General features: G+C 65.6%; 50 protein-coding genes, 4 tRNA genes and 2 pseudogenes (1 of these 56 running past the window's edge). 32 read left to right on the top strand and 24 right to left on the bottom strand.

All coding sequences use genetic code 11. The features are described from left to right. Positions 1-178: 178 nt before the first annotated feature. The 3 genes from Q8P46_12655 to idi all read left to right on the top strand — a co-directional run bounded on the left by Q8P46_12655 (position 179) and on the right by idi (position 1,882). Positions 179-255, top strand: a tRNA-Arg gene (locus Q8P46_12655). 40 nt (positions 256-295) lie between these two features. Next, positions 296-1,354, top strand: a complete 1,059-nt coding sequence (locus tag Q8P46_12660) for a sodium:calcium antiporter (GenBank protein MDP2621004.1) — start codon at positions 296-298, stop codon at positions 1,352-1,354. A gap of 27 nt (positions 1,355-1,381) precedes the next feature. Beyond that, the gene (idi, locus tag Q8P46_12665; GenBank protein MDP2621005.1) at positions 1,382-1,882 is read left to right on the top strand and encodes an isopentenyl-diphosphate Delta-isomerase; all 501 of its coding nucleotides are present in this window, start codon (positions 1,382-1,384) and stop codon (positions 1,880-1,882) included. Here the strand turns inward: idi and Q8P46_12670 are convergent. Both Q8P46_12670 and metC read right to left on the bottom strand, forming a co-directional pair. Then, complete coding sequence (locus tag Q8P46_12670; GenBank protein ID MDP2621006.1) at positions 1,879-2,769, bottom strand: LysR substrate-binding domain-containing protein; 891 nt, start codon at positions 2,767-2,769, stop codon at positions 1,879-1,881. The two genes, idi and Q8P46_12670, sit on opposite strands and share 4 nt — an antisense overlap. 311 nt (positions 2,770-3,080) lie before the next feature. Then, positions 3,081-4,271 (bottom strand): cystathionine beta-lyase, encoded by a 1,191-nt coding sequence (gene metC, locus Q8P46_12675; protein ID MDP2621007.1) that lies wholly within the window; start codon positions 4,269-4,271, stop codon positions 3,081-3,083. Positions 4,272-4,582: 311 nt separating this feature from the next. On the opposite strand from metC, the gene Q8P46_12680 reads away from it, so the two are divergent. The 4 genes from Q8P46_12680 to Q8P46_12695 all read left to right on the top strand — a co-directional run bounded on the left by Q8P46_12680 (position 4,583) and on the right by Q8P46_12695 (position 9,068). Beyond that, entirely contained in the window at positions 4,583-5,599 is a 1,017-nt protein-coding gene (locus Q8P46_12680) for an amino acid ABC transporter substrate-binding protein (GenBank protein MDP2621008.1), read from the top strand. 171 nt (positions 5,600-5,770) lie between these two features. Next, positions 5,771-6,982, top strand: coding sequence for an amino acid ABC transporter permease (locus Q8P46_12685; protein ID MDP2621009.1), 1,212 nt, complete (start codon positions 5,771-5,773; stop codon positions 6,980-6,982). 9 nt (positions 6,983-6,991) lie between these two features. Beyond that, complete coding sequence (locus Q8P46_12690; GenBank protein ID MDP2621010.1) at positions 6,992-8,134, top strand: amino acid ABC transporter permease; 1,143 nt, start codon at positions 6,992-6,994, stop codon at positions 8,132-8,134. Positions 8,135-8,255: 121 nt separating this feature from the next. Then, complete coding sequence (locus Q8P46_12695) at positions 8,256-9,068, top strand: amino acid ABC transporter ATP-binding protein (GenBank protein ID MDP2621011.1); 813 nt, start codon at positions 8,256-8,258, stop codon at positions 9,066-9,068. A 9-nt stretch (positions 9,069-9,077) separates the two neighbouring features. Here Q8P46_12695 and Q8P46_12700 read toward each other — a convergent pair whose 3' ends face one another. From Q8P46_12700 to Q8P46_12725, 6 genes are all read right to left on the bottom strand, one after another. Continuing rightward, positions 9,078-9,278 (bottom strand): DUF2905 domain-containing protein, encoded by a 201-nt coding sequence (locus Q8P46_12700; GenBank protein ID MDP2621012.1) that lies wholly within the window; start codon positions 9,276-9,278, stop codon positions 9,078-9,080. A 40-nt stretch (positions 9,279-9,318) separates the two neighbouring features. Then, the gene (gene sseA / locus Q8P46_12705; protein MDP2621013.1) at positions 9,319-10,176 is read right to left on the bottom strand and encodes a 3-mercaptopyruvate sulfurtransferase; all 858 of its coding nucleotides are present in this window, start codon (positions 10,174-10,176) and stop codon (positions 9,319-9,321) included. Positions 10,177-10,197: 21 nt separating this feature from the next. Continuing rightward, entirely contained in the window at positions 10,198-10,677 is a 480-nt protein-coding gene (locus Q8P46_12710) for a GFA family protein (protein MDP2621014.1), read from the bottom strand. A 14-nt stretch (positions 10,678-10,691) separates the two neighbouring features. Further along, on the bottom strand, positions 10,692-11,408 hold the full coding sequence (locus tag Q8P46_12715; GenBank protein MDP2621015.1) for an alanyl-tRNA editing protein: 717 nt from the start codon (positions 11,406-11,408) through the stop codon (positions 10,692-10,694). Next, the gene (locus Q8P46_12720) at positions 11,405-12,442 is read right to left on the bottom strand and encodes a cysteine synthase A (protein ID MDP2621016.1); all 1,038 of its coding nucleotides are present in this window, start codon (positions 12,440-12,442) and stop codon (positions 11,405-11,407) included. The genes Q8P46_12715 and Q8P46_12720 overlap by 4 nt, the downstream gene beginning before the upstream one ends. Before the next feature lie 112 nt (positions 12,443-12,554). Further along, positions 12,555-12,986, bottom strand: a complete 432-nt coding sequence (locus Q8P46_12725) for a thioesterase family protein (protein MDP2621017.1) — start codon at positions 12,984-12,986, stop codon at positions 12,555-12,557. 87 nt (positions 12,987-13,073) lie between these two features. Here Q8P46_12725 and Q8P46_12730 point away from each other — a divergent pair, with 87 nt between their 5' ends. The 5 genes from Q8P46_12730 to Q8P46_12750 all read left to right on the top strand — a co-directional run bounded on the left by Q8P46_12730 (position 13,074) and on the right by Q8P46_12750 (position 21,070). Next, positions 13,074-14,210 (top strand): FAD-dependent monooxygenase, encoded by a 1,137-nt coding sequence (locus Q8P46_12730; protein ID MDP2621018.1) that lies wholly within the window; start codon positions 13,074-13,076, stop codon positions 14,208-14,210. 298 nt (positions 14,211-14,508) lie between these two features. After that, entirely contained in the window at positions 14,509-16,254 is a 1,746-nt protein-coding gene (locus Q8P46_12735) for a type I secretion system permease/ATPase (protein ID MDP2621019.1), read from the top strand. Further along, the gene (locus Q8P46_12740) at positions 16,235-17,626 is read left to right on the top strand and encodes an HlyD family type I secretion periplasmic adaptor subunit (GenBank protein MDP2621020.1); all 1,392 of its coding nucleotides are present in this window, start codon (positions 16,235-16,237) and stop codon (positions 17,624-17,626) included. The genes Q8P46_12735 and Q8P46_12740 overlap by 20 nt, the downstream gene beginning before the upstream one ends. A gap of 283 nt (positions 17,627-17,909) precedes the next feature. Next, the gene (locus tag Q8P46_12745) at positions 17,910-18,368 is read left to right on the top strand and encodes a hypothetical protein (protein ID MDP2621021.1); all 459 of its coding nucleotides are present in this window, start codon (positions 17,910-17,912) and stop codon (positions 18,366-18,368) included. Between the two features lie 29 nt (positions 18,369-18,397). Beyond that, positions 18,398-21,070, top strand: coding sequence for a M10 family metallopeptidase C-terminal domain-containing protein (locus Q8P46_12750; GenBank protein MDP2621022.1), 2,673 nt, complete (start codon positions 18,398-18,400; stop codon positions 21,068-21,070). Positions 21,071-21,199: 129 nt separating this feature from the next. Here Q8P46_12750 and Q8P46_12755 read toward each other — a convergent pair. Continuing rightward, positions 21,200-21,275 (bottom strand) — tRNA-Asn (locus Q8P46_12755). Positions 21,276-21,397: 122 nt separating this feature from the next. Here Q8P46_12755 and Q8P46_12760 point away from each other — a divergent pair. After that, positions 21,398-21,625 (top strand): annotated as a pseudogene (locus tag Q8P46_12760) (hypothetical protein). 169 nt (positions 21,626-21,794) lie between these two features. Here the strand turns inward: Q8P46_12760 and Q8P46_12765 are convergent. Next, a tRNA-Cys gene (locus tag Q8P46_12765) sits at positions 21,795-21,868 on the bottom strand. A 270-nt stretch (positions 21,869-22,138) separates the two neighbouring features. On the opposite strand from Q8P46_12765, the gene Q8P46_12770 reads away from it, so the two are divergent. Continuing rightward, on the top strand, positions 22,139-22,810 hold the full coding sequence (locus Q8P46_12770) for a protein-L-isoaspartate O-methyltransferase (protein ID MDP2621023.1): 672 nt from the start codon (positions 22,139-22,141) through the stop codon (positions 22,808-22,810). 52 nt (positions 22,811-22,862) lie between these two features. Then, on the top strand, positions 22,863-23,234 hold the full coding sequence (locus tag Q8P46_12775) for a hypothetical protein (GenBank protein MDP2621024.1): 372 nt from the start codon (positions 22,863-22,865) through the stop codon (positions 23,232-23,234). 7 nt (positions 23,235-23,241) lie between these two features. On the opposite strand, the gene Q8P46_12780 is transcribed toward Q8P46_12775, so the two are convergent. Beyond that, on the bottom strand, positions 23,242-24,369 hold the full coding sequence (locus Q8P46_12780) for an NAD(P)/FAD-dependent oxidoreductase (GenBank protein ID MDP2621025.1): 1,128 nt from the start codon (positions 24,367-24,369) through the stop codon (positions 23,242-23,244). A 49-nt stretch (positions 24,370-24,418) separates the two neighbouring features. Continuing rightward, positions 24,419-24,492: transfer RNA gene (locus Q8P46_12785), tRNA-Gln, on the bottom strand. Positions 24,493-24,723: 231 nt separating this feature from the next. Here Q8P46_12785 and Q8P46_12790 point away from each other — a divergent pair. Continuing rightward, positions 24,724-25,971 (top strand): Ppx/GppA phosphatase family protein, encoded by a 1,248-nt coding sequence (locus Q8P46_12790; GenBank protein MDP2621026.1) that lies wholly within the window; start codon positions 24,724-24,726, stop codon positions 25,969-25,971. 2 nt (positions 25,972-25,973) lie between these two features. Continuing rightward, positions 25,974-26,678 (top strand): RlmE family RNA methyltransferase, encoded by a 705-nt coding sequence (locus Q8P46_12795; protein MDP2621027.1) that lies wholly within the window; start codon positions 25,974-25,976, stop codon positions 26,676-26,678. A 120-nt stretch (positions 26,679-26,798) separates the two neighbouring features. Here the strand turns inward: Q8P46_12795 and Q8P46_12800 are convergent, their stop codons facing one another. Then, positions 26,799-27,179: a hypothetical protein gene (locus Q8P46_12800; protein ID MDP2621028.1), complete on the bottom strand. Its 381-nt coding sequence runs from the start codon at positions 27,177-27,179 to the stop codon at positions 26,799-26,801. 292 nt (positions 27,180-27,471) lie between these two features. Here Q8P46_12800 and guaB point away from each other — a divergent pair, with 292 nt between their 5' ends. The 7 genes from guaB (at position 27,472) to Q8P46_12835 (ending at position 34,383) form a co-directional block, all read left to right on the top strand. Next, a complete protein-coding gene (guaB, locus tag Q8P46_12805; protein MDP2621029.1) occupies positions 27,472-28,965 on the top strand; it encodes an IMP dehydrogenase in 1,494 nt (497 codons plus the stop codon). Positions 28,966-29,227: 262 nt separating this feature from the next. Continuing rightward, positions 29,228-30,520, top strand: a complete 1,293-nt coding sequence (locus Q8P46_12810; GenBank protein MDP2621030.1) for an RsmB/NOP family class I SAM-dependent RNA methyltransferase — start codon at positions 29,228-29,230, stop codon at positions 30,518-30,520. A 58-nt stretch (positions 30,521-30,578) separates the two neighbouring features. After that, complete coding sequence (locus tag Q8P46_12815; protein MDP2621031.1) at positions 30,579-31,385, top strand: hypothetical protein; 807 nt, start codon at positions 30,579-30,581, stop codon at positions 31,383-31,385. Between the two features lie 47 nt (positions 31,386-31,432). Further along, positions 31,433-32,980 (top strand): glutamine-hydrolyzing GMP synthase, encoded by a 1,548-nt coding sequence (gene guaA, locus Q8P46_12820; GenBank protein MDP2621032.1) that lies wholly within the window; start codon positions 31,433-31,435, stop codon positions 32,978-32,980. A gap of 146 nt (positions 32,981-33,126) precedes the next feature. Continuing rightward, positions 33,127-33,924, top strand: a complete 798-nt coding sequence (locus tag Q8P46_12825) for a hypothetical protein (GenBank protein ID MDP2621033.1) — start codon at positions 33,127-33,129, stop codon at positions 33,922-33,924. Continuing rightward, positions 33,902-34,168 carry a type II toxin-antitoxin system HicA family toxin gene (locus Q8P46_12830; GenBank protein MDP2621034.1) on the top strand — a complete coding sequence of 89 codons (267 nt, stop codon included), beginning with the start codon at positions 33,902-33,904 and terminating at the stop codon, positions 34,166-34,168. The genes Q8P46_12825 and Q8P46_12830 overlap by 23 nt, the downstream gene beginning before the upstream one ends. Continuing rightward, positions 34,165-34,383: a type II toxin-antitoxin system HicB family antitoxin gene (locus Q8P46_12835; protein MDP2621035.1), complete on the top strand. Its 219-nt coding sequence runs from the start codon at positions 34,165-34,167 to the stop codon at positions 34,381-34,383. The genes Q8P46_12830 and Q8P46_12835 overlap by 4 nt, the downstream gene beginning before the upstream one ends. 73 nt (positions 34,384-34,456) lie before the next feature. Here the strand turns inward: Q8P46_12835 and Q8P46_12840 are convergent, their stop codons facing one another. The 3 genes from Q8P46_12840 to Q8P46_12850 form a co-directional block, all read right to left on the bottom strand. Continuing rightward, positions 34,457-34,777 (bottom strand): helix-turn-helix domain-containing protein, encoded by a 321-nt coding sequence (locus Q8P46_12840; GenBank protein ID MDP2621036.1) that lies wholly within the window; start codon positions 34,775-34,777, stop codon positions 34,457-34,459. A 44-nt stretch (positions 34,778-34,821) separates the two neighbouring features. Next, a complete protein-coding gene (locus Q8P46_12845) occupies positions 34,822-35,181 on the bottom strand; it encodes a DUF6516 family protein (GenBank protein ID MDP2621037.1) in 360 nt (119 codons plus the stop codon). A gap of 160 nt (positions 35,182-35,341) precedes the next feature. Then, positions 35,342-35,758: a L,D-transpeptidase gene (locus Q8P46_12850; GenBank protein ID MDP2621038.1), complete on the bottom strand. Its 417-nt coding sequence runs from the start codon at positions 35,756-35,758 to the stop codon at positions 35,342-35,344. A 258-nt stretch (positions 35,759-36,016) separates the two neighbouring features. Here Q8P46_12850 and Q8P46_12855 point away from each other — a divergent pair, with 258 nt between their 5' ends. Beyond that, complete coding sequence (locus Q8P46_12855; protein MDP2621039.1) at positions 36,017-36,589, top strand: NnrU family protein; 573 nt, start codon at positions 36,017-36,019, stop codon at positions 36,587-36,589. Positions 36,590-36,607: 18 nt separating this feature from the next. Here Q8P46_12855 and Q8P46_12860 read toward each other — a convergent pair whose 3' ends face one another. Further along, the gene (locus Q8P46_12860; protein ID MDP2621040.1) at positions 36,608-37,948 is read right to left on the bottom strand and encodes an NAD(P)-binding domain-containing protein; all 1,341 of its coding nucleotides are present in this window, start codon (positions 37,946-37,948) and stop codon (positions 36,608-36,610) included. Between the two features lie 76 nt (positions 37,949-38,024). Then, positions 38,025-38,642: a hypothetical protein gene (locus tag Q8P46_12865; GenBank protein ID MDP2621041.1), complete on the bottom strand. Its 618-nt coding sequence runs from the start codon at positions 38,640-38,642 to the stop codon at positions 38,025-38,027. 297 nt (positions 38,643-38,939) lie between these two features. On the opposite strand from Q8P46_12865, the gene panB reads away from it, so the two are divergent. Next, a complete protein-coding gene (gene panB, locus Q8P46_12870; GenBank protein MDP2621042.1) occupies positions 38,940-39,794 on the top strand; it encodes a 3-methyl-2-oxobutanoate hydroxymethyltransferase in 855 nt (284 codons plus the stop codon). Positions 39,795-39,865: 71 nt separating this feature from the next. Here the strand turns inward: panB and Q8P46_12875 are convergent, their stop codons facing one another. Then, on the bottom strand, positions 39,866-40,096 hold the full coding sequence (locus Q8P46_12875) for a hypothetical protein (protein ID MDP2621043.1): 231 nt from the start codon (positions 40,094-40,096) through the stop codon (positions 39,866-39,868). 66 nt (positions 40,097-40,162) lie between these two features. Between Q8P46_12875 and Q8P46_12880 the strand changes: the two genes are divergently transcribed. Both Q8P46_12880 and Q8P46_12885 read left to right on the top strand, forming a co-directional pair. Next, positions 40,163-40,852 (top strand): tetratricopeptide repeat protein, encoded by a 690-nt coding sequence (locus Q8P46_12880; protein MDP2621044.1) that lies wholly within the window; start codon positions 40,163-40,165, stop codon positions 40,850-40,852. After that, complete coding sequence (locus Q8P46_12885) at positions 40,849-42,171, top strand: PQQ-binding-like beta-propeller repeat protein (GenBank protein ID MDP2621045.1); 1,323 nt, start codon at positions 40,849-40,851, stop codon at positions 42,169-42,171. Before Q8P46_12880 ends, Q8P46_12885 begins: the two co-directional genes overlap by 4 nt. Before the next feature lie 230 nt (positions 42,172-42,401). Here Q8P46_12885 and Q8P46_12890 read toward each other — a convergent pair whose 3' ends face one another. Continuing rightward, positions 42,402-44,759 (bottom strand): UvrD-helicase domain-containing protein, encoded by a 2,358-nt coding sequence (locus Q8P46_12890; GenBank protein ID MDP2621046.1) that lies wholly within the window; start codon positions 44,757-44,759, stop codon positions 42,402-42,404. 313 nt (positions 44,760-45,072) lie between these two features. On the opposite strand from Q8P46_12890, the pseudogene Q8P46_12895 reads away from it, so the two are divergent. After that, positions 45,073-45,312 (top strand): annotated as a pseudogene (locus Q8P46_12895) (cytochrome c peroxidase). A gap of 3 nt (positions 45,313-45,315) precedes the next feature. On the opposite strand, the gene Q8P46_12900 reads toward Q8P46_12895, so the two are convergent. Further along, positions 45,316-46,902: a winged helix-turn-helix domain-containing tetratricopeptide repeat protein gene (locus Q8P46_12900; protein ID MDP2621047.1), complete on the bottom strand. Its 1,587-nt coding sequence runs from the start codon at positions 46,900-46,902 to the stop codon at positions 45,316-45,318. 132 nt (positions 46,903-47,034) lie between these two features. On the opposite strand from Q8P46_12900, the gene Q8P46_12905 reads away from it, so the two are divergent. Further along, positions 47,035-47,703, top strand: a complete 669-nt coding sequence (locus Q8P46_12905) for a hypothetical protein (protein ID MDP2621048.1) — start codon at positions 47,035-47,037, stop codon at positions 47,701-47,703. Positions 47,704-47,935: 232 nt separating this feature from the next. Here the strand turns inward: Q8P46_12905 and Q8P46_12910 are convergent, their stop codons facing one another. Together Q8P46_12910 and Q8P46_12915 are read right to left on the bottom strand one after the other, a co-directional pair. Further along, positions 47,936-49,570: a chloride channel protein gene (locus Q8P46_12910; protein MDP2621049.1), complete on the bottom strand. Its 1,635-nt coding sequence runs from the start codon at positions 49,568-49,570 to the stop codon at positions 47,936-47,938. A 40-nt stretch (positions 49,571-49,610) separates the two neighbouring features. Continuing rightward, positions 49,611-50,099, bottom strand: coding sequence for a thioesterase family protein (locus Q8P46_12915; GenBank protein MDP2621050.1), 489 nt, complete (start codon positions 50,097-50,099; stop codon positions 49,611-49,613). A 180-nt stretch (positions 50,100-50,279) separates the two neighbouring features. Between Q8P46_12915 and Q8P46_12920 the strand changes: the two genes are divergently transcribed. Continuing rightward, positions 50,280-51,677 carry an FAD-linked oxidase C-terminal domain-containing protein gene (locus Q8P46_12920; GenBank protein ID MDP2621051.1) on the top strand — a complete coding sequence of 466 codons (1,398 nt, stop codon included), beginning with the start codon at positions 50,280-50,282 and terminating at the stop codon, positions 51,675-51,677. 104 nt (positions 51,678-51,781) lie between these two features. After that, complete coding sequence (locus tag Q8P46_12925) at positions 51,782-56,170, top strand: AsmA-like C-terminal region-containing protein (protein ID MDP2621052.1); 4,389 nt, start codon at positions 51,782-51,784, stop codon at positions 56,168-56,170. A gap of 158 nt (positions 56,171-56,328) precedes the next feature. On the opposite strand, the gene Q8P46_12930 is transcribed toward Q8P46_12925, so the two are convergent. Further along, positions 56,329-56,426, bottom strand: the final stretch of a protein-coding gene (locus tag Q8P46_12930; GenBank protein MDP2621053.1) for a ribbon-helix-helix domain-containing protein. 130 nt of this gene lie beyond the right edge of the window; the window shows 98 of its 228 coding nt (coding positions 131-228); its start codon lies off the right edge, out of view; the stop codon is at positions 56,329-56,331.

The following is a 56,426-nucleotide window of genomic DNA, read 5'->3' on the forward strand; positions in this document are numbered from 1 at the left end:
CCACCGAAGGCCGGGTTCTTTTGCGCCGTGGCGGTGTTGCGGCTGTTGGCCGATGCACCGCATCGCCCGGCGAGCCGCGCCTGGCCACGGCGCAAAATCATCCCGGTCAAATGGTTCCCTATAACCATGAACCGCTCTAGCACCAGCGCTTGCGCGCGGTTCGGGATGAGAGAATTGGGCGCCTGTAGCTCAGCTGGATAGAGCACGAGCCTTCTAAGCTTGGGGTCGCAGGTTCGAGTCCTGCCAGGCGCACCATTTCCGCCCGGCCGCGGCGGCGGCCACGCAAGGAGCGCAGATGCATCTTGTCGAGGCGCTGGTGCGGCTGCCCTTGGGGGGGAACGGGCTCATCTTTGCCGCCGCGGCCGCGGGCGTCTGGTACGCGGGCAGCCGGCTTCCCGCCTATGCCGACGAGCTTTCCGACCGTTACCGCATCGGCCATGCCTTTATGGGGCTGGTCCTGCTCGCGACCGCCACCTCATTGCCGGAGATCGTCACCACCGTGACCGGGGCGCTCGCCGGCGCCGCCCACCTGGTGCTCAACAACATGTTCGGCGGCATTGCCATGCAGACGGCAATTCTCGCTGTCGCCGACGCCTTCGCCGGCCGCGCGCCGCTGACCTCCTATCCGCGCAAGCCGACGTCGATCCTCGAAAGCGGCGTTCTCGTGCTTCTTCTGGCGCTGACATTGGCGGTGCTCACGCTGGGCGAGGTGGAGATCGTGCCCGGAATCGGCGCCGGAGCCCTCATCGTCGGCATCGCCTATGGCGCGGTCGTATACCTTCTGCGCCGCTACGACGAGCAAACGGTGTGGACGCCGGTCGAAATCCTCGAGGCGGTCGAGGAGAGGGTGCGCATTCCCGGCGGCGGCCCGCTGACCGACGCATCGCGGCGCCAGCTCATACTGGCCGTCGCCGCCGCGGCGCTGATGATCCTCGTGTGCGGCATCGTCCTGGTCGCCACCGCCGAGGCAATCGCAACGCAGAGCGGGCTCGGCGAAAGCTTTATCGGCGCAACGCTTCTCGCCGCCGTCACCTCGCTGCCGGAAGTGAGCGTGACCATCGCCGCGGTGCGCATGGGCGCCTATACAATGGCGATATCGAATATTTTCGGCAGCAACCTCCTGATGCTGGCCCTGATCCTGCCGGCCGATATCTTCTTCCTCGGCGACCCGATCCTCGTCTACGCCGACCGTTCGGCGCAGTTCGCACTGATCGCCGGCATCGTGACCACCGCTTTCTACACCTGCGGTCTGGTGCTGCGCTCGCGCTTCAAACTTGGCATCATGGGGCTAGATTCGGTATGTGTCTTCGCCACCTATCTGGTGACGCTCACAGGCCTTTACGCGCTGCGCTGAGCGGCGGCCGAAATCGAGGAGAAGGGGATGACGGAATACGTCATATTGGTCGACGAGAAGGACGCCGAGGTCGGGCGCGAGGAAAAGATGGAAACCCACCGGCGCGGCCTCCTGCACCGGGCCTTCTCGGTGATGCTGTTCAACGAGGACAAGATCCTGCTGCACCGCCGGGCGCTCAGCAAGTACCATTCCCCCGGTCTGTGGTCGAACGCCTGTTGCGGTCATCCGCGCCCTGGCGAGACGGTTGAGGCGGGCGCCAGGCGGCGTCTCCTGGAGGAGATGGGAATCTATTGCCCGGCGCTGCAATGGCGGGCCAAGACCCAGTATACCGTTCCCCTCAAGGGCGGCATGACCGAGAACGAGATCGTGCATCTCTTTCTTGGCAAGTATGACGGGCCGATCGAGCCCGATCCGGAAGAAGTCATGGATTGGGCCTGGCGCGATCTGGGGGCGTTCCGGGCCGAGGCCCCCGATTCGCCGAACTATACCTACTGGCTGAAGCTCTACGTCACCCGCGGTCTCATTTAGGGATTCGGCACCGCGGCCGTTCCGACGATTTCGTCGATGCTCTTGTGCAGCCGGTCAACGAGCTTGAAGGCGGCGTCGGACAGCCGGTCGTGCTTGTAGAAGAGCCCGACATGGAGCCGCTCCAGCGGCGGGAAACCGTCGCGCTCGCTCAGCACCTGGAATGGCCCGTGCCGCAAGTGCCGGGGGGCCGAGGCGACGCCGATGCCGGCGTGGACGGCGCCGAGCAAGGTCGGCAGGCTGCAACTGCAATGGGCGATGCGCCAGGGCTTCGAGGCGGCGTCCAGCGCCATGATCATCCCCTTGTGGAACTCCGACGTCTTCGGAAGCACGGCAAGCGGCACCGTCGCGGTGCGATGCAGCTTGGCCCCCTTGCTCATGATCCATATCGGTTGCTCGACCCAGGCGCGCACCAGATGGCGGCTGACCTGCTGCGCGGTGACCGCGACGACGACATCCAATTCGTCGCTGGCCAGCCATTGCAGAAGATCGGGGCTCAATCGGTTTATGATCTTGATCGTGACGTCCGGGTGCTCGCGGATGAACCGCGCCACATGGTCCTGAAGATGCTCGCCAACATAGTCGGACGGGACGCCGATCGAGATCTCGCCTTCGCATTCGGCGGCGCCGAACCTGGCAATGGCTTCGTCGTTGAGGCGCAGGATCTGGCGGGCATAGACGGCCAGCGCCGAGCCGTCGGCCGTCAGCGCCAGGTGGCGTCCCTTCTGCGCGAACAGCTTTTTTCCGACCAGGTCTTCCAGGCGGCGCATTTGCAGGCTGATCGCCGGCTGGGTGCGGCCGAGGATGGCGCCCGCCTTGGTGTAGCCGCCATGGTCGCTGACGGTCACAAAGGAGCGCAGAAGGTCCGTGGGAAGATTGACCGGTTTCATGCGGGGTTCAGCTATCGAGTTATTCCATCCAGGAAAATATAACACTTGCTTATGGGTTCATACGCCTTCGCACCACTTATCATTACCGCAAAGGATACGAGAATTCATTCATTGTTCCATAGAAATAATCTCAAATGTCGGAATTTTTTACATTTGCCCGACAAAGTTGTCCTAGAATATTCATACACGTTTTGCGAGCGAAGAGGGCCTGGGGGGCCTCGGAAGCCGGCGACAGCGGCAGGAACGCTACCTTGCCGGCCGCAGGCAGAGGGCGGGGCGGCCGGCAGGAGCCGGCGGCATCAGCGGGCGCGTCAGCGCCGGCCGGCGAGCCCGAGCTTGGCCAATCCGGCGGCAAGATCGGCCTTCAGATCGTCGACATCCTCAAGACCGATATGAAAACGCAAGCCGGGCCCCGCGTTTTCCCACGCAGGCGGCGTGCGGCGCGCGGCCGGATCGAAGGGAATCGCCAGGCTCTCATACCCGCCCCACGAATAGCCGAGGCCGAAGAGCTGCAATTCATCGAGCATCGCGTCGACCGCCGCGCGGGGCGCCGGCTTGAGGATCACCGAGAACAGGCCCGAAGCGCCGGTGAAATCGCGCCGCCACAATTCGTGCCCCGGGGCGCCTTCGAGCCCCGGGTGCAGGACGATGTCGACCTCCGGCCGGTCGGCGAGCCAGCGGGCGATCTCGAGAGCCGATTGCATGTGGCGGGCAAGGCGCACGCCCATGGTGCGCAGGCCGCGCAGCCCCAGGAACATCTCCTCGGTGCCGGCGCAATTGCCGAAATTATACCAGGCCGTGTGCAGCTCCGGCCAAACAGATTCGTTGGCGGTGACCGCGCCGAGCATGATGTCGGAGTGGCCGCCGAAATATTTGGTGCCGGCGTAGACCGAGATGTCGGCGCCCTTGTCAAGCGGCCTGAAGTAGAGCGGCGTCGCCCAGGTATTGTCGATAACGACCAAGGCGCCGCCGGCGTGGGCGGCAGCGGCGATGGCCGGAAGGTCCTGCACCTCGAAGGTCCGCGAGCCCGGGCTTTCCATATAGATAAGTCGCGTGTTGGGCCGCATCAGGTCGGCGATCCTGCCGCCGATGAGGGGGTCGTAATATTCCGTCTCCACGCCGAGGCTGGCCAGGACGTGGTCGCAGAAACGGCGGGTGGGAAAATAGACGCAGTCCGTCATCAGAATGTGGTCGCCGGCGCCGACCAGGCAGAGCAGCGTGTTGGAGATGGCGGCAAGGCCGGAGGGGGCGGTCAGGCAACCGGCCGCGCCGTCGAGCTCGGCGATCGCCTCGTGGAGCGCTTCCATGGTCGGCGTGTTGCGCCGCCCATAGGGATAGCGCACTTCGCCGGCGGCCAGCGCCGCAGCGTTCGGGTAGAGGACGGTGGAGCCGCGATAAACCGGCGTATTGACGAACCCATGGTGCTCGGCCGGGTGACGGCCGCCATGGACGAGCCTGGTCGCCGCTCCCTTTTTCCTGTCGCCGCGTGGGGTATCAGCCATGATACTTCGTCCGATTGCCGGGCCGGATGCCGGATGAGAGGGATAAACGGCGTTCGCCAGCTCAATGATTCCATATGGCCCGCAAATGCACTAGCATTTCGCCCGCGCAATGCCAGCGGACGATGGGTATAGTGCGTCAGGCTTGACCAAAGTCGCTTAATCGCCTGAGATAGGACAAGGTCCTGGGAGGGAGTTGGGACGCCAGTACGTCATGTGAATCCTACCCGGGCTTCCAGGAAGGGGAGGCGGCGCTCGCCGCAGAGCGCCGCCGCAGGGGAGTGGCTTTAAGTTTCAGAACAAGGAGTTTCGACATGAAAACGGTTGTGGGTCCATTGCTGCTCGGGGCAGGATTGACCCTGGCGGTGTCCGCCGCGTCGGCGGCAACCCTCGATGACGTCAAGTCGAAGGGGTTCGTTCAGTGCGGCGTCAGCCAGGGTCTTCCCGGCTTTTCCAATACCAATGACAAGGGCGATTGGACCGGCATCGACGTTGAGCTTTGCCGCGGGATTGCCGCGGCGATCTTCGCCGATCCGGGCAAGGTCAAATTCACCCCCTTGTCGGCCAAGGAGCGCTTCACGGCGCTGCAATCCGGCGAGATCGACATCCTGTCGCGCAACACCACCTGGACCATGGGGCGCGACACCTCACTCGGTCTGAACTTCGCCGGCACCAACTATTATGACGGTCAGGGCTTCATGGTTCGCAAGTCGCTCGGCGTAACCAGCGCGCTGCAACTGGACGGCGCGTCGGTATGCACCCAGACCGGCACGACAACGGAGCTGAACCTCGCCGACTATTTCCGCACCAACAAGATGAAATACGAGGTCGTCGCCTTCGAGAAGGCGGACGAGACCGTGCAGGCCTACGATTCGGGACGCTGCGACGTCTTCACGAGCGATTCCTCGCAGCTCTACGCGCAGCGGCTGAAGCTCACCAATCCGGACGAACACGTCGTGCTGCCCGAGATCATCTCCAAGGAGCCGCTCGGACCGGTGGTCCGGCAAGGCGACGACCAGTGGTTCAATATCGTCAAATGGACCCATTTCGCCATGGTCAACGCCGAGGAGCTCGGGGTGAACAGCGGCAATGCCGACCAGATGAAGGAGTCGGACAATCCGGAGATCAAGCGGATGCTCGGCACGGAAGGCGCCTTTGGCGAGGCGATCGGGCTCGGCAATGACTGGGCCTACAATATCATCAAGCTGGTCGGCAATTACGGCGAAGTGTTCGACCGCAATGTCGGTCCGAACACGCCGCTCGGCATCGCCCGCGGCTTGAACGCGCTGTGGACCCAACGCGGCCTGCAATACGCGCCGCCGATCCGCTAGGCGAGGCATCGGGGCCCGTCGCCGCCCTGATCCGGACGAGGCGATGGGCCCCCGGATTATTTCGGTGACCGGTTGCGCGTCGCCGCCTCTTGGGGCGAGGGCGCCGCGGCATGACCACCCCGGAAGCACGAACGAGCGGGGATAGGCCTCGCCCGGGACGACGGGTCGAGCATGGCGGTTCAAGATGTTGTCGGACCGGACAGGGACGAGCACGCGCGCGTGCCGCTCCTTTACGATCCGAAGATACGCGCGCTCGCGGCGCAGGTCCTGCTTATCCTCGCCGTGGTGTGGTTCGGCTACGAAATCGTCTCCAACACCGTCACCAACCTGGCGAAGCAGAACATCGCGACCGGGGTCGGCTTTCTCAGCAACACCGCCGGCTTCGGCGTGGTCGCGACACTGGGGACCTGGGCGGTCGGCTATGTCGAGGAGTCGAGCTACGGCGCGGCGTTCCTGGTCGGGCTGATCAATACGCTTGCCGTCGCCGTCGTCGGCATCGTCTTCGCCACCATTTTAGGCTTCATCCTCGGCGTCGCGCGGCTGTCGCCGAACTGGATCATCTCCAGGCTCGCCACTCTCTATGTCGAGGTGCTGCGCAACATCCCGCTGCTGCTGCAGATTTTCTTCTGGTATTTCGCCGTATTGCGCAGCCTTCCCTCGCCGCGCCAGAGCCTCGACCTTGGCGCCGGCACGTTCATCAATTCGCGCGGGATGTTCATGCCGATGCCAGTGCCGGAGGCAGGATTCGGGGCGACGCCGTGGGCCTTTCTCGTCGCCTGCATCGGCGCCTATTTCATCGCCCGCTGGGCGCGCAAGCGGCAATACGAGACCGGCCAGCAGTTTCCGATTTTCTGGACCTCGGTGGGACTGATCATCGGCGTGCCGCTCATCGTATTCCTGATCGGCGGGGCGCCGCTCACCTTCGAGGTTCCGGTCCTCAGAGGCTTCAATTTCCAGGGCGGGATGGTGCTTATTCCCGAATATGTGGCGCTGCTCCTGGCGCTGACGCTCTACACCGCGACCTTCATCGCCGAGATCGTGCGCGCCGGCATCCTCGCCGTGAGCCACGGCCAGACGGAAGCCGCCCACGCGCTCGGGCTGAGGGGCATGCCGACCCTGCGCCTGGTGATCATTCCCCAGGCCATGCGGGTCATCATTCCGCCGCTGACGAACCAGTATCTGAACCTGACCAAGAATTCCTCGCTCGCCGTCGCCATCGCCTATCCGGATCTCGTCTCGGTGTTCGCCGGCACGACCCTCAATCAGACCGGCCAAGCGGTCGAGGTTCTGCTGATCACCATGGCCGTCTACCTCACATTGTCGATCCTGACCTCACTGTTCATGAACTGGTACAACGCCCGCATGGCGCTGGTGGAGCGGTAGAAGGGCGCAATGGCCAACTCCGACCTCGTCTTCGTGCGCCGCGAAATGGTCGCCGAGCTGGAGCCGCCGCATTTGTCCACCGGCGTGCTGGGGTGGATGCGCCGGAACCTGTTCTCCAACTGGTGGAACTCTCTGCTCACCCTGATCGGCGTCTATCTCGCCTATGTGATTTTCGTGCCGATCTTCGAGTTCACGATCGTCAATGCCGTGTGGCAGGGCAGCGGACGCGAGGATTGCCTGCAACGCGAAGGGCAGGAGACGGTTGGCGCCTGCTGGGCCTATGTCGGCGCCAAGCTCGGCCAGTTCGTCTATGGCCGTTATCCCGATGCCGAGCGCTGGCGCGTCAATCTGGTATTTTTTATGCTCGTCGCCAGCTTGGTCCCGATGGCGATTCCCGCCATTCCGGGCAAGAATTGGAATGCGATTTTTCTGCTGGTGATCTTTCCCGTCGCGACCTTCGTGCTGCTGATCGGCGGCTGGTTCGGCCTCGAGCATGTGGAGACGCCGCTTTGGGGCGGTCTCCTGGTGACGCTCGTGGTGGCGATGACCGGCATTGTCGCCTCGCTGCCGCTCGGCGTGCCGCTGGCGCTCGGGCGCCGCTCGAAGATGCCCGTGGTGCAGCTGTTCTCGATTATTTTCATCGAGTTCTGGCGCGGCGTGCCGCTGATCACGGTGCTGTTCATGGCCAGCGTCGTGTTGCCGTTGTTCCTGCCCGAGGGCGTGAATTTCGACAAGCTGTTGCGGGCGCTGATCGGGGTGGCCTTGTTCAACGCCGCCTACATGGCCGAGGTGGTGCGCGGCGGCTTGCAGGCGATCCCGCGCGGCCAATTCGAGGGCGCCCAGGCGCTCGGCCTCGGCTACTGGCAGATGATGCGGCTGATCGTCCTGCCGCAGGCGCTGAAACTTGTGATTCCCGGCATCGTCAACTCTTTCATCGCCCTGTTCAAGGATACGACCCTGGTGCTGATCATCGGTCTTTTCGACCTGCTCGGCATCATCCAACTGAGCTTCACCGATCCGACCTGGGCTACGCCGACCCAGAGCCACACGGCCTATGTCTTCGCCGCCCTGATCTATTGGGTGTTCTGCTTCAGCATGTCGCGCTACTCGATGTTCATGGAGCAGCGCCTGAGTGCCGGCCGGCGGCGATAACGAAGGAAGCACGCGCATGGAAAAGACACCGACCAGGAGCCGCAGCGCATCGACGGCGAAGAAAGCCGGCGGAACCCGCGCGCGCAAGACCACGAAGCTCGCGGTCGCGGCGAAAAAGGCAATCGAATCCAGCTCCAGGCCGGAGACGCCGGCAGCCGGAAACGGACATGATCCGGAAACTGCCGCGATGGGGGTTTCCGACGAGGTGGCCATCGAAATCACCGGCATGCACAAATGGTTCGGCGACTTCCATGTGCTCAAGGATATCAATCTGAGGGTCCTCAAGGGCGAGCGCATCGTCGTTTGCGGACCTTCCGGGTCGGGCAAGTCGACCATGATCCGCTGCATCAACCGGCTGGAGGAGCACCAGAAGGGCAGGATCGTCGTCTTCGGCACCGAGCTCACCAACGATCTGAAAAAGATCGACGAGATCCGGCGCGAGGTCGGCATGGTGTTCCAGCACTTCAACCTGTTTCCGCACCTCACCGCGCTGGAAAACTGCACCCTGGCGCCGATCTGGGTGCGCAAGATGCCGAAGGCGGAGGCCGAGGCGGCGGCGATGCAATATCTGGAGCGGGTCAAGATCCCGGAGCAGGCGAAAAAATATCCCGGCCAGCTCTCCGGCGGCCAGCAGCAGCGCGTGGCCATCGCCCGCTCACTATGCATGAACCCGAAGATCATGCTGTTCGACGAGCCGACCTCGGCGCTCGATCCAGAGATGATCAAGGAGGTGCTCGACGTGATGGTCGATCTGGCGCGCTCCGGCATGACCATGCTGGTGGTGACCCACGAGATGGGCTTCGCTCGTGAAGTGGCCAACCAGGTGATCTTCATGGATGACGGGCAGATCATCGAGCAGAACGAGCCGGAGGTCTTTTTCCACCACCCGCAGCACGACCGCACCAAGCTGTTCTTGAGCCAGATTTTGCACTGATCGCGGGTCTTACCTGCCGAGAAACCAGAGCAGGGCGGTCAACAGCAGGCTGAGAATGACCGAGGTCATGATCGGCAGGTAGAGCGTGAAATTCTCCCGCTCGATGACGATGTCGCCGGGCAGACGGCCGAGTCCGAGCTTGCCGATCCATGGCCACAGCAGCCCGAGCACCAGCAAGATCGCCCCGGCAATGATGAGAAACCGTCCCATGGCAGCCGATATGGGGCGGCCTTAGAACAGGCGCAACGGCCTAACCCGTCTCCACCGGCAGATCGTCGCGGGCGCCCCATTCGCTCCACGAGCCGTCGTAGAGGGATGTGTTGTGGTGACCGATCAACTCGAGCGCCAGAGACAGGATCGCGGCGGTGACGCCGGAGCCGCAGCTGGTCACGATCGGCCTTGTCAGGTCGACGCCGGCGGCCTCGAAGGCCCTCCGGATTTCCGCCGCCGACTTGAAGGTGGCGTCGGGATTGAGCAGCGCGCCGTAAGGAATGTTGAATGAGCCCGGCATGCGTCCCGAGCGCAGCCGCGGGCGCGGCTCGGGCGCCTTGCCGCAAAAGCGGTCCGACGAGCGGGCATCGACGATCTGCGTGGCGGCGCCGTCGCGGCCCTCGACAATGGCGATGATGTCGTTCAGATCGCGCACCATGCCGGCGTTGCGGCGGGCGGTGAAATGCCGCTCCTGGCCCTCGACGGGGCCTTCATCGAGCGGCCGGTTCTCGGCCCGCCATTTGGGCAGGCCGCCGTCGAGCACCGCTGCATCGTCATGGCCCATGACGCGAAACGTCCACCAGACGCGGGCGGCGGAGAACATGCCGGCGCCGTCATAGACGATGACGCGCTTGCCGTCGCCGATGCCCATCTTGCGCACCCGCGAGGACAGTTTCGCCGGCGAAGGAAGCATGTGCGGCAGGTCGCTGGTCTCGTCGCAAATGTCGTCGATGTCGAAGAACAGCGCGCCCGGGATGTGTCCGTTGAGGTATTCCCGATAGGGGTCGCGCTTCGCGGTCGGCAGATACCAGGAGGCGTCGAGCACGACCAGGTCCGGCGCCGCGAGATGGGTTTCAAGCCATTCCGTGGAGACCAGCAAACCTGGGTTGCCAATCATGCGAAAACGCTCTCCCATACCCTATTCTTCGTTGGGCCAACCGTGGGCGCGGTGCCAGTCGGCCAGCGATTTGTCGGGGTAACGCGGAAACTGCTCGTCCCCCGGCCCCGCCGCAATTTTCACCCAGGGCGCGGCGAAGTCCAGCATGATATGGGTGTTCGAGGGCGGCCGCGGCAAGGGCGTGTCGATGGCCGAAGCGAACGGGTGAACCAGGTCCGGCCAGCGCGGGTCCCACGCCCACAAGGCCGAGCCGCAGAGCTTGCAGAAGCGGCGCTCCAACGGGCTCGGCTCGCCGTCGATCACGGCGCGGTAGACCTGGATCGACCCCTCGCCGGACAGGATCTTGAGCGTGTCGGCCTTGGCGCCGAGATTGATCGCGTAACCGCCGCCTCCGGCCGTCTTGCGGCAAATCGAGCAATAGCAGCGCATATAGGGCACCGGGGCATAGGCGGCGACGGTAAACCGTACCGAGCCGCAACGGCACGAGCCCGCAAGTTCCATGGCCTGTCCTCCCGTCAGGCGAATGCGATGCGCACGCGCCGGTTCTTGGCGCCCTTCTTCTCGATCTTGGTGACCGCGATGGGGCCGATCTCGGCGGTGGAGCGCACATGCGTGCCCCCGCAGGGCTGCAGGTCGACGCCGGCGCCGATGCGCACCAGACGGATGCGGCCGGAGCCCATGGGCGGCTTGACCGCCATGGTCTTGACGAGCTCGGGCTTAGCGGCGAGCTCCGCATCGGTGATCCATTCGAAGCCGACCGGATGATCGGCGGCGATCAGGGCGTTGAGCCGCTCGGCGATCTCCTCCTTATCCGCCATGCCGGCGTCGGGAATATCGAAGTCGAGGCGGCCCGTATCGGCGCCGATCTGGCCGCCGGTGACGGGGTAGGGGAGCACCGCGGAGAGAAGATGCAGCGCGGTGTGGATGCGCATGTGGCCGTAGCGGCGCGGCCAGTCGAGGCGGCAGACGACCTTTTCGCCCGCGGCCGGCAGCGGGCCGGGTTCCGCCGGCACATGGACGATGTCGGCGCGGTCCTCGCCATAGACGGTCGTGGCGATCGCAATCCTCTGCCCGTCCTCGAGCTCGATCTCGCCAGAATCGCCGGGCTGGCCGCCGCCGGCGGCATAGAACACCGTGCGGTCGAGAACGACGCCGCCGCGCTCGTTGACGGCGCTGACCGTCGCCGCGCAGTCCTTCAGATACGCGTCGTCGCGAAACAGCGCTTCGCTCATTTCAGCACCTCGGACATGTCGATCGTGCTTCGCCGTTCGAGCCAGGCCGGCACCGGCAGCTTCTTTTCGCGCAAGAAGGCGGGATTGAAAAGCTTGGTCTGATACCGCGTGCCATAGTCGGCAAGGATGGTGACGATGGTTCGGCCCGGCCCCAGCGCCTCGGCGAGCCGCATGGCGCCGGCGACATTGATCCCGCTCGATCCGCCGAGACACAGCCCCTCATGCTCGAGCAGATCGAAGACATAGGGAAGCGCCTCGGTGTCGGGGATCTTATAGGCCTCGTCTACCGGCGCTCCCTTCAGATTCTCGGTCTCGCGATTGTTGCCGATCCCCTCGGTGATGGACGTGCCGGCCGGATCGAACTTGCCGTGCTTGAGGAAGGAATAGATGCCCGAGCCTTCCGGGTCGGCGAGCGCCGTGACGATTCTTTGGTTACGCTCCTTCAGCGCCATGGCGACGCCGGCGATGGTGCCGCCTGTGCCCATGGAGCAGACGAAGCCGTCGACCTTGCCGTCGGTGTCGCGCCAGATCTCAGGCCCGGTTGTCAAATAATGCGCGTCGCGGTTGGCGGTATTGTCGAACTGGTTGGCCCACACCGCGCCGTTGGGCTCTTCCTTGGCAAGCATCTCGGCAAGCCTTCCTGAGACCTTCACGTAATTGTTCGGGTTGGCGTAGGGGACCGCCGGGACCTCGATCAGCTCGGCGCCGGAAAGCCGCAGCATGTCCTTCTTTTCCTGGCTCTGGGTGTCGGGGATGACGATGACCGTCCTGAAGCCCATTGCGTTGCCGACCAGCGCCAGGCCGATGCCGGTATTGCCGGCGGTGCCCTCGACGATGGTGCCGCCCGGCCTGAGCGTGCCGCGCTTGACCGCATCCTTAACGATGAACAGCGCCGCGCGGTCCTTGACCGACTGGCCGGGATTGAGGAACTCCGCCTTGCCGAGGATCGTGCAGCCGGTCTTCTCGGAGACGCGCTTCAGGCGGATGAGCGGCGTATTTCCGATCGTCTCGATAACGCCGTTCTTCACGGTCATGCGGTTCGTTCCGATATGCGCGTGAAAAGGTCGTGGAGACCGGACGCGAGCGACCGTACAGTGCCGGCCGGACGGCTTCAAGTCGCGCCGGGGCGGGCGATGCGAGCGTCAGTCAATATTGCGATGCGCGGCCTTCAAGGACGGCCCGCACGGTGTCGGGTATCGGCGCGGCGCGGATCCCCGTCGGGCTGTTCTCGTCGTCCACGACCCAGACCCGCAGCTCCTTCGCCTTGGCCAGCAGCGTGTCTTCGCGCATCACGTCGTGGACGATCTCGAAGGTCGAGCGGCCGATCCTGCCGACCTCGGAGAAGACATCGATGATGTCGCCGAAAAAGGCGGGGCTCTTGAACTCGGCGTGCACATTGCCGAGAACCGTGCCGCGCAGGCCGTAGCGCTTGCGCAGGCCGAGCTGGTCGAGGCCGCCCTTTTCCAGGAGCTCGTGGCCGGCATGGTCGACCCAGATAAAGTAGTTCGGGTAATAGACGATCTTGGCCGGGTCGCAGTGGCCCCAATAGACCCGGACCTGAAACTCTCCGCTCAGCATGGCACCCCCGTCGCGGCAACTCGTTGGCTTCCAAGACGAACGGTGTCTAGCATATAAGGCGTGCCGAAAGAGAAGAGGAAATCCGATTTGACGCACATCGAAATCATCGGCGGCGGGCCGGCTGGTCTCTATTTCGCGCTGTTGATGAAACGCCGCACGGGCGGGGGCTTGCGCGTCCGCGTGAGCGAGCAGAATCCGCGCGACGCCACCTTCGGCTTCGGCGTCGTGTTCTCCGACCGGGCTCTGGAATTCCTGCGCGAGGGAGACGAGGAAACGTACACGCTCTTGCACCGCAACATGCAGACCTGGGACGATCTCGGCATCGCCCATCGCGGCGAGACGGTGGCGATCGACGGCAACGGCTTTTCGGCCATCGGGCGGCTGGAGCTGTTGGAGCTGATGTATCGGGAATGCGAGGCGGCCGGTGTCGAGCTCGGCTTCGAGACCCGCGTCGAAGACCTCGACGCGCGGGCCAGGGCCGACCTTCTGGTCGGCGCCGACGGGGTCAACTCGTCGGTGCGGGCGCATTGGGCCAAGGCGTTCGGGCCCAATCTCTCCTATCTGTCGAACAAGTTCGTCTGGTACGGCACGACCCAGCCCTTTGAGCGACTGACCCTGACCTTCAAACAGAATGAGGATGGCGCCTTCGTCGCACACCATTACCGCTACCGGCCCGACATGAGCACCTTCATCGTCGAATGCGACGCGGAGACCTGGGGGCGGGCCGACTTCGAGACCCTGAACGACGCCGAGAGCCGCGCCTATTGCGAACAGGTGTTCGCCGAGGAGCTGGGCGGCCACCCGCTCATCTCCAACAAGTCGATCTGGCGCAATTTTCCGGTTCTGGAGGTGCGCAACTGGTACCACGGCAATGCGGTGCTGCTCGGAGACGCCCTGCGTACGGTGCATTTCTCGATCGGCTCGGGCACGAGACTTGCGATGGAGGACGCGCTGGCGCTCGCCAACGCCTTTGCGGCGGAGGACATGAACGTCGAGCGCGCGCTCGATCGTTTCCTCGCCGAGAGGCGGCCGGTGGTCGACAAGATCCTGTCCGGCGCGCTCGCCAGCGCCCGCTGGTACGAGCGCTTCGCCGAGCGCATGAACCTCTCGCCGACCGCGTTCGCCTACGACTACATGACGCGCAGCGGCCGCATGGACGATCGAAGGCTGAGAGAGGTCGCGCCGCGCTTCTACCGGCGCTGGCAGGCCGAGGCTGGCGCCTGAGCCTGTCGCCTCAGGTCGCTCCGCAGCGCCCCGCATCCAATGTTGCAGCCGGTGACCCACTGCGCTTTTGATTGCGACGCCATCGAATTGGCCACACGACATGGCAATTTCTTAAAGAATCGGCTATATTATCACTATTGTAAAGAATATTTGAAGCTAGAACATGTTTACTGTGAGTGTAGATATGTAAGATAGACAATTCGTGTTGCATGAGAAGTATCAATTTGGAATTTTATGAATAAATGAATTGCTCAAGCGGGCGGCGTCGGGCCGTGGAGTTGATGGCATGATTAGCGCAATGGCGCCTGTTCGGAGGATATTCTTCCTTATTGGCGTCTATTCTCTATTCCTCAACCTGCTCGTCCTGGCCGTACCTCTGTACCTGTTGCAGATCTACGACCGGGTTCTGGTCAGCCGCAGCGCCGACACGCTGGTGATGATCACGATCCTGGCGGTCCTGGCCCTGGCGGTCTTCGGCCTGCTGGAGGGCGTGCGCGGGGTCATGGCCAGCCGGGCGGCGGCGCGGTTCGAGGTCGGCGTGTCGCCTGCGGTTCTCGAACGCCTGGTGCGCGATGAGAGGCCGGAGCGTTTCGGGGCCGAGCCGCTGCGCGATATGACCCTGGTGCGCGGTTTCATCGGCAACCGGGTGGCGCTCAGCCTGCTCGACCTGCCGTTTGCGCCGATCTTTGTCGTGCTCGTATTCCTGATCCACCCGGTGCTGGGCTACGTGACCCTGTTCGGGGCCTTGCTGCTGGTCTGTCTCGCCGCGGCCAACGATGCTGTCACGTTGGGCCCGCAGCGGGAGGCCCTGCGCGATGCGCGAGCGAGCATGATCACGGCCCAGTCGCTGATCCGCAACGCCGACTCGATCAAGGCCATGGGCATGCTCGATGCGGGTCTTGCCAAATGGACGGGCGGCCAGATCGGCGCTCTCATCGGCCAGGACCGTGTCGGGACCCGCAACGCGGCCTTTTTCGCCATGACCCGGTTTTTCCGCCTGTTGTTGCAGATCGCCGTTCTCGGCCTCGGCGCCTATTTCGTTCTGCACGAGGAGATGACGGCGGGCATGATCTTCGCCTCCTCGATCGTCTCCGCCAGAGCGCTGGGGCCGATCGAGCAGGCGGTCGGCGGCTGGAAGTCGTTGACCCAGGCGCGCCTCGCTTACAAGCGGCTGAAGCAGCTGTTCCAGGAGACCGGCACGGCGGAAAGACGCACCAAGCTGCCCGACCCCGAGGGCCGGATCGAGGTCGAGAGGTTGGTGTTCACCGCACCCGGTTCGCCCGGACAGGAACGGATCCTGAAGGGGATCAGCTTTTCGCTTGAGGCCGGCGAGGCGCTGGCGGTGGTCGGGCCGAGCGGCGCCGGCAAGTCGACGCTTGCCCGTCTTCTTGCCGGCGCGGCGACCCCTGCGTCCGGCTGTGTGCGCCTCGACGGGGCCGACATCGCCGTGTGGCCGGATGAGGCCCGCTTCCGCCATTTCGGCTATCTGCCGCAATCGATCGATCTGATGCCGGGAACGATCGCCGAAAACATCGCGCGGTTCGACCCGGATAGGCGCGATGAGGACGTCGTCGAGGCGGCCAAGCGCGCCGGCGTGCACGAGCTGGTGACGCAATTGGCGGAGGCCTACGAGACCCGGGTCGGGCCCGGCGGCCGGCCCCTGTCGGGAGGCCAGACCCAGCGGATCGCGCTTGCCCGGGCCTTCTACGGGTCGCCGACCTTCGTCATTCTCGATGAGCCCAATGCGCATCTCGACTATGAGGGCGAAAAACAGCTTTCCGAGACCATCGCGGCGGCGAAGGCGCGTAAGACGACGACGGTGACGGTCACTCAGCGCACGTCGATCCTCGAGGCGGTAGACAAGATCCTGTTGCTGCGGGAGGGGCGCGCCGAGGCCTTCGGTCCGCGCAACGAGGTTCTTCCGCACCTCGTGCCGCGGCCGCCGCAACCTCGGACCCCGGAGGAGAAACATGCAACCAGCGGCAAGGTTACGGCGCGGCTGGTGCCGGTGAGGAGGGTCGCCAATGATTCCGGCTCCGCGTAGCCAGGAACGGGCCTGTGAGGTGCTGCTTTCCGTGCGCTGGCCGGCGATCCTCGGTCTCATGGGGATATTGGCCTTCTTCGGCGGCCTCGGGGTGTGGGCGTCGACGGCGCCGATCGCCGGGGCCGCCGTGGCGCCCGGCGTCCTCGTCGCGAGCGGCCACAACAAGATCATCCAGCATCTCGAAGGCGGCATCATCAAGGAGATCCTGGTCGGCGAGGGCGACCGGGTGAATGCCGATGCGCCGGTTTTCGTTCTCGACCGGACGGCGGCGGAAACGAACCTGAACCGGCTGACGGCAAAGCGCGATACGTTGCAGGCCTATGAGGCGCGCCTTCTCGCCGAGCGCGACGGCAATGAAAGTCTGCTGCGGCCCGATCAGATTTCTTCGCAGTTGCTGCAGGCGGGCGTCGGCGAACGGCCGGAAATCGGCGTGTTCCCGGACGCGCTTGCCAGGCGTAGCGCCGATCCCTGGCTGCAACGGCTGCTCGACGACCAGCGCGCGGAGTTCGACGCGCGGCTTAGCCGTCACCGCGACGAGATCGGCATTCTGAGCAAGCGAATGCGCGCATATCAGGAAGAGATCGCCGGGATCGAGGCGCAGAACCGAGCGCTCGGGCAGCAGCTCGATCTGGTCGACAAGGAGGTCGCCGATCTTTCGGGACTGTTCGAGAAGGGGTTCGCGACCCAGGAGCGGCTTCTGGCGCTGAAGCGCTCGCAGGCCGCCCTGCTTGGCGAGAAGGGCGAGAACATCGCCAAGATCGCCTCCGCGCGCCAGCAGATTGCCCAGATCGAGCAGGAGGTGGCTCGGCTGAAGACCGCGCGCCGCGAAGAGGCCTCCACCAATTTGAGCCAGACGCGGGCGGAGCTCCAGGACGTGGAAAAACAGATCCGTACGGCCGACGACATCCTCGATCGCATCGTCATCCGCAGCCCCGTGGCCGGTGTCGTCGTCAAGCTCGGCGTTCACACGCCGGGCGAGGTGATCCAATCCGGACAGCGGCTTTTGGAAATTCTTCCCGACGGCGAGGACCTGTTGATCGAGGCGCGGGTCCCGCCGGAGGATATCGACTCCGTCAAGGTCGGCCAGACGGCGGCGGTCAGTCTCAGCGCCCTGAACCGGCGCACCACTCCGGTCGTCAATGCGCAGGTTACGTATGTCTCGGCCGACCGGCTGGTGGACGAGAACACGCAGCAGCCCTATTACCTCGCCCGCCTGCGCCTTGTCGAACTCGCCGGCACCGGCATCGACCAGGCCGACCTCTATCCTGGAATGCAGGTCGACACCTATATTCGGATCAGCGAGCGGACCTTCGTCGATTATCTGGTCCGTCCGATCCGCGACAGCTTCCGGAAGGCGTTCCGGGAAGGCTGATTTGGCTCGTCGATCGGAACGCGCACCGCGTCGCCTAGCGTACCGCCGGGCCGGGCGGCAAGACTTTCTTCATGATGAATCGGGGCCAGGCAAGACGGTGGCCCTCGAAATGCCATTAAGATTCGAAAGCTGTTGACAGTGCTATTTTAACGGGTTGGAGGGCAAGCTGGCGGTGCATGCCGGCTTGACCGCGGTCGTCTCATTTCAGTGAGGGCCCGCGCGGTGGGCTCGGCTGAAGGTGGACGTTTGAGGCCGCATGGTCTGGCTGAGCAAAGCAGTTCCAATGATTGCCGTTTCGATAGGTCTGATGACAGGCGATGCCCACGCAGCGATGCCGCACCCGCTGACCGTCGGGCTGAGGACGATCGAGATTGCCTGTGTCGTCGAGGGCCGCGACAGCGAGACGAACCGGAGCTTCGAGGTCGCCTTTTGCGAGGAACTGTCGCGCCGCGTCGGCGAGAAGCTCGGCGTCGCGGTGGTCAGGATGGATGATGCGGGACCGGCCGTGGATCGGTCCTTGCCGAGAGCAGCCACGGCCTGGATCCGCTCGGCCGTTCGGCTCGATGCGGAGGCCGCAATCGCCCGGACGAGCTGGGGGTCCCACATGCCGCAGCGCGGCGTCCCGCCAATCGAGGAGGGTCCCCCCGTCAGCCTGCGGCTTGAGGGTTCCACGATCGCGGCTGACGGGCGCGCTCTTGCCGGCGCGGTGGTCGCTAAATTGCCTTTCATGCCGAATGAATAGGCGTCTGGCTTCGGGGCGGGACGAGATCAATGCCTAAACCGGTTTTCACGCCGCAACAGATCGCCGATCAGCTCACCCGCTCGGGTCTGCATTGGACCGGCACGACCATCACCTATTCGTTTCCCACGAGCGGCTCGACGTCGACATCCTATAGCGTCGATGCCACGCAGAAGGCCTGGATCCGCGAGGCAATCCAGTTGGTGGGAGATGCTCTCGGCCTGACCTTCGTCGAGGTCGCGCCGGGCGCGTCGAGCAACATCAAGTTCGTCAACGACACCGGCGGGGGTACCTACGCCTCGACGAGCTATTTCTCGTCTTCCCGCGCAATCGCCAGCTCGACCATCTATCTGGATCAGAGCTGGTCGTCGAACCAGAGCGCGAATCTCGACTACGGCTCCTACGGCTTTCTCACCATCCTGCACGAGTTCCTGCATGCGCTCGGTCTGTCGCATCCCGGCGACTACAATGCCGGCTCCGGCGGGCCGATCACCTATGCCAACAGCGCCGAGTTCGAGCAGGATACCCACCGCTACTCGGTGATGTCCTATTTCGCCGCCTATGAAGACGGCAGCGGCACATCGCACTTTTTCTGGACCGGTTCGTCCTGGCAGTGGGTCTATCCGCAGTCGCCCATGGTCTACGACCTCCTGGCGCTGACCGAGGGCAATTTTGCCGGCTATTTCAACGGCTATGCGGAAAATTCGAGCACCCGAAGCGGCAATACCGTCTATGGCTACAATTCAACCGCCAACCGCGAGATATTCGATTTCACCATTAACAACGCACCGGTGCTGACGATCTTCGATTCCGGCGGCATCGATACGCTCGATCTGTCGGGCGACACGGCATCGCGGGCGCTCGAGCCGGTATACGATTCCAGCGGCCAACTGATCGGCTGGCAGAACATCTCCTCCACCTATACCCGGGTCATCGATCTGCACGAGGGCGCCTACTCGTCGACCCATGGCATGTCGAACAATCTGGCCATCGCCTTCGGCACCGTAATCGAGAACGCGATCGGGACGAGCTTCGACGACATCATCTATGGCAACGACTACGCCAATATCCTGAACGGCGGGGCTGGCGACGATATCTTGTATGGCGGTGGCGGTGGCGACACGTTCTTGTACCAGGCATCGTCCGACTGGGGGGACGATACGATCAAGGATTTCGAGCCTGACGTAGATCTGGTCAAGTTCGAAGGCGTGGCTCCGGCCTCGATCCATTACACCCAGGTCGGCAATGACGTGCTGATAACGGTCGACGGGTTCAGTGGCTCGGTGCTCGTCGAAAACACGCTGGTGGAAGAACTCGACCCGACGAACCCCGGCGCCCAGTTCAACATCGCCGAATTGCAGACGTTCCAACTCAATCATCAGACCAAGACGATTACGCTGTCGAATACCTATGAGAACCCGGTGGTGATCGCGCGGGTGGTGACGAATAACGGTGGCGAACCGGTGACCGTGCGGATAACGAATGTGACGTCCAATTCGATCACCTTGCGGCTGCAGGAGCCTAACTTTAACGACGGCTGGCACATGTGGGAGACGGTCAGCCTGATGGTAGTCGAGGCGGGCAGCTGGATCATGGAGGACGGAACGCTCCTGCAGGCGGGAACCATCAATTCCAGCAAACTGTCGCCGCAGGGCTTGGAGAGCGTGACATTCGGACAGTCCTTCGGCGCGACGCCTTCGGTGTTCACCCAGGTGCAGACGTTAAACGGCCCCGACTATGTGGCGACGCGGCAAGGGAATGCCACCACAGACGGCTTCCTGGTGACGATGCAGGAGGAGGAGGCGAGAAATAATTCCGGACACGTGATCGAGACGATCGGTTGGGTGGCCATTGAACGTGGATCGGGCACCTGGAACGGGATCGCCTACGAGGCTGGGGCAACCGCGAAGACAGTGACCAACGCCTTCCAGTCGGTGTCCTTCGGGACGGCTTTCTCCGGCGCCCCGATCGTGGTGCCGGGCCTGTCAAGCTTGTACGGGACCGATCCGGCGGTGCAGCGCACCCAAGGAATCTCGGCGAGCGGCTTTCAGGTGCGGGTGCAGGAAGATCAGAGCCAAGATGCCGAGATCTGGCATCTCGCCGAGGTGTTCGACTATTTTGCCGTCAGCGGGACGGGCACGCTAACGGGATCGAGTGCCGCGGCCGTCATGGCGCAGGCCGGAACGAGCTTGCCGACCGGGCAGTTGGTCACCGACCCGGCGGTTCTGGCGCAGCTGTCAAGCCTGAACGGGTCCGAAGGCACGGTGACGCAGATAGGCGACCCGCGGTTGGACAGCTTCGCGATGTGGCCGCAGGAGCCGCACCTCAACGGCGAGATACGTGTCATCGAAATGAACGGCGCGCAGGCGACCGTGCCCGGCACGGGCGTAGGGAACGGCAATCTGTTCGAGGCCGTGAACACCGGGACCGTCGTTACCAGCAACCTCGCCGCCGAGACACTCGAGCAGAGCTTCATGTCCGCGCCGCTTGCGTCCGGCAACCTGGCGACCCGCGATGACGGTGATCCGGTCGGGCCGGGCTACGGCAACGGCACCCCGGCCGGCGTGCAGGACCAGGCAGGGACGAACCATGGTCCCGACACGGAATTTGCCGACATCGCCGAAGCCCTCGACGATCTTGCCGTCGACAACCTTTCCTTCGTTGAGGCCGGCCTTCTCTCCGCCGACCATTTCGCCATGGTCTGAACGGGTTCGCGCGACCGAGCCGGCCCGACGGGCCGCGTTCACCGTTCAAGGCGCCGGACCGATCGCTGCCTGATCGCCGCCGGCAAAGAAAAAGGGGTCAGGCGCTTCCGCCTGACCCCCTGCTTTAACTGGCTCCCCGGGCCGGACTCGAACCAGCGACCCAGCGGTTAACAGCCGCTTGCTCTACCAACTGAGCTACCGGGGAATGTGGCGGTTCCCACCGCGATTGCCCCTGCCTATAGCAAAAGCCGACGAATCTTGCCAATCCCATAATGGTGCAGCCGGGACGGGATCACTATATAGAACCGACAATCGCACCAAGGGACGATGCGTTCGGTGTCACCACGCGAATTTAAAATCGGATCCTGGAAATTCAAGCTGCCCGCCTCGCGGGTCGCCAGGCTTGGCATCGCCATCTTCTTGATCGTCGCCGGCTTTCTCGGATTTCTTCCGATCCTCGGCTTCTGGATGATCCCGCTCGGGCTGTTGATCATTTCCTACGATATCGCGGTCGCGCGCAGGGCCCGGCGCAAGCTTACGGTGTGGTGGGGGCGCACCAACGGAGCGCCAAGCGCCAAGGAACGCAATGAAAAGACCCGCGGCGGCGAAGACGGAGCCGAAGCCGAGACGAAAGGCTCTTCCGCCGCTATCGATGCATGAGACGACGCCGGACCGAACGGGCAGGGCGGGCGAAGATCGCCCTGCGCGACAAATCGATTAGGGGTGGAGGCCACGCCCGGAATCGAACCGGGGTATACGGATTTGCAGTCCGCTGCGTCACCACTCCGCCACGTGGCCTTGTCCATTCCGCCGCAACTCGGCATCGGCTCTTGTTCGCCGGCGTGCGCGGCCATGATGTGACGCGGATATAGCAAGCAGGGTCTGGCGAAACAATATGAAAGGGCCAGGAAGCGAGGCAAAGTTCAAATGCGGTAAAGAGGGGGGCCGACGCGTGGATTGCGTTCTAATGCCGCATCGCCGCCCGCGCGGCTTGCCTTTTGAACGCAGTCGGATAAATCATTTCCGCGCGCCCGGTCGAGGGGCCGCGCCGTCAGCGCAGGAGCCGTCATGGAAGATTTCGAGCAAGCCCGCACCCGCATGGTTATCGCCCAGGTGCAGCCGAACGACGTCTCGGACCCCCGGCTGCTCGCCGCGCTGCTCGAAATCCCGCGCGAGCGATTTGTTCCCGCGAGCCGACGCGCCATCGCCTATATCGACGAGGACGTGCTCCTGAAGCCCGCCGACGGCCGCAATCCGGCCCGCTATTTGATGGAGCCGATGCCGTTCGCCAAGCTGGTGCAGCTGGCCGACATCCTGCCCGCCGATCTGGTGCTCGATATCGGTTGCGGCACCGGCTATTCCTCCGCCGTGCTGTCGAGGCTCGCCGACTCGGTGGTGGCGCTCGAATGCGACGAGGAGCTTGCCGCCGCCGCCAACGAGACGCTGCCGGAGCTCGAGATCGGCAATGTCGCCGTTGTCACCGGCCCCTTGAACCAGGGCTATCCCGAGGAGGGGCCGTATGACGCGATCGTGCTCAACGGGGCGGTGTCGCAGGTCCCCGAAGCGCTGTTCGAGCAGCTCAAGGAAGGCGGGCGCCTGGTTGCCATCCTCGTCGAGGAAGGGCGCAGCCAGGCGTGGCTGTTCACCCGCCATGGCGGCCGCGCGACCGGCCGGCCGGCAAGCAACGCCTCGGCCAAACCGCTGCCCGGCTTCGCGCGCGAGGAAGGCTTCGTCTTCTAGCGCGGGGCCGCAGGCCGCATCTGCGCAGCTCTTCATTCGGGGGAAACGACGCATGTCCCGACGAACGGTCTGGCTCATCTCGGCGATCTGGCTGGCGTTGGTCGCGGCCTCCTTCATTGCGCTTGCGCTCACGCCGGCGACCGATTTCGGCTTCACGCGGGGGCTGAACCGCTTGATGGTGTTCCTGTCCTGGCAGGCCGGCGCGTTCGTCGCGGCCATCGCCGCATTCTTCGTCACCTGGAACCTCGTCGGCGGCACGCGGACCGACAGGCTCATCGGCAATTTTCCCTTGGGGGCGATGGCGGCGTTCTACGCCGTCATCATTGCCGTCAGCGTCTACTTCGTGAGCCTGGAGGCATCGGACCAATCGGATGCAGTCCGTCCGACGCCGAAAACGGTCGCGCCCGCGCCGCAGACCGAATAAGCACGCCCTATATCGAATCGGCCTCCGCCATGTCTTGAACCAGCTCGGCGATGGCGAGCGCCGAGGTCAGCCCCGGGCTCTCGATGCCGAGAAGGTTGATCAGGTTCAAGACCCCGTGCGTCTGCGGGCCTTGAATCACGAAGTCCGCCGCGGGCTCGCCGGGGCCGACGAGCTTCGGCCTGATACCGGCATAGTCCGGGGCGAGCGCGCCGTCGGCGAGACCCGGCCAATAACTCCGGACGGCCTTATAGAAAATCTCGGCCCGGCCGGGATCGACGGCGAAATCGTGCTCGTCCGTGATCCACTCCACGTCGGGACCGAAGCGCACCTGACCGGCAAGGTCGAGGGTCGCATGGACGCCGAGGCCGGCCTGGTTGGGGACCGGATAGATCAGGCGCTTGAAAGGCGGCCGGCCGGAAAGCTTGAAATAGTTGCCCTTGGCGAACCAGCGAGGGCGGCGATGGGCGGCGGGAAAGCCGGTAAGCTGGTCGAGTAGCACCGGGGCGGCAAGGCCGGCGGCATTGACGATGAGCCGCGCCGCCACCGCAGAAGGCGATGCGCCGCCGACTGTAAGCTCGGTGCGCCCGCTATCGATGGCACCGCCGGCAACCGGGCTTTCGAAAACGATGCTGCCGCCGGCCGCTTCCACATCGCCGCGCAGGGCGAGCATGTAGGCGTGGGCGTCGATGATCCCGGTCGAGGGGGAGATGAGGGCGGCCTTGCAGCGCAATTCCGGCTCGAGGCGCAGCGCCTGCTCGCGGCTAAGCCATTCGAGATCGTCGACGCCGTTTGCCCGCGCGCGCTCGGCGATTCTCCCAAGCTCGACCTCCTGCGCCGCGTCGACGGCGACGATGAGCTTGCCGCAGCGGCGGTGCGGCACGTGATGCCTCTCGGCGTAGGCATAAAGAAGCTCCTTGCCGCGCAGGCAGGAGCGCGCCTTCACGCTGCCTTTCGGATAGTAGATGCCGGCATGGACGACCTCGCTGTTGCGCGATGAGATGCCGCTGCCGATGGCGCCGGTGGCCTCGAAAACCAGCACCTCGCGCCCGGCCTGGGCCAGCGCCCGGGCCGCCGCCAAGCCGATCACGCCAGCGCCGATGACCGCGACATCGATGTCGAAGCGCTCAGGCGTCACGGCTGAAACAACCCCTATTTCCTTATGATGAGAGGCTATCGAAAAAGAATGGCTGGGGCGCTAGGATTCGAACCTAGACTGGCGGAGTCAGAGTCCGCTGTCCTACCGTTAGACGACGCCCCATCCTGGGCCGCTTGCGAGGCTGTTCTATTATATGAGGCTCCGGTCATCAAGCCGCACCCCCTGTGCCCACATTCATGTCTTGGCGATCCCGTTCCCCGGGTGCGCCTTTCATGGCTCCTTCCTTGCTGGTAGACTGGCCCGCGAAGACAGTTGAACATATTCCTGTCGTCGCCGGAGCCAGCCTTGAGGGAAGCAAGATACTGGCGGCGGCGGCCGGCGAAAGGTTGTAGCGTGGCCGGGCCGAGAGATCGCAAGCCCGCCGCCGCGGCGGCGCAGGGTCATTCGCACGGGGGGGCGGATCGCCCGGGACCAAAATATCAACCGCCCCGCAGGGCCTCGGCCGAGGGCTGCGCGCACGACAATTCCGTTCAGAAGCGCAATCCTCGCAGCCTCAACGGCGAGACCTCGCCGGCGGCCCCGCCTCGACCCGCCGACCGCACCTATGCCGCGCTTGACCTCGGCACCAACACTTGCCGCCTGCTCGTCGCCCGGCCGACGCGGCGGGGCTTTCGCGTCGTCGACGCCTTTTCCCGCATCATCCGGCTCGGCGAGGGATTGAGCGGTGCCGGCCGGCTCAGCGAGCCGGCGATGGCGCGGACCGTCGACGCACTCAAGGTGTGCAGGGACAAGATCGCCTATCAGGGCGTGCAACGCTCGCGGATCATCGCCACCGAGGCTTGCCGTATCGCCGCCAACGCCGACGAGTTCACCGCTCGCGTTCACGACCAGACCGGGCTCTGCCTCGAGATCGTCAGCCGCGAGACCGAGGCGCGACTTGCCGTTTGCGGCTGCGCCTCGCTCCTCGACGGCGGTTGCGAGGGGGCGCTGGTCTTCGACATTGGGGGCGGCTCCTCGGAGATCATTTGGCTCGATCTCAAGCCGGAGCGGCGGCGCGGTCCGCTCGAGGTGCAGCAGTGCATTGCGGCCTGGACCTCGCTTCAGATCGGCGTCGTGACGCTGGCCGAGAAGTTCGGCGGCGTCGACGTCACCCCGGACATATTCGAGGCGATGGTCGCCGAGGTCCGCAAGGAGCTCGAAGGTTTCGACAGCGAGCACGGCCTGGGCGAGCGCATCTTCGGACGCAACGTGCACATGCTCGGCACCTCCGGCACGGTGACCACTATCGCCGGGGTTCATCTCGACCTGCCGCGCTACGAGCGCGCGCGCGTCGACGGCTGCTGGCTGTCGGCCGACGAGGTCGTGGCGGTGACCGAAAGGCTTCTCGCCATGAACTATGACGAGCGGGTCGCCAGCCCGTGCATCGGCACCGAGCGCGCCGATCTGGTGCTCGCCGGCTGCGCCATCCTCGAGGCGATCCGCCGGCAATGGCCGTGCGCGCGCCTGCGTGTCGCCGACCGGGGCTTGCGCGAGGGAATCCTGTGCGAACTGATGGCCGAGGACGGCATCGTCGCGCGGCCTCCGCGCCGCCGGCGCCGGCGCAAATCCAAAGCGCGGCCGCAACCGGCAGCCGGCGGGTGAGCGTGGCCGACGACGGAAAGCGCCAGGTCCGCGGCGTCGGCCTCAAGCAACGGGTGAAGACGGCGAAGAAGCGCAAGCCCTCCTCGACCCGCTGGCTGCAGCGCCAGCTCACCGACCCCTATGTCGCCGAGGCCAAGCGGCTGGGCTATCGTTCCCGCGCGGCCTTCAAGCTGATCGAGATCGACGACAAATACCGCTTTCTGAAGCCCGGCGCCCGTGTCGTCGACCTCGGTGCCGCGCCCGGCGGCTGGTCAAAAGTGGCCGCCGACCGCGTCGGCGCGGGCGAAGGCAAGGGGAGGGTGGTCGCCATCGACCTGCTGCGCATGGACCCGATCCCCGGCGTCGACATCCTCGATCTCGATTTTCTCGCCGAGGATGCGCCCGAGCGGCTGAAGGACAAGCTCGGCGGCCCGGCCGACGTGGTGCTCTCCGACATGGCCCCCAACACCACCGGCCACCGGCGCACCGACCATTTGCGCATCGTCGCCCTGGTAGAAGCGGCGCTCGCCTTCGCCGCCGAGGTGCTGGCGCCCGGCGGCACCTTCGTCGCCAAGGTCTGGGCCGGCGGCAGCGAGGCCGAGCTTCTGTTCGCCATGAAGCGCGCCTTCGCCCAGGTCCGTCACGTCAAGCCAAAGGCAAGCCGGCCGGAATCTCCGGAGGTCTATGTGGTGGCGACGGGGTTTCGCGGCGGCCTGCCGTCCGATTAGCATCGGTCGCTTTTTGCAGAAAACGGCGCAACAGGCTCTCTCGCAATGCGCGCATTGCGCATCGCGAAACCATTCAGATCACATTTCTCCGCGGCTTGCGTGGCGTTCAGCGCCAGGGCTTCATGCCAATTCCATGGCCTTCGATTCACGCCCTTCGCGCTTCGGCTCCCGCACCTCGTCGATTATCCGTGCCCGCACGCCGGGACCAAGCTGCTGCAGCGTCAATTCCCGGCCATTGGCGAAGCGCACGGCATCTTGATAAATGCCGGTCTCCTTGCGGACGAAAACGACATCGGCCGGCGAAGTCACGCCGTGGGCGCTCAAAATCGTCCGCGGCACGTCCTCGAGCCGGATGCGGGTGTCGTACGCCATGCAGACGGCCGTCGTCTCGTTGTCGGGCGCGAGGAACCCGATGCTGCCGCTGGAAAAGCGGTGGGTCCGGTATTCCTCCCCTGCCCGCGCGGGCCGACTGCGATACATTTCCAGTGAGTAGTCGCACATGATCTGTCTCCTTTCGCTGAGACATGTCAGCCCCCCAAGGGACGTCATGGCAAAAGCTCATGTGGGCGCCCGGTGCTTCGGGTTCAATGGTCGAAGGCCGGGAGAGGCGGTCACATTTCTTTGAAGGACGCTCGCTGCAGCCGAATCATCATGCGCCCTGCGCAGGCCACACCACGACTATGCAAGCGCATCCGCCGGTGCTAAAGACCACTGCCAACTCGATTGACCAGGGTGCCGGCGGCACCCGCGAAACGGGCCGGAGACCTGCCTCCAGGGCCCAAGGAGCTTGGCAATGACCGACGACGCGGCGCGAGCCGAAATAATCCCCGAATCCCTCACCTTCGACGACGTGCTGCTGCGCCCGGCGGCGTCCGGCGTGCTGCCGTCGGAGACCGGCACCCGCACCAAGATCACTCCGTCGATCGAGCTCAATATCCCGATCCTTTCGTCGGCCATGGACACGGTGACCGGGGCCAGGCTTGCCATCGCCATGGCCCAGGCCGGCGGCATCGGCGTCATCCACCGCAATCTGGAGCCGGAGGAACAGGCGGTCGAAGTCAGCCAGGTGAAGAAGTTCGAATCCGGCATGGTCGTCAACCCGGTGACCATCGCGCCGGAGGCGACGCTGGCCGACGCCCTGGCGCTGATGGAACGCCACAAGATTTCCGGCATCCCGGTGGTCGACGGCAGGAAGAGGGGCAAGCTCGTCGGCATCCTCACCAACCGCGACGTGCGCTTTGCCGAGAATCCCGACCAGCCGGTCTGCGAGCTGATGACCAAGGAGAGCCTGGTCACCGTGCGCGAGACGGTCGACCAGGAGGAGGCCAAGCGCCTGCTTCACCAGTACCGCATCGAAAAGCTGCTCGTCGTCGACGACGCCTATCGCTGCATCGGTCTCATCACCGTCAAGGACATCGAGAAGGCGAAGCTGCACCCCGACGCTTGCAAGGACGAGCAGGGGCGTCTGCGCGTGGCGGCGGCGACCAGCGTCGGCGACCTCGGCTTCGCCCGCACCGAGCGGCTGATCGATGCCGGCGCCGACCTCATTGTCGTCGACACCGCGCACGGGCATTCGGACCGGGTGCTGGACATGGTCAGGCGCATCAAGCGGCTGTCCAACGCGGTGCAGGTGATCGCCGGCAATGTCGCCACCGCCGAGGGCACCAAGGCGCTGATCGATGCCGGCGCCGACGCCGTCAAGGTCGGCATCGGCCCGGGCTCGATCTGCACCACCCGGATCGTCGCCGGTGTCGGCGTCCCGCAGCTCACCGCCATCCTCGACGCCGTCGGGGCCGCGCGCAAGGCCGGCATCCCGATCATTGCCGACGGCGGCATCAAATATTCCGGCGACCTCGCCAAGGCGATCGCCGCCGGCGCCAACTGCGCCATGGTCGGCTCGCTGCTCGCCGGCACCGACGAGAGCCCCGGCGAGGTGTTCCTCTATCAGGGGCGCAGCTACAAGTCCTATCGCGGCATGGGCTCGGTCGGCGCCATGGCCCGCGGCTCCGCCGACCGCTATTTCCAGCAGGACATCCAGGACGCCCTGAAGCTGGTGCCGGAGGGCATCGAGGGCCAGGTGCCCTATAAGGGGCCGGCCTCGGGCGTCATCCATCAGCTCGTGGGAGGCCTGAGGGCGGCGATGGGTTACACCGGCGCGCGCACCATTGCCGAGTTCCAGGAGCGGGCGCAGTTCATCCGCATCTCCGGCGCCTCGCTCTCGGAAAGCCATGTGCACGACGTGTCGATCACCCGCGAGGCGCCGAACTACCGGCTCCGGGGCATCTAGAGCGGTTCCCTATAACCGTGAACCGCTCTAGGCGGCCGTTATTCGCTATGCGATTGCCCCCTCACCCAGCTCCGGGTAGGGCTCGCGCTACGCGCTCGCCAACCCTTCGCATCCCTCTCCCGCGAGGGGGGAGGGAGCAGAGAAGAGCCGATGGCTGATTCACCTCTCCCCTGGCGGGAGAGAGCCCGCCCCCGACCCGATCGGGGGTCGGATCGAGAAGCGAGCCGGGTGAGGGGGATAGCGTGAGAGGAAGGTCTTAGGGATGCGCCTGGGCGGAAGGCTTGCCGCGGCGATCGAAGTTCTCGAAGACATCGACGCGCGCCACCGCCCGGCCGCGGACGCGCTGAAGGATTGGGGCACGGGCCATCGCTTTGCCGGTTCCGCCGACCGCGCCGCGATCGGCAATCTTGTCTTCGATTGTCTGCGAAAGCGCCGCTCGCTTGCCTGGCGCATGGGGTCGGACGCGCCGCGCGCGTTGGCGCTGGCGGCGCTTCAGGGCTGGGGCGTTTCGGTCGAGGAGATCGACAAGATCATGGCCGGCGACCCTCACGCGCCGGACGTGCTGAGCATGGCGGAACGGGCGGCGCTCGCTGCGGACAATCTCGGCGAAGTGCCCGACGATGCGCGCGCCGACGTGCCGGAATGGCTGTGGCCGTCCTTTTCCGCCGCGCTAGGGGAGAACGCCGTAGAGGAAGGCGCGGCATTGGCCGCCCGCGCAGCCCTCGACCTGCGCGTCAACCGGCTCAAGTCCGACCGCGATAAGGTGCTGAAGGCGCTCGCCCGCTTCGGCGCCCAGCCGACGGTGCTGTCGCCCGACGGGGTGCGTATCGCGGCGCCCGCGGGGGAGGGCCGCCTGCCCAACGTGCGGGCCGAGGCCGGCTTCCGCAAAGGCTGGTTCGAGGTCCAGGACGAGGGCTCGCAACTCGCCGCACTCCTTTCCGGCGCCAAGGCGGGCGATCAGGTCGCCGACATCTGCTCAGGCGCCGGCGGCAAGACCCTGGCGCTTGCCGCGATGATGGAAAACAAGGGCCAGGTGCATGCCTATGATGCCGACCGGCATAGGCTGAAGAACATTTTCGAGCGCCTGAAGCGCGCCGGCACCCGCAACGTCCAGGTCCATTCGCCGGGGGAGGGCGATCCGCTGGCATCGCTTGCAGGCCGGATGGATGTCGTCCTTGTCGACGCGCCCTGCTCCGGCTCGGGCGTCTGGCGAAGGCACCCGGACGCCAAATGGCGGTTGACCGAGGATGCCCTTTCCCGGCGCATGGCGGAGCAGGAGGCCGTCCTCGACCAGGGCGCGGCTCTCGTCGGACCCGGCGGGCGGCTCGTCTATGCGACCTGTTCCGTGCTGGCGCAGGAGAACCGCGATCAGGTCGATGCGTTTCTCGGACGGCATGCGGAATTCGGCCTTCTGCCTTATCCGGAGGCATGGGCGGCGACCCTCGACACCGAGCCGCCGGCTTCCGCCGACGGGCGCGCGGATTCGCTGCTGCTCACGCCTGCCCGCCACGGCACCGACGGATTTTTCGTCGCGGTCCTTAAGCGGGCGGCTTGACACCGGTTCATGGACATTCTGAATGACCCGACCCGACGTGCGAGGCGGAGCCATGCCGATGAGCGATACGATGGAAAATCTCGAGCGGGCCGCACTGCGCTCGCTGCACGAGGCGGCCGACGAGGCGCTCAAGGAAAAGCTCGGCCTGGCGATGCATGGGATCGGCGGGGCGCTGGTCTCGGTGGCCGGCGCGCTGCCCGCCTCGGCCATCGTCGTCAACCGCACCCACGGGCTCGGTCTCGCAACCCCGGCGAGCCGCAATGACGTTAAGGCCATCGCCGCCCTTTACCGCAAAGCCGGCGTTCAGCGCTATTTCGTCCATCGTCATCCGCGAAGCCAGCCCGCGGAACTGCCGGACTGGCTTACCGCCGCGGGTCTTGAAAAGGCCCGTGGCTGGATGAAATTCACCCGCGGCGCGGAGCCTCCGCCGGAGCGCAAGACGGACCTGACGATCCGCGAGATCGGCCCCGAGCACGGCCTGGCGTTCGGCCGCATCGCCGCTGGCGCTTTCGATCTCGGCGAACAGGCCGCTCCCTGGATTGCGCGACTTGCCGGGCACCCCGGCTGGCGGCTTTTCATGAGCTTTAGCGGCGAGGAGCCCGCCGGAACCGGCGCGCTCTACGTGATGGACGGCATCGCCTGGTGCGATTGGGCCTCGACGGTGCCCGCCTTCCGCCGCCGCGGCGGGCAGGGGGCGCTGCTCGCGCACCGTATCCGCGAGGCGATCGACATGGGCTGCCGGCGGCTCGGCACGGCGACCGGCGAGGAAATCCCCGGCGCCCCGCAGCACTCCTACGCCAATATCCTGCGCATGGGCTTCAAGGAAGCCTATATACGGGAGAACTACGCGCCGCCGCGGCGGTAGCGCGGCGCGCCATTGCCGACTCAAACCGGTTCCTATAACCAGCGCCCATGACCGACCGTGTCCTGATCATCGATTTCGGCGCGCAATATACCCAGCTCATCGCCCGGCGCGTGCGCGAGGCCGGCGTCTATTGCGAGATCGTGCCGTTCCACAAGGCCGGCGCGGTCTTCAAGAGCTTCGCGCCCAAGGCGGTGATCCTCTCCGGCGGGCCGGCGAGCGTGCACGAGGCCGGCACGCCGCGGGCGCCGGAGGAAATCTTCTCCGCCGGCACCCCGGTGCTCGGCATCTGCTATGGCGAGCAGGCGATCTGCGCCCAGCTCGGCGGCAAGGTGGAGCCGGCGACCGAGCGCGAGTTCGGCCGCGCCTTCGTCGAGGTCACCGACGACTGCGGGCTGTTCAAGGGCGTGTGGAAGAAGGGCGAGCGCCACCAGGTATGGATGAGCCATGGCGACCGGGTGACGGCGTTGCCCAAGGGCTTCCGGCCCGTCGCGGTCTCCGACAACGCGCCGTTTGCGGCCATCGCCAATGACGAGGCGCGAATCTATGGCGTCCAGTTCCACCCCGAGGTGGCGCATACGCCGGACGGCCCGCGGCTGCTCGCCAATTTCGTGCTGCATGTGGCGGGATGCGCCGGCGACTGGACCATGGCCGCCTTCCGCCATGACGCGGTAAAGCGCATCCGCGACCGGGTCGGCAAGGGCCGGGTCATTTGCGGGCTTTCCGGCGGCGTCGATTCGGCGGTCGCCGCGGTGCTCATCCACGAGGCGATCGGCGACCAGCTGACCTGCGTCTTCGTCGATCACGGGCTGTTGCGCGAGGGCGAGGCGGGCGAGGTCGTGGACCTGTTCCGCGGCCACTACAACATTCCCCTGGTGCACGCCGACGAGAGCGAGCGCTTCCTCGCCGCGCTCGACGGCGTCTCGGAACCCGAGGACAAGCGCAAGATCATCGGCGGCCTGTTCATCGAGGTGTTCGACGAGGTTGCGGCGGGCCTCGGCGACATCGATTTCCTCGCCCAGGGGACGCTTTATCCCGACGTCATCGAGAGCGTCTCGTTTACCGGTGGGCCCTCGGTCACCATCAAGTCGCACCACAATGTCGGCGGCCTGCCGGTGCGCATGAAGCTGAAGCTGGTCGAGCCGCTGCGCGAGCTGTTCAAGGACGAGGTGCGCGTGCTCGGCCGCGAACTCGGCCTGCCCGAGGCGTTCGTCGCCCGCCACCCCTTCCCGGGGCCTGGACTTGCCATCCGCTGCCCGGGCGCGGCGACGCGCGAGAAGCTCGCCATGTTGCGCCGGGCCGACGCGATCTTTCTCGACGAGATCCGCAAGGCCGGGCTCTACGACGCCATCTGGCAGGCCTTCGCGGTGCTGCTGCCGGTGAAAAGCGTCGGCGTCATGGGCGACGCGCGAACCTATGAACATGTCTGCGCGCTCAGGGCCGTCACCTCTACCGACGGCATGACCGCGGACTTCTATCCCTTCGACATGGAATTTCTCGGCCGCGCCGCGACCCGCATCATCAACGAGGTCAGGGGCATCAACCGCGTCGTCTACGACGTGACCAGCAAACCGCCGGGGACGATCGAGTGGGAGTAGGCCCCCGAATCTGCTATCATGTTGGGGCTGGACCTAGACTGATTTTCGACAGGCGAATCATGGCGACGCGAACCATCCACCAGAATGGACTTCTGAGAAGAGTTTCCGTGACTTACGATTGCCGTGACCCTGAAGACGTCCGGCAAATGATGGAGAGCCTCAAGGCAATTTCCGTTCGGAAGGATATCGGCGAGACCCTTCGCGACAAATTATTTAACGAACTTCAGACACTCCGAGCAGCCGCAGTTACCATTCTCAAGCAAGAAGGTTATCCCGGCGAAGATGGAGTGTACATGGAAGTCGGATCTGAATACAAACGTGTATCGCGTGAACAGTTCGAGAATGCAATAGGGCAATCTAGCCCGGATGAAAGGAAATCCTTCGTAAGGTTTCCTTTCTTCCGATTTGAGAGATTATCTAGAGCCGATCTTGCCGCTGCGCTCATATTCGAAATCGATCTTATGGTGGCCGATGCAGAGTCGAATGTAGATGGTTGGGATATGGTGTCGCGTGCGCTACGATTTGCATCAGCCTATCACGACTTCGTTTTTGAAACCTCTGGAGCCAATTACCTTGCGGATGCTGAGGTTCGAGGCAAGACAGCCCGTCGTGAGGGGCTGAAGGAGCACATCAGAGGGCGACAAGAGCGTGCAAAATCATGGCAGGACGCGGCGGCACTCGCGGCAAGAGAGATGAAGCGCAAGAACCCGGCGCTTTCCACTTCGGCCATCGCCGAGCGGTTGGCTGCGCGTTTTCAGCGCAGCGGTGGTCACATGAGGAGGGTTTTGCGCGCGCATAGATGCAACGTAGACAGCACGAAATCTGAACGTGAATTGGATGGCGTTGCACACGACTCAATGCATGTGAAATCGGCGACCAGTAATATCGACCTCATCCCTCCTCCGAAGAGGTCGAATTTCGATGGTCAGCAGACGCAGGCTTGAGCAACTCCTGGAGCAAGTGCTTCAAGGGCGCGGTTTACTCACTTTTCAGGAATTTGAGTCGTTGATTGAAGCCTTGGGCTTCAGTCTCAATCGCCAACGCGGAAGCCACCGCATATATATCCATCCAAAGCTGGATCGGCCGTTCCCCGTTCAGCCCGATGGCAAGGATGCAAAGCGGTATCAGGTTAGGGAACTTCGCGATATGATCCGCAAATTCCGGCTCACGTTCGACGCAAACGAATGAACGAATACGCAATCATAGTTTATTGGTCGCCGGAGGACGTCTTGTGGATCGCCGAGGCGCCCGACCTCAAGCCCTGCGCTGCCCACGGCCATACGCCGGAGGAGGCCGTCGCCGAGTTGCGCGTGGCCATGGAGCTTTGGCTTGAGACCGCGCGCGAGCACGGCATGCCAATCCCGGAGCCGCGCTTCCGCTCCCCCACCGTGGCGGCGGAATAGTGCTTCCAACCGTACCGGCCCATTCGATCGTCCCCGAAATGCGCTTCGCTCCATACGGGCTACGGCTTCCGCGTCACGCCGCCAGCTTCAGCGTCAGTTCCACTCGGGCGAAGGTCACCACCGGCCTGAGCTTACGGCCCTCCCCCTTTTCGAAACGCACCAGGCCGTACTGCTCCATGGTGCGCAATGTGCGCGAGAGGTTGCTCTTGGCGCGGCCGCTCGCCGCCGCCAGTGCGGCGATCGATTCCGGGCGCTTCTCGGCGATCAGCGCGAGCAGCGCGCGGTTCTTCTCCGAAAGCACCTTGGCGAAGCTCTCCACCGAGGTGAACCACACGTCCGGATCGCCGGCACCGCGCGCGCGGCGTCCCGCGACGATGTCGCGCGTATAGCGCATGATAACTTCGCGCGGTGCGATGGCGACCCTCAGGACCTTGCTCTTCATTCGATACCCGCCTGTTTCAGAATGGCCGCGACCTCGCGCCAGAAATCGTCGATGAGCGTGTCCGCGTCACGATAGACATAGGGCCGCACGGTCTCGCCGCGATGAAGGTGGTTGCGCCACGGCCTCGACCGCCGGGCCGGTCCACGAAGCGGGCGAACCAGATGGGCGTTGTCGATCCCGAATATCCGCCGCCCATCCGGCTCATGCAGCGTCAGCGTGTAAGCGATCCCATGCGGCCGATCGTGCTCCGGCGGCACGCGCCACACCTCTATCTTGACCCAATATCCACCGCCGACCTCGGCGAGGATCCCGTGGAGATCAAGAAGCCGGTCGAGGCCCTCGTCGCGTCCAGCCATGCTGCGATGTAGTTATCACAGATTGATAACTAAAGGAAGGGCGGGGCACGATAAGGAAGAGGATTGAGCGGCGGCGAAATCCGGGACCGCCGTGCATCTCCGCTCCGCCGCTCCCCGCATTCCGCTTCGCTCCATACGGGCTACGATTCCATCTCCGCCCCTACCGCGTAACGACGATGCGGGTGTTCTTCATGCCGTATTCGCGCACCAGGTTGAACAGGACGGCGGCGTTTTCCGGGTGCAGCCGCACGCAGCCATGCGACGCCGGGCGGCCGAGATTCCTGATCTCGGTGGTGCCGTGGATGGCGTAGCCGCCGTGGAAGAATACCGAATAGGGCATCGGCGACCAATGGTATTTGCGCGAGAACCATTTGCGCTCGAGCCGAATCGGCGTGTACTTGCCCACCGGCGTGCGATAGCCGCGCCGCGCGGTCGACACTTTCCATTCATGCTTCAACCCGCCGTCGATGAAGACGCGCAGAAGCTGATCGGAGAGATCGATTTCGGCGCGAACGCCGGCAAGGACGGGAGCGGTTAACAGGGCAAGGGCGAGGCAAACGCAACCGAGGAACTTCATGACGGACGCCACCGGAACTTTTTCGACACAATGTTGACACATTCCATATTGGCCGTTGTGTTACCGTCGCACAAGCCATTCGCGATCACATTCTCCGACGCGGGTTAAGCAATGCGTCCCAATCTGCCTCAATTGCGAGAAATGCATTGACCGGCGGCCACAGGCCTGCCCTTTGGCTTTGGGCGGGGGAAAAGAACCGCGCTATAGTCCGCCTCGCCGCGATTCGGCGCGCGGGGCCATTTCTATGAGCGGAATGCCATGATCGTCTTGATCCTCGGCCTGATCGTCTTTCTCGGCATTCATTCATTGCCCATGGCGCCCGACTTGCGGGCGCGGGTGCGCGAGCTGCTCGGGGAGAACGGCTACCGGGCGCTCGTCGGCGTCGTCTCGCTGGTAGGGCTCGCCCTCATCGTCTGGGGCTACGGGCTTGCCCGCGAGGCCCCCGTTGTGGTCTGGAGCCCGCCGCTTTGGACCCAACACGTCACCGCGTTGCTGGTGCTGATCGCATTCGTTCTCATTGCCGCCGCCTATATCCCCGGAAGGATCCGCGAAAAGGCCCGCCACCCGATGCTCGCCGGGGTCAAGGTCTGGGCCTTCGCGCATCTCATCTCAAACGGCACGCTTGCCGACATCGTCCTGTTCGGCGCCATCCTCGCCTGGGCGGTGGTCGACCGCATCTCGCTCAAGCGGCGCGAGGCCGCGGGGCTCGTCACCGTCACCGGCGGGCCCGCGCGCAACGATCTCGTGGCCATCGTCGTCGGCGTTGTCGCCTTCGTCGTCTTCGCGCTGTGGCTGCACGAATGGCTGATCGGGGTGTCGCCCTTCGCGTGAGCGAAGCTTGAGTGCGCTCTAGACCCACGCCTCGGGCCGGGCGCGCGCGATTTCGGCGAGCAACTCCTTGCGGAACTCGTTGAAGTCGACTTCGAGCGCGTGCCGCGGCCGTTTCTCGAAGCGCCAATGGGGCTTGCGCGCCTCGCGGTCGATGCGCGCGGCAAGGTTGGCGGGGGCTTCCAGCGCGCCGGCGATGCGCAAGGCGGCGATGCGCGCTTGCAGGTCGGCAAGCGTCCAGATGCAGCCGATCGGCTGAAACAGCCCGATGAAGAACAGATTGCCGGGCTCAGCCGGCATCATCTTGAGATACAGCGGCGGCGGCTCCGAGGGCTCCGCGCCCACGATCGAGATGTCGAGGAAGGGCAGCGAAACGCGGTAGCCGGTCGCCCAGATGACGATGTCGAATTCGTCTTCCCGGCCGTTGCGAAAGCGCACCTTGCGGCCGTCGAGAACCTCGATGCCGGCGCGCGGAAGGACGGTGCCGTGGCGCAGCGCGTTGAGGATGTCGGAGTTCAGCGTCGGGTGCATTTCCATCAGGCGTGCCTCAGGCGGCTGCAATCCGTATCTTTGCCAGCGCCCGACCACGGCCCGCACCAGCCATCCCGCGAAAATCTGGCGAAGCGGTTTCGGCAGATGGCGCAATCGCCACAGGGCGGTGTCGGCGGGCGCGCCGAACAGCAGTTTGGGCATGATGTAGTAGCCGCGGCGCATGCTGATCGCGCACATCTTCGCCACCCGGCCGATGTCGACGGCGATGTCGCAGGCCGAATTGCCGCCGCCGACGACGAGAACGCGCTTGCCTTCAAAGGGTTCGGGCCGCTTATAGGCGTGCGAATGCAGGCTCTCGCCGTCGAAGCGGCCGGGATAGTCGGGCATGTGGGGGTCCCAGTGGTGCCCGGAGCAGACCAGGAGATAGTCGAATGTCTCTTCCGAGCGTCCCTCGGGCGTCATCACCCAGAGCCGCCAGCGGCCCTCCGCGTCCGGCCGCGCCCTGTCGACGCGGCTGCGCAGCCGCACGTGGGGCATGACCTTGAAATGCGCCGCGTACTGCTCGAAATAGGCCAGAATCTGCCGATGCGAGGGAAAATCCGGATACTTCTTCGGCATCGGGAAGTCGGCGAAGGAGGAAAACCGCTTCGACGAGATGATGTGCGTGGATTGGTAGACGGCCGATTTGGACTTGTTCTCGCGGAAAGCCCATTGCCCGCCGATGACGTCGCCTTCCTCGAAACACGCGATGTCGTCGAGCCCGGCCTGAAGCAGGTTCTTGACCGTCGTCAGGCCGCAGGGACCTGCGCCGATAACCGCGATGCGCGGCGGCGCGAGAGTGCCTCGATTCGCCCGATTCGACCGCGTCATCGCTTCATCACCTGCAAACGGCCCGACGCCCGCAAGCCGCTCGGCGCGGCGGCGCCGAAGGCTCAGACATGGCGCCCTAGATGTTCTCGTTCAGGTTTCGCATTTCGGTGACGAACAGCGTCGGAATCACGGTCGGAACGAGCGGCGACTTCATCCCGGCCGCGCGCGCCATCTCGCCTGCAAAGCTGTTGCAATTGTTCAGATAGAGGTTCCACCAGTGCTCTTCCTTGCGGGCGTTCGCGACGAAGGCCAGCACGGCGGCGTATTGCCCGGGGGTTAGAATATGCCGGTAGCTCGCCAAAGGCGTCATGTTGAAATCGCGCTCGTTCGGCTCGAGCGTCCCCGGCACGAACGCCGGCGAGGAAGCCACGGCATAGCCCACCGCGCCGCCTTTCGGAGCAAAACCGATGAAATTGCGCGCGAGCGGATTTCCGCTCTCGTCGAGCGGGCCGTAGATCATGTAGGTGTGCCCGAACGGCGGAAAGGAGCGGGCGCGAAATTCGATGAAATAGCGCTGCGGCGTCTCGGCCTCTGCCGCGGCCCCCGCCTCGCCCGCGTCGGCGGAAGCCGATGGGTTGTAGGAGGCGAGCGTCGCGTCGCCGTTCAGCGATGCGTCCGCGGCTAGCTCGCCCGCGCAGGCGGACAGCAAAGCCGCCAGCCCAATCGCAGCGATCCGCAAACCGGCACGAACCATATCGGATCTTCGAAAGCGCAAGGCCGCCCCGCAACGCGTGACACGCCGCATCATTCCGGAAAAGTCATCGCCGGACAATTGCGGCTCGTTTGGTTCCGTCTCCCTCCTGTCGATGGCACAAGACCCGCCGCCGCGCAAGCTTGTCGCCATCCCATGCGGCTGCCGCGAGCGGCCGGCCGGCGCGTCGCCGATCGTGCGGCGCGTTGTTGATTCTGCGTTGCAATAAGGAGATAACAGGGGCCGCTTTGCGCGCGTGCGGCGCCCTGCCGCCGCGCTGTCGATGCCAACGGAGATGCCATGTCCGACCAGGCCCCCGTGCGCCGCATCACGGCGCCCGACATCGCCGCCATGAAGGGAGCAACGCCGATCGTGTCGCTGACCGCCTATCACGCCCACACGGCGGCGATCGCCGATCCGCATTGCGATTTTCTCCTGGTCGGGGATTCGCTGGGCATGGTCATGCACGGCTTCGAGACCACGCTGCCGGTGCCGCTCGAGCTGATGATCATGCACGGCCGCGCGGTGATGCGCGGCGCCAGGCGGGCGCTGGTGGTGGTCGACATGCCGTTCGGCTCCTACGAGGAGAGCCCGCCGGTGGCGTTCCGCAATTGCGCCAAGGTGATCAAGGAGACCCAGTGCGGCGCCATCAAGCTCGAGGGCGGCCGGCGCATGGCCGAAACCGTCCACTATCTCACCGAGCGCGGCGTGCCGGTGATGGCCCATATCGGCCTGACGCCGCAATCGATCAACGTCATGGGCGGCTTCAAGGTGCAGGGGCGCGAGAAGAGCCAGTGGGCGGCGCTCGAAGACGATGCCAAGGCGGTCGCAGACGCCGGCGCCTTCGCGGTCGTATTGGAGGCGATACCGGAGGAGCTCGGGGCGCGGATCACCAAGAAAATACCGATCCCGACCATCGGCATTGGCGCCGGCCGCCATTGCGACGGCCAGATCCTGGTCATGGAGGACATGCTCGGCCTGTCGCCGCGGGTGCCGAAATTCGTCAAGGAATTCGGCAGCGTCGGCGGCGCCATCGAAGCGGCGATCCGGGGCTATGCCGAGGAGGTCCGGGGCGGCGCGTTCCCGACCCCCGACCACACTTACGCCATGAAAAAGCCGGACAAGGCCCCCGGCAAGAGCAAGAAGAAGGCCTAAGCCCTTAAGGCAGGCCAGGAAGGTTTGCGTCGGCACGCGCACGCCGCTATGGTCGCGCGCCATCGGGGGAACTAGAGCGGTTCATGGTTATAGGGAATCGATTCGATGGGCCAAGTCGGTTCATACGGGCAGGCGCGGGCCGCGACGCGCGATACGGGATATCGGGCGAGCGCGGCAAAGAACCCGGTGGGCCGATTGGGCCCACCGAAGGCCGGGTTCTTTTGCGCCGTGGCGGAGTTGCGGCTGTTGGCCGATGCACCGCATCGCCCGGCGAGCCGCGCCTGGCCACGGCGCAAAATCATCCCGGTCACATGGTTCCCTATAACCATGAACCGCTCTAGCATAGGTAAGAGCAGCGGACGCCGGTCATGAGCGACGATCTCATCTTTCGCGAAGTCGACGAAGATCTGCGCCAGGAGCTGCTGCAGAAGCTGTGGAAGAAATACGCTGTCCTTATCGTCGCCGCCGCGGTGCTGATCGTCACGGGCGTCGCCGGCTACAAGGGCTGGACCTGGTATCAGGCGCGCCAGGCGGCCAATTCCGGCGCCCGGTTCGAGGCAGCGCTGCAGCTTGCCCAGCAGGGCAGGGAGGCCGACGCCCTCAAATCCTTCGAGGAGCTCACGCGCAGCGGCAGCGGCGGATATCCGGTGCTCGCCCACTTCGCGGCGGCTGCCGCCAAGGCCCGCAGCGGCGATCGCGACGGCGCGGTTGCCGACTATGAGGCGCTGGCGGCCGCGGCCGGCGATCCGGTGCTCAGAGATCTGGCGCGGGTCAAGGCGGCGCTGGTCCTGGTCGACACGGCATCCTATCAAAGCCTCAAGGACCGGCTTGCCGGGGTCACCGAGGCGGCCAATCCGTGGCGCAACTCGGCCTGGGAGATTCTCGGCCTTGCCGCCTACCGCGAGGGCAACATCGACGCCGCCGCCGAGGCCTTCGAGACCATCTCCGCCGATCTCGGGGCGCCGCAGGAGCTGCGCCAGCGCGCCGACATGATGCTGACGCTGATCGCGCCGGACAGGCGCGCCGCGGCCGCCGCCGGTTCCGGAGCCGCGCAATGAGGCCTTTCCCGCGCAATCCGATCCTGACCGCGATGGTCCTGGTGGCGCTTTCCGGTTGCTCGTCCGGCTTTTCCCTCGGCGACATCAATCCCTTCGCCGAGAAGGAAGAGAGATTGCCCGGCGAGCGGCAGGCGATCCTTCTCGAGACCGACCCGCTGGTCGCCGATCCGCAGGCGGCGCAGGTTCCGGCGCTGCCGGCCGCGCGCGCCAACGCCGACTGGCCGCAATCGGGCGGGCCGGCCAGCAACGCCCCTGGCCACCTCGCCCTCGGATCGGCGCCGAAGCAGGCCTGGAGCGCCCGGGCGGCGCGCGGCTCCAACGACGAGGCGCGGCTGTCCGCTTCGCCGATCGTCTATCAGGGCCGCGTCTTCGTCATGGACACCGCCGCCCAAGTCAGCGCCTATTCGCTGACCGGCGGCCGGCAATGGAGCGTGTCGCTGCGGCCGGAAGAGGAGGAGGCCGACGTCATCAGCGGCGGCGGTCTGGCGGCCGACGGAGGCCGGCTGTTCGCGGCGACCGGCTTTGGCAAGGTGGTCGCGCTCGATCCGGCCTCCGGCGGCCAGCTCTGGGTCAGCAAGGTGACGGTGCCGATCCGCTCGGCGCCGACCGCCAGCGGCGGGCACCTGTTCATCATCGGCGCCGACAACCAGCTCTACGCGCTGTCGGCCGAGGACGGCAGCCAGGTCTGGTCCTATCGCGGTATTCCCGAGGCCGCCGGCCTGATCGCCAACGCCAGCCCCGCGGTCTCCGGCACCACCGTTGTCGCGCCCTATTCCTCCGGCGAGGTGATCGCATTCAATGCCGACAGCGGCGAGCCGATGTGGGTCGATTCGCTGACCCGGACGCAATTGTTGACCACGCTGTCGGGGATCAACGACGTCGCCGCCCGGCCGGTGATCGATGGCGGCATGGTCTTCGCCGTTTCGGTTTCGGGCCGCATGGTCGCCGTCGACGAGAAGACCGGCGAGCGGCTGTGGACCCGCAACATCGCCGGTACCCAGGCCCCGGCCGTGGCCGGCGAGACGGCCTATGTGGTTTCCCTGAACGGCCAGCTCGTGGCGCTCGATCGGGCGAGCGGCAAGGTGCGCTGGCTGACCAGATTGCCCGGCGAAGCCAGCGTCCGCTGGGGCGGGCCGGCGGTGGCCGGCGGCCGGCTGTGGCTGACCTCCTCGAACAAGAAAATGGTCGCCGTCAACGCCCTCACCGGCGAGGTCGGCGGCCAGTACGAGCTCGGCGCCCCCAGCCATATTGCCCCGATCGTCGCCTCCGGCGGCCTGTTCGTGCTGCTCGACGACGGCACCCTGACGGCGTTTTACTGATTATTGCGGCTCGCGACCGACTTTCGCAACCACGCTGTCAAAGAGCAGGAGGGCGAGCTTCGCCGTTGCCGCGATCTGGATCGATCCGGGTTATGCCGCCTTTCTTCCGGCCCTCGGGCGGGGGATGGGCTTGGGTCTAAGAGCGCTCCGGAGAGCGGGGATAAGTTCTGCGGGAAAGAATGTTCCTATGGTTAACGGAAGGTTAAGAAGGGGAGGGGAGCCAGCCGGGCTCAGGGGCGCTCGACAAAGGAATCGAGCACGCGCTTGCGGTCGGCCTTGTCGAAATCGATGGTGAGTTTGTTGCCGTCGATGGCGGCGATGCGGCCGTAGCCGAATTTCTGGTGAAACACGCGCTCGCCGACGGCAAATCGCGTCACGGTCTCGTGCTCGCGCACGGTCAACTCGCCGTCGATGGTCGGGGGCATGCCCTGGGCGCCGGGGCCCTGGGCGCCGGGGCCGCGGCGCATGGAGCGGCGGGCGCGCCGCCAGCCGGGGGTCTCGTAGGAGCCGGCGAAGGCGACCTCGGAATCGAACCGGCTGGCGCCATAGGGCCCGCCCATGGAGCCGGCGAAGCTGCCGTCGCGGCCGAGAATCTCGACATTCTCCTCGGGCAATTCGTCGAGGAAGCGGGACGGGATGCTCGACTGCCAAAGGGCATGGATGCGGCGGTTCTGGGCAAACGAGATGCGCGCCCGCTTCCGCGCCCGCGTCAGGCCGACATAGGCAAGCCGGCGCTCCTCCTCGAGCCCGGCGCGGCCCGATTGGTCGAGCGCGCGCTGATGCGGGAACAGGCCCTCCTCCCAGCCGGGCAGGAACACGGTGTCGAACTCCAGCCCCTTGGCCGCATGCAGGGTCATCAGGTTGACCCGCTCGTCGCCGGCAGTCGCGCTGTCGGCGTCCATGATCAGCGATACATGCTCCAGGAACTCGGCAAGCGAGCCGAAGGCGTCCATGGAGCGGACAAGCTCCTTCAGGTTCTCGAGCCGGCCCGGCGCGTCGGCCGATTTCTCGTTCTGCCACATCTCGGTGTAGCCGGACTCGTCGAGCACCATCTCGGCAAGTTCGACATGGGGCAGCGTGTCGACGAGCGAGCGCCAGCGCTCGAAATCGGCCAACAGCGCGGCGAGCGCCCGGCGCGGAGCCGCCCTCACCTCCTCCGTCTCGATCAGCGTGCGGGCGGCGGTGGTCAGCGGCACCTCGGCGAAGCGGGCATGCTCGTGCAGCACTTTCAGAGTGGCGTCGCCGAGGCCGCGGCGCGGCGTGTTGACGATGCGCTCGAAGGCCAGGTCGTTGGTCGGGTTGACGGTGAGCTTGAGATAGGCCAGGGCGTCGCGGATCTCCGCCCGCTCGTAGAAGCGCGGGCCACCGATCACCCGGTAGTTGAGGCCGAGGGTGACGAAGCGGTCCTCGAACTCGCGCATCTGGAAGGAGGCGCGCACCAGGATGGCGATCTCGTCGAGGCCGTGGCCGTGTCGCTGGAGATCTTCGATGTCCTCGCCGATGGCGCGGGCCTCCTCCTCGCCGTCCCACAGGCCGCGCACGGCGATCTTCTCGCCGTCCTCGCCGTCGGTGTGCAGGGTCTTGCCGAGGCGGCTCTCGTTATGGGCGATGAGATGGGAGGCGGCCTGCAGAATATGCGAGGTGGAGCGGTAGTTGCGCTCCAGGCGGATCACCCGGGCGCCGGGAAAATCGTGCTCGAAGCGCAGAATGTTGTCGACCTCGGCACCCCGCCAGCCATAGATCGACTGGTCGTCGTCGCCGACGCAGCAGATATTGCCGCCCTGCTGCGCCAGCAGCCGCAGCCACAGATATTGCGCGACGTTGGTGTCCTGATATTCGTCGACCAGGATGTAGCGGAAGCGCTTCTGGAAGCTGTCGAGCACGTCGGCCTGCTCCTGGAACAGCTTGAGACAGAGGATCAGCAAATCGCCGAAATCGACGGCGTTGAGGGTGCGCAGCCGCTCCTGATAGGCGGCATAGAGATGCGCCCCGCGGCCGTTAGCATAGGCGAAGGCGTCGCCGGCAGGCACCTTGTCGGGCATCAGCCCGCGGTTCTTCCAATTGTCGATATAGGCGGCAAGCTGGCGCGCCGGCCAGCGCTTCTCGTCGATATTCTCCGCCGCGATGACCTGCTTCAGCAGGCGGATCTGGTCGTCGGTGTCGAGGATGGTGAAATCGGGCCTGAGGCCGACCAGCTCGGCGTGGCGGCGCAGGATCTTGACGCCGATGGAATGGAAGGTGCCGAGCCAGGGCATCGCCTGCGCCGACTCGCCGATGAGCGCAATCACCCGCTCGCGCATCTCGTGCGCCGCCTTGTTGGTGAAGGTCACGGCCAGGATCTCGTGGGCCCGCGCCCGGCCGGTCCGCAGGATATGGGCGATACGAGTGGTGAGCACGCGGGTCTTGCCGGTGCCGGCGCCGGCGAGCACCAGCACCGGGCCGTCTAGGGTCTCAACCGCGTGGCGCTGCTCGGCGTTGAGGGCGGCAAGATAGGGCGCGCCACTCGCGGCAAGCGCGCGCTGAGCGATGCCGCCCTCGCGGATCGCAGGCTCAGGCGGCGCCGCTCTTTGAGACGAACGGCTCGTCATGGGTGTGACCGAATCTGCATCAGCCTTGCACCATAGCACTTGCCGGCGGTTTGGCGAGCCGCCGATGGCGTCTCCCGGCCGGCGCGCCGGAGCGCGCGGCGCGGCGGCAAGCATTTGCGGAAATCATGATCATTATCCAATCCTTAGCAGGGTTTATGCTCTTTTTTCTCCGGCGGACGCTACTTGGCGTAGGAATGCGCCGTTCGGGAAAAAGCGTTCAAGCAAATCGGAATTTTTGCCGGACACACGGCAGCGCATGTGGCGGCCGCGCGGCATGAGGGAAACTGGGTCGATCCGCAACTGGATCCTGACAATGGCCGTGGCCGCCGCAGCCGTCATCGGCGGACAAAGCGCGCTTGCCGAAACCGACGAGGTCCTCGTCACGCTGAAGGAGCTCTTCCGGAGGCCCTTGTCTATCCCGTTCCCGGAGCGAGCTCCCTATTCGCCGCAGATGGCGACCCTCGGCAAGATGCTGTTCTTCGATCCGCGCCTTTCCGACGCGCAGACGGTGAACTGCGTGAGCTGCCACAATCCGGCGTTCGGCTATGAGAGCCGATCAAACCGTCAGGCCAGCTTTGCGCATGCCATCCAGAAAGCGGATCATCGGCCGGGAGGTGTAGGGTACAGCCTGCTCAATCCAGGCAAGCGACAGGTTTGGCTGAAGCTCTTGCAGTTGTGCCATTTCCGATCTTGCTTCCTCGATTAGCCCCGCCTGCGCCAGACTTGCGCAAAGCTTTCGGCGTGCACCGAGATGACCAGGTCGCATCAGGAGAGCTTGTCGTGCCCATTCCGCTGCTTCGGCATACCGGCCCGCGATGTAATGAGCGGCAGCAAAACCGGCCATATAGAAAACATTGAAGGGATCGCGGGGGCTCATCCTTATTGCTTTTTGTAGGTTCTTGATCGCTTCATCGGAGCGGCCGTCATGAGCCTGTGCCCAGCCAGCGTATCCATAAGCGGCCGCGAAGTTCGAATTGAGATCGATTGCGGTGAAAAAGCGGCCGACGGCTTCATCGGTTCGTCGTACCGCAAAGGCAAGGTAACCAAGCGCCATGTACGCCCACGGATCGCTTCCATCGAGTTGGACCGCGCGGAGCGCAAGGCGCTCGACGGACTCCCGATCATTTCCTGAGGGTCTCCAACCCATGTGACCTGCGACGAGTAGCGCGAACGCCAGCAAGCTATGCGGAGGTGCATAATTTGGATAACGCTCAACGGCTTGGTGCAGGATGCCGATTGCCGTCTCGCTGTCGGCGGCGGACAGCTTCCAGAAGCGCGTCACGGCGCGCGCGACCAGATCCCATGCATCTAGATTTTCGACCGGGCGTGTTTCAGCCCGCGTACCCTCGGCTGCCAAAAGCTTTGGTTCGATTGCCGCCGCGACGCTTGCTGTTATCTCGTCCTGCAGAGCGAATATGTCGATAAGCTCACGGTCATATCGCTCCGCCCACATATGGGTGCCTGTAGCCGCGTCCAGGAGCTGGGCGGTGATGCGCACTCGCTTCCCGCTCCGGCGGACGCTTCCTTCAAGAACGTAGCGGACTCCAAGATCGCGTCCCACTTGTCTCACGTCCGCACCTTCTCCTTTGTAGGCAAAGGTTGAATTGCGGGCGATGACGAAGAACCACCTCAAGCGCGACAAGGCGGTGATGATGTCCTCGGTAATTCCGTCGCTGAAATACTCCTGTTCGGGATCGTCGGACATATTGGTGAATGGCAGAACTGCGATTGAGGGTTTGTCGGGGAGCGCAGGCACCGCCGTGCCGAGCAGCAACTCAAGCGCTGTGTCTCGGTCCTTCGCCATTCTTGAGGAGTCGGCGGCATCGGCGTTGTGTTTCTCGCGGACCTCACCTACGAAGCGCAGCCCCTTTCGCGAGATGGTGCGGATCAATCGTTGATGCGCGCCGCTGTCGCCGATGGCTTTGCGAACGGCGGTAATTCTGCTGGTAAGCGTCGAATCCGATACAATGCGACCGTTCCAAACGTCCGCGATCAAGTCATCCTTGCTGACCACGCGCTCGCGATTGCGGATGAGGTAGAGAAGAAGATCTCGAACCTGCGGTTCGACAGCGACAAGATTGGCTCCCCGCCGCAATTCCTGTCGGTCGGTATCGATGGAATATTCTTCGAAGTCGTAGAGCACGGTTCCTCCACTGCGCAAGCATACCAGCCTCAGGGAAATGGCGGGAATAATTCAGCGATAAATCAGGCGCGTCTCGAGGACGGGGGGAAGCCACCGCTGGCATTGTTGGGCCTCCCTTCGGTGGAGGAGACCATGCCGAATCATTCCAGCCTATGCGCGGCGTTCCTCATGTTGACGACGCTCGGCCCGTCCTTGGCCCAACCTGTCCAGAAGCTGAATTCCGGTTCCCTGTCCTCGATCACAGAAAGGCGACTGGAGCAAATCGATAATGTATCGGGAATTACTGTCCGCGTTCTCAACGCAGCCAAACTACAGCGGGGCGTCGGCCCGCCTACGCCCGCAATTCTGGCCGCGATCGCTGCCTGGCTTTCGGCAGACTTTGGTATGTCGGCCGTCCAGGATCCGCCGCGGGTAATGCTCGTTCCGCTGGCAAAGCTGGAGATGCTCCGTTTCGGCGGCTTGCTTCCAGACCGGGCAACGCATGTCGATAATGGGGGCGACCGAACCGTATCGTGGGATCGGGAGTACGATGTGGTGGCCCTTTACGACGACGCCACTCAGACGATTTATGTGCAGGAAGGATGGACTGGCGCCACTCCCGCCGAACTCTCCGTGCTCGTTCATGAGATGGTCCACCACTTGCAGAACCTAGCCGGATCGAAATACCCGTGCGCCGAGGCCCGGGAACGGCCCGCCTATGTCGCCCAGGCGCGCTGGCTTGCACTGTTCGGCAAGAGTCTTGGCGGTGAGTTTTCCATAGACCCGATGACATTGCTCGTCCGCACGACGTGCACGATGTGACTGTCCAGGAGCAAATGTCGGGCTCGCGGATTTTCTCCTGAGACAACAGCGCGAAAGCGGCAAATCACAGACGCTGACCCGGTCGCCAGTCCGGGTCCGATTTGAGGTCACCTTCGGCCTTGTGGGCCGGCGCCATACGATGTCCGGTGCTTGTTCCGGAAGCGGAAGGTTGCATTCCGCCCCGGCGCCGCGCGTCACGGTGCGTGGCGGCGCACTGGGCCACGCAAAATAGCTACCGGTGCTCCTCGATGCTGGCGTCGATCAGCGCCTCGTTGAAGACGGCGAGCGCGTCGACGTGAAATGCCCAGCCGACGATGCGGCTCTCGTCGCTCTCGTCGACGACCGGCACCTTGGAGACGCCTTCGGCGGCGAAGACGCGCAAGGCGGTTTCGATGGTCTCGGCGGGCGTCAGCCAGGGCTCGCCGGAGGCGGCGTCGAAGGCCGTGATCGCCTCGCCCTCGCCCATCGGCTGCATGAAGTCCTTGACCCGCAACAGCCGCCCCAGCCGCTTGTGCGGCCCCTCGCGCAGAAACAGGCCACGCATGGCGAGCTGCCAGTGGAAATAGCTGCGGCCGTGGATCAGTTGCGTGGCGGCGCTGGCGACGGACACCGTCAGCAGAAGCGCGATGGACAATGCCAGGCCGCCGGTCAGCTCGAACACGATCATGGTGGTCGAAATCGGCGCCCCGAGGACGGCGGCGGTCACCGCGCCCATGCCGAGTATGGCGTAGAGGCCATGGCTGGATGCGATCTCGGGAAAGGCCGCCGCGGCGATATAGCCGAAGGCGCCGCCGGTCATGGCGCCGAGATAGAGCGAGGGCGAGAACACGCCGCCGCCGAAGCGGCTGCCGAGCGTGATCGCGGTCGCCGCCGTCTTGGCGACGATGAGGGCGATCAGCATCATCAGCGGCAATTGCTGGTTCAGCGCCATGTCGGTCGCCTCGTAGCCGACGCCGAGGATCTCCGGGAAGAAGATGGCGATGGCGCCGACCAGGAGGCCGCCGACCACCGGCCGCAGCCACAGCCTGAGCGGCACCTTTCGCGCGATCCAGTCGGTGCCCATGATGGCGAACTGGAACAGGATCGCGACCAGCGCGCAGGTCAGGCCGAGCAGCGCGAAGGCCGGGAACTCCCACAGCGAGGCGATGTGGTAGCTGGGCACGGTAAAGGCCGGAAAGTCGCCGAAATAGAGCCGCGAGACGACGCTCGCCCCGACGCTGGATATGACGATCGGAACGAAGGCCGACAGCGCATAGTGGCCGAGGATCACCTCATGGGCGAACAGGGCGCCGGCAATCGGCACGTTGAAGGAGGCGGCGACCGCGCCGGCGACGCCGCAGGCGAGGATGGTGCGCCGGCCGCCCGGCGGCAGGTGGAAGCGCGCGCTCAGGGCCGAGGCGAGGCTGGCGCCGAGATGCACCACCGGGCCCTCGCGACCGGCGCTGGCGCCCGAACCGAGCGAGACGGCGGCGATGCCGGCGCTGATGAGCCCGCGGCGCAGCGGGATGCGGCTGCCGCCGACGGCCTGCGCCTCGATGACGTCGGCGACGCTCTCGGCGCGGCGGCCGGGCATCAGATAGCCGAGCGCCAGCCCGACCAGGAGCCCGCCGGCGGCAGGGGCCAGCAGAATGACCCACCAGGGCCTGGTGCGGGCCATCGAGGCCACCGCCTCGCTGGCGCCGCCGAGCCAGGGCACCTGGGTCATGGCGATGGCGACGCGGAAGGCGATGGCGCCGCCGGCCGCGGCCAGCCCGACGGCGATGGCGATCAGCCAGACGATGCCGTCGCGGCGGGTGAGGGCGGCGCGAATGTTGGGCGCCGCCCAGCCGACCGCGTGGGCCGCGAGCCCCCGACGCGCCAACCGCAAGGTAGCCCGGAACCGGTTGCGCAGGCGAGCCAAGGCCGGGTCACCTCGGCTGGCGGGGAATGGCGATGACGCGGCCGAGTTGCGACGGGCGCGGCAAGCCGGCATGGGCCTCATGCATTTCCCCGATCCGGGTCATGACGTCGTCCGGGAAGGGCGCCGAGCGCCGGGCGCGGGTGTCGACGTGCAGGGTCATGGTCTCCGAGGTCGCCGACAGGAAGCCGTTCGCGGCGTGATAGAGCTCCTGGAAGGCGTGCACCCGCTTGGCGTCGAAGTCGATGATCCGGAAGGTCGCCCGCACCGCGTCGCCCTCGCCAAGCTCGGCGAGATAGGTGACATGGGCCTCGAGCGTGTAGAAGGAGGCATGGCGGCTCTTCACATAGTCCGGCCCCATGCCGACGAGGGCGAAGGCGTTGTCGACGCAGCGGTCGAAGAACACATTGTAGTAGGCCATGTTCAAGTGGCCATTATAGTCGATCCATGCCGGCTCGACATGCATGATCGGCGAGGTGAGGGGCGCTTCGAACGGCATGGCGGAGGCGTTCCTTGTCCGGAATCGGGTCCTGTTCCTTCATAGCGCAGGCGCGGGACGCGTCAAAAGACGGAATGTAGCCGCCTTCGGCTTTGGCCCATTTGGCGGTTTCTGATAGGTTTGGGGCAATGATCGGTCGGCCCGCACCCGCCGGCGCGGCGCCCGTCGGAGAGAGAGACGATGCAATCCGTGCGTAAAAGGGAGCGCAAGGGGACGGACGAGGCGCTCGCCGTGCTCAAGCAGCGGTTCGGCGACCGCTTCTCGACCGGTCGGGCGGTGCGCGAGCAGCACGCGAGCACGATCACCTGGCACCGCAATACGCCGCCGGACGCGGTCGTCTTCGCGCAAACCACCGAGGAGGTCGCCGAGATCGTCGGCGTTTGCGCCGAGCGCCGCGTTCCGGTCATCCCCTTCGGCACCGGAACCTCGCTCGAGGGCCACGTCAATGCGCCCTTCGGCGGCGTTTCGGTCGATCTTTCGCAGATGAACCGCATCATCGCCGTGCATCAGGAGGACCTCGACTGCAAGGTGGAGGCCGGCGTGACGCGGGTCCAGCTCAACGAGTATCTGCGCGACACCGGCACCTTCTTCGCCATCGACCCGGGGGCCGACGCCAGCCTCGGCGGCATGGCGGCGACGCGCGCCTCGGGCACCAACGCGGTGCGCTACGGCACGATGCGCGACAATGTGCTCAATCTGACCGCGGTGCTGCCTTCCGGCGAAATCGTGCACACCGGCGGCCGGGCGAAGAAATCCTCGGCCGGCTACGACCTCACCCGCCTTTTCATCGGCGCGGAAGGCACGCTCGGCGTGATCACCGAACTGACCTTGCGGCTGCACGGCATCCCGGAGGCGATATCCGCCGGCGTATGCCCGTTCTCGACGCTCAAGGGCGCCTGCGAGGCGGTGATCGCGACCATCCAGTCGGGGATCCCGGTGGCCCGCATCGAGCTTCTCGACGAGGTGCAGGTGCGCGCCTGCAACGCCTATTCCAAGCTGTCGCTGAAGGCGACGCCGACCCTGTTCGTCGAGTTTCACGGCTCGCCGAACAGCGTGCGCGAGCAGGCGGAGAGGTTCGGCGAGATTGCGCGCGAGTTCGGCGGCGGCCCCTTCGACTGGGCGACCGAAACGGAGGACCGCAACCGGCTGTGGACGGCGCGCCACAATGCCTATTTCGCCGCCGTCGCCTCGGCGCCCGGCAAGAAGGCCCTCGTCAGCGACGTCTGCGTGCCGATTTCGCGGCTGGCCGAATGCGTGCTCGACACCAAGCGCGACATCGAGAAAAACAATCTGCACGCGCCGCTGGTCGGCCATGTCGGCGACGGCAATTTCCACACCACGATCATGGTCAACCTCGACGATGCGGACGAGCTGGCCCGCGCCGAAACCATGCTGGAGCGCATGGTGGAGCGGGCGCTGGCCATGGAAGGCACCTGCACCGGCGAGCACGGCATCGGCGAAGGCAAGATGAAGTATTTAACCATGGAACACGGAAATGGCGTCGACCTCATGCGCGCCATAAAAAAGGCAATTGATCCTGATAACATTATGAATCCAGGTAAGATTTTTGCCCTATAAGAAAGTTACGGCGGCAATGCGGTAGACGGCAGCCAATAGGGCACCAGGCGGGCGGGGATGTAAGTTGAGAGTTGCAATTTGACCCATTTCGCGGGGATAGCCTTGTGAACTCGGTTTTGCTCTCGGTCGGCGTGGCCGTCGTGCTTGCCATGTTCGCGGCGCTGCTCGGGCCGTTCCTCATCGACTGGAACGCCTACAAGTACCTCCTCGAAGCGCGCCTGAGCGAAGTGGCCGGCGAGCCGGTCAGCGTCGGCGAGGTGGTCGAGTTGCGCCTGTTGCCGACTCCGGTCCTGAAGGCGAACGGCCTGCGCGTCTACGCCTACGGGGGAGAGGACGCCATGCCGCTGCTTACCGCGCCGCGCATCCAGGCGCGCATGGCGCTGGCGCCGATCCTCAGCGGCAAGATCGAATTCGATGAGCTGATCATCGAAGAGCCGGCGCTGCAGGTGCTGTGGCGCAGCGACGGCAGCGTCGAGCTGCCCGGTTTCGGCGCCGCCAGCAGCTCGATCGATCCGCGGCGCGTGTCCCTCAACGCGCTGGAGATCCGCGAGGGCTCGATCACCATCCGCGACGAGCACATGCGGGAAGTCCGGACCCTGACCGGGTTCAACCTGACTGGCGGGGCCCCCTCGCTCAGCGGGCCGTTCAAGGCCGCAGGCGGCGTCATCGACGATGGCGTGCTGTACGCGTTCCGGCTTGCCACCGGGCAGGTGCAGGAGGATGGCGCGCTGCGGACCAAGCTTGCCGTACAGCCGGCGAGCGGCGAATTCGAGCTTGCCCTCGACGGGCTGCTTTCGGCCTCCGAGGGGCAACCGGAGTTCCGCGGCGAGGCGTGGCTGCAACGGGTCACGGCGGCGGTCAGCGAGGACGTGCCGCAGGCCTACCGCGCCGAGCGGGCCGGGGCGCCCTGGCGGGCCACCATGGAGATCGAGGCGACGCCGCTCGCGGTGACGGCGAAGACACTTTCGATCGGCATCGGCGAGGACGAACGGGCGGTGCAGCTTGCCGGCGGCGGCAGGATCGATCTTTATCCGATCTTGCGCTTCGACGCCGAGATGCGGGCAAGCCAGATCGATCTCGACCGGGCGCTCGGCCATGGGCCGGGGGGCCGGGCCGCGGTCGGCGAGCTCGGCGCGGTGGCGTCGGGGCTGGAGACGTGGATCAAGGCGCTCAATGCGCCGCTTGCCCTGCGGCTCGCGGCCGATGCGGTGCTCATCAACGGCAGCCTTGCCGAGGACCTCGACGTTGCCGCCGACGTCGCCGAGGCGAGGGTCTCGGTGAAGAATTTCAGCGTCCGCCTGCCGGGCAAGAGCGTGCTGACGGGCAAGGGGACGGTGGCGCTCGGCGATGCCGCGCCGTCGCTCGACGCCACGACCCAGCTGGAGACGCTCCAGGCCGGGCTGCTCCTGCAATGGCTGGGGATCGAGGATTTCAGCGTTGGCACTCTCAGGGTCCGGCCGGGGGCCGCGGCGATCGTGGCCAAGGCGCGGCTCGGCCTGCGCGACGGCGTGTTCAGGCTCGACGACCTCGAGGCGCATCTCGACGATACGGCGATCGCCGGACGGGTCTTCTACCAGGGCGGCGAAGGCGCCTCGCGCAAGCTCGATCTGGTGCTCGCCCTCGACGCGCTCGACCTCGACCGCTATTTCGAGATCGTTCCGCGGACCGCGGGCGAGGCGGGCGCAGAGGAGGCAGGGCAGGGACGCCCGCCGCCCGACATCGCCTTGCGGCTCGATGCCGAAAGCCTGAGCCTCGGCGACGTGACCGGACGGGCGCTGGTCGCCGACCTCGTCTATTCGCAGGGCTCGCTCACCGTAAACAGCCTGTCGCTGGGCGATCTCGGCGGCACGTCGCTGGCCGCGTCCGGCCGCGTCGACGACGTGTTCGGCCGGGCGGACGGCGAGTTGATCGCCTCGATGACCTCGGACGATCTGACCGGCGTGGCGCGGCTTGCGACAGAACTCGGATTTACCGGACGCGACGGCGCGGAGCTGGCGGCGCAGGCGGCCGCGATCAGCCCGGCAGCCGTCGAGGCGACGCTGAAAGCGATCCGCTCGGACGCCGGCACCGAGGTGGAGGCGACGTTTTCCGCCGCCCTGGGCGGCACCCTTGCCAAGACGGAGGCAAGCTTTCGCGGCCAGTTGTCCGACCTGCGCGCCGGCACCTTCGAGGTATCGGCGGAGGCAAGCAATCCGGACGGCGAAAAGTTGCTGGCCCAGCTCGGCATTCCGCCGGGCGCGAACGGCGCTGAGGAAAAGCTGCCCGGCCGGGTGCGCCTCAAGCTTGCCGGGCCGCTGGCCGAAGGCGCGAAACTGAGCGCAGAGGCGGGCTTTCTCGGCGTGACCGGCCAGATGGACGGGACCTTGACCATCGACTCCGGAACCGCCTTCGCGGGCCGCATCGAGGCCGCGACCGAGGACGCCCGTCTGCTGCTGCGCCGGCTCGATGCGCCGGGCAAGGACGCCGAGATGCCAGTGAAGGCGGAGATTTCCGGGACGCTCGAGCGCCAGGGCGCGCGCTGGCGGCTCCACGACATCGACGGCCAGACGGGGCGGCAGACGTTCATCGGCGATTTGCGGCTCGAGTTGCCGGCCGAAGGCGGCCGGCGCCTTGAGGGCAATCTCGATCTGGATATGCTGAGCCTGCCCTGGCTGCTTGCCACGCTGCTCGGCGCGGAGAGCAGCGAGCCGGTGCCCGGCGCCTGGCCGGAGGCGCCGTTCGACCTTGCGACAACGTGGCTTTTCGAGGGAACGGTTGGCGTCAGCACCAACCGGCTCGAGCTTCCCGGCGGCGCGCTGATGGGCGGCGCCCGCTTCGACCTGCAATTGCAGCCGGGCAGCGCCGCCCTCAACAACCTGCAGGGGCGACTTTTCGGCGGCGAGGCGACGGCCAATCTGCGGCTGGCCGACTCCGTGCTGCAGCGCGGCGTGACCTTTACCGCCGACATCAGCCTCGAGGACGCCGTCCTCGACGAGCTGGCCTGGGCTCCCGGCGGGACGCCGGTCGCAACCGGCAGCATCGACCTTTCCACCCGTGTCAACGGCTCCGGGCGCAGCTGGCTCGGCCTCGTCTCCTCGCTCGGCGGGGAAGGAAAGATCAGCGCCCGCAACGGCGTGCTGCGCGGCCTCGATCCGAACGCCTTCGTGGAAATCGTCAAGGCCGCCGATTCCGGCCTGGAGCTGAAGGAGGACCGGGTCCTGAACGTGTTTCAGGGCTATCTCGCCGCCGGCGCGCTTGCCTTTGACAGCTTCGACGGGGTGTTCGAGGTCAATGAGGGCATCGTCTCGGCTAAGAATATGGCGCTGGAATCCAAGGATGCCAGCCTGGTCGCGTCGACGCTCGTCGACCTGCACCAGCTCAAGCTCGACAGCGAATGGACGCTGACGCCGGCCGCAACCGAGAAGCTGGCGGCGGTCCCGCCGGTCACGCTGGTCTTCGCCGGGCCGTTGGCGGGGCCGCAGCGCCAGCTCGACGTCGGCGCGCTGACCGGATATCTCACCGTGCGGCGGCTCGAGGAGGATGTGCGCCGTCTCGAGGCGGCGCAGGCGGACGCGGTGGAGGGGGAGCGTTTCGACCGCATCCTGATGCAGCAGACCCACGAGCATATGCGCCGCGCGCGCGAAAAGCGCGAGAATGCCCGCATCGCGGCGGAACGGTTGCGGACCCAGCACTTGATGCGCGTCCAGGCGGAGACGGTGCGCCGGCAGGCGGCGCGCGAGCAGGCGGCGCGGTTGGAAGCCGAACGCAGGGCGCGCCTGCATGAGGAGGCGGCGGAGCGGGAAGCCGCCCGCCGCGAGGCCGCCCGCCTGCAGGCGGCGAAAGCGGAAGCCGAGCAGATTTTGCGCGAGCGCCGGGAGGCGGCGCGTCTGGAAGCCGAGCGCATTGCCCGCGAGCGGCGGGAGGCGGAACGTCTGCAGGAAGCCGAACGCATCGCCCGCGTGCGCCTGGAGGCGGCGCGCCTGGAGGCGGAGCGCATCGCGCGCGAGGGCCGCGAGGCGGCGGAGCGGGAAGCCGCCCGCCGCGAGGCCGCCCGCCGACAGGACTCGACGTTGGAAGCCGAACGCATGGCGCGCCAGCGCCAGGCGGCGCGGGCCGAGGCCGCCGCCGTCGAATCGGAATTGAAGATTGCCCCCACGGCGCAGGAAAGCGGCCAGAAGCCGCTCGATCAACGGTTGAGGGAGGCCCTGCGCAAGAGCCTCGGGTCGGAACCGCCGGTAGCGCCGGACGGGTCCGGACCGCTGATCGTGAATACGCCGCCGGTGCCGTCCGTCGACGTGCCGGACAATGGCCGCAGTGCGCCGCCGCCGCCGGAAACAACGGGCCCGTTGATTCTGACCACGCCGGTGCTGCCGCCCGACCTGCGAGACGAGCCGCCCGGCCTGGCGCCGTGGCCGCCCTTGTCCGCGCCGCCGCCGCAACGGTTTCCGGACCCGGGCCGGCCGCGCTCGGGCAATATCGACCTGCCCTTCGACCCGGTCGACCCGGGGGGCTAGAGCGGTTCATGGTTATAGGGGAACCATGAACCGCTCTATCGGCAAGACGCTTGGGTCTTCCCGGATCTGACGGCGGAAGTGCAGCTACCCAAAAACGATTCTCCCCCCTTGTGGGGGAGGAGGAATGATCCATTGCGCTGGCCTGAATTCAAGCAGCGTCAGGGCTTGTTACCCGGCTTTGCCCCTGGATGGCGCAGGGACTGCAGAATGTGGCGGCGGATGGCCGAGGACAGATTTCCGGCGCCGCGATCGCGGT

The sequence above is a fragment of the Hyphomicrobiales bacterium genome (genome assembly GCA_030688605.1).
In the GTDB taxonomy this organism is placed as follows: Bacteria; Pseudomonadota; Alphaproteobacteria; order Rhizobiales; family NORP267; genus JAUYJB01.

Excerpts from the sequence above, each read along its gene's own strand:
- Q8P46_12660 (MDP2621004.1), top strand. The coding sequence starts at position 296 with ATGCATCTTGTCGAGGCGCTGGTGCGGCTGCCCTTGGGGGGGAACGGG.
- idi (MDP2621005.1), top strand. The coding sequence starts at position 1,382 with ATGACGGAATACGTCATATTGGTCGACGAGAAGGACGCCGAGGTCGGG.
- Q8P46_12670 (MDP2621006.1), bottom strand. The coding sequence starts at position 2,769 with ATGAAACCGGTCAATCTTCCCACGGACCTTCTGCGCTCCTTTGTGACC.
- metC (MDP2621007.1), bottom strand. The coding sequence starts at position 4,271 with ATGGCTGATACCCCACGCGGCGACAGGAAAAAGGGAGCGGCGACCAGG.
- Q8P46_12680 (MDP2621008.1), top strand. The coding sequence starts at position 4,583 with ATGAAAACGGTTGTGGGTCCATTGCTGCTCGGGGCAGGATTGACCCTG.
- Q8P46_12685 (MDP2621009.1), top strand. The coding sequence starts at position 5,771 with ATGGCGGTTCAAGATGTTGTCGGACCGGACAGGGACGAGCACGCGCGC.
- Q8P46_12690 (MDP2621010.1), top strand. The coding sequence starts at position 6,992 with ATGGCCAACTCCGACCTCGTCTTCGTGCGCCGCGAAATGGTCGCCGAG.
- Q8P46_12700 (MDP2621012.1), bottom strand. The coding sequence starts at position 9,278 with ATGGGACGGTTTCTCATCATTGCCGGGGCGATCTTGCTGGTGCTCGGG.
- sseA (MDP2621013.1), bottom strand. The coding sequence starts at position 10,176 with ATGATTGGCAACCCAGGTTTGCTGGTCTCCACGGAATGGCTTGAAACC.
- Q8P46_12710 (MDP2621014.1), bottom strand. The coding sequence starts at position 10,677 with ATGGAACTTGCGGGCTCGTGCCGTTGCGGCTCGGTACGGTTTACCGTC.
- Q8P46_12715 (MDP2621015.1), bottom strand. The coding sequence starts at position 11,408 with ATGAGCGAAGCGCTGTTTCGCGACGACGCGTATCTGAAGGACTGCGCG.
- Q8P46_12720 (MDP2621016.1), bottom strand. The coding sequence starts at position 12,442 with ATGACCGTGAAGAACGGCGTTATCGAGACGATCGGAAATACGCCGCTC.
- Q8P46_12725 (MDP2621017.1), bottom strand. The coding sequence starts at position 12,986 with ATGCTGAGCGGAGAGTTTCAGGTCCGGGTCTATTGGGGCCACTGCGAC.
- Q8P46_12735 (MDP2621019.1), top strand. The coding sequence starts at position 14,509 with ATGGCGCCTGTTCGGAGGATATTCTTCCTTATTGGCGTCTATTCTCTA.
- Q8P46_12740 (MDP2621020.1), top strand. The coding sequence starts at position 16,235 with ATGATTCCGGCTCCGCGTAGCCAGGAACGGGCCTGTGAGGTGCTGCTT.
- Q8P46_12745 (MDP2621021.1), top strand. The coding sequence starts at position 17,910 with ATGATTGCCGTTTCGATAGGTCTGATGACAGGCGATGCCCACGCAGCG.
- Q8P46_12750 (MDP2621022.1), top strand. The coding sequence starts at position 18,398 with ATGCCTAAACCGGTTTTCACGCCGCAACAGATCGCCGATCAGCTCACC.
- Q8P46_12770 (MDP2621023.1), top strand. The coding sequence starts at position 22,139 with ATGGAAGATTTCGAGCAAGCCCGCACCCGCATGGTTATCGCCCAGGTG.
- Q8P46_12775 (MDP2621024.1), top strand. The coding sequence starts at position 22,863 with ATGTCCCGACGAACGGTCTGGCTCATCTCGGCGATCTGGCTGGCGTTG.
- Q8P46_12800 (MDP2621028.1), bottom strand. The coding sequence starts at position 27,179 with ATGTGCGACTACTCACTGGAAATGTATCGCAGTCGGCCCGCGCGGGCA.
- guaB (MDP2621029.1), top strand. The coding sequence starts at position 27,472 with ATGACCGACGACGCGGCGCGAGCCGAAATAATCCCCGAATCCCTCACC.
- Q8P46_12810 (MDP2621030.1), top strand. The coding sequence starts at position 29,228 with ATGCGCCTGGGCGGAAGGCTTGCCGCGGCGATCGAAGTTCTCGAAGAC.
- Q8P46_12815 (MDP2621031.1), top strand. The coding sequence starts at position 30,579 with ATGAGCGATACGATGGAAAATCTCGAGCGGGCCGCACTGCGCTCGCTG.
- guaA (MDP2621032.1), top strand. The coding sequence starts at position 31,433 with ATGACCGACCGTGTCCTGATCATCGATTTCGGCGCGCAATATACCCAG.
- Q8P46_12825 (MDP2621033.1), top strand. The coding sequence starts at position 33,127 with ATGATGGAGAGCCTCAAGGCAATTTCCGTTCGGAAGGATATCGGCGAG.
- Q8P46_12830 (MDP2621034.1), top strand. The coding sequence starts at position 33,902 with ATGGTCAGCAGACGCAGGCTTGAGCAACTCCTGGAGCAAGTGCTTCAA.
- Q8P46_12835 (MDP2621035.1), top strand. The coding sequence starts at position 34,165 with ATGAACGAATACGCAATCATAGTTTATTGGTCGCCGGAGGACGTCTTG.
- Q8P46_12840 (MDP2621036.1), bottom strand. The coding sequence starts at position 34,777 with ATGCGCTATACGCGCGACATCGTCGCGGGACGCCGCGCGCGCGGTGCC.
- Q8P46_12845 (MDP2621037.1), bottom strand. The coding sequence starts at position 35,181 with ATGGCTGGACGCGACGAGGGCCTCGACCGGCTTCTTGATCTCCACGGG.
- Q8P46_12850 (MDP2621038.1), bottom strand. The coding sequence starts at position 35,758 with ATGAAGTTCCTCGGTTGCGTTTGCCTCGCCCTTGCCCTGTTAACCGCT.
- Q8P46_12855 (MDP2621039.1), top strand. The coding sequence starts at position 36,017 with ATGATCGTCTTGATCCTCGGCCTGATCGTCTTTCTCGGCATTCATTCA.
- Q8P46_12860 (MDP2621040.1), bottom strand. The coding sequence starts at position 37,948 with ATGACGCGGTCGAATCGGGCGAATCGAGGCACTCTCGCGCCGCCGCGC.
- Q8P46_12865 (MDP2621041.1), bottom strand. The coding sequence starts at position 38,642 with ATGGTTCGTGCCGGTTTGCGGATCGCTGCGATTGGGCTGGCGGCTTTG.
- panB (MDP2621042.1), top strand. The coding sequence starts at position 38,940 with ATGTCCGACCAGGCCCCCGTGCGCCGCATCACGGCGCCCGACATCGCC.
- Q8P46_12875 (MDP2621043.1), bottom strand. The coding sequence starts at position 40,096 with ATGATTTTGCGCCGTGGCCAGGCGCGGCTCGCCGGGCGATGCGGTGCA.
- Q8P46_12880 (MDP2621044.1), top strand. The coding sequence starts at position 40,163 with ATGAGCGACGATCTCATCTTTCGCGAAGTCGACGAAGATCTGCGCCAG.
- Q8P46_12885 (MDP2621045.1), top strand. The coding sequence starts at position 40,849 with ATGAGGCCTTTCCCGCGCAATCCGATCCTGACCGCGATGGTCCTGGTG.
- Q8P46_12890 (MDP2621046.1), bottom strand. The coding sequence starts at position 44,759 with ATGACGAGCCGTTCGTCTCAAAGAGCGGCGCCGCCTGAGCCTGCGATC.
- Q8P46_12905 (MDP2621048.1), top strand. The coding sequence starts at position 47,035 with ATGCCGAATCATTCCAGCCTATGCGCGGCGTTCCTCATGTTGACGACG.
- Q8P46_12915 (MDP2621050.1), bottom strand. The coding sequence starts at position 50,099 with ATGCCGTTCGAAGCGCCCCTCACCTCGCCGATCATGCATGTCGAGCCG.
- Q8P46_12920 (MDP2621051.1), top strand. The coding sequence starts at position 50,280 with ATGCAATCCGTGCGTAAAAGGGAGCGCAAGGGGACGGACGAGGCGCTC.